The sequence below is a fragment of the Prevotella sp. P4-98 genome (assembly GCF_002251405.1).
Taxonomy (GTDB): Bacteria; Bacteroidota; Bacteroidia; order Bacteroidales; family Bacteroidaceae; genus Prevotella.
Map to the genome: position 1 here is coordinate 1 of NZ_NPJC01000064.1, position 57,671 is coordinate 57,671.

Annotated in this window: 52 protein-coding genes, 1 tRNA gene and 1 pseudogene (1 of these 54 running past the window's edge); 28 read left to right on the forward strand and 26 right to left on the reverse strand. The window is 47.4% G+C overall.

Annotated features, from left to right (window positions below; translation table 11 throughout):
• The first annotated feature begins 280 nt into the window (after positions 1–280).
• Complete coding sequence (locus CIK96_RS10720; protein WP_094440573.1) at positions 281–1,885, forward strand: carboxylesterase/lipase family protein; 1,605 nt, start codon at positions 281–283, stop codon at positions 1,883–1,885.
• A gap of 6 nt (positions 1,886–1,891) precedes the next feature.
• On the forward strand, positions 1,892–2,551 hold the full coding sequence (locus CIK96_RS10725) for a DUF4294 domain-containing protein (protein WP_094390984.1): 660 nt from the start codon (positions 1,892–1,894) through the stop codon (positions 2,549–2,551).
• 266 nt (positions 2,552–2,817) lie between these two features.
• On the opposite strand, the gene CIK96_RS10730 is transcribed toward CIK96_RS10725, so the two are convergent.
• The 7 genes from CIK96_RS10730 to CIK96_RS10760 all read right to left on the reverse strand — a co-directional run bounded on the left by CIK96_RS10730 (position 2,818) and on the right by CIK96_RS10760 (position 9,660).
• Positions 2,818–3,822: a M28 family peptidase gene (locus CIK96_RS10730; RefSeq protein WP_094390983.1), complete on the reverse strand. Its 1,005-nt coding sequence runs from the start codon at positions 3,820–3,822 to the stop codon at positions 2,818–2,820.
• 39 nt (positions 3,823–3,861) lie between these two features.
• On the reverse strand, positions 3,862–5,631 hold the full coding sequence (locus CIK96_RS10735; protein WP_094440574.1) for a membrane dipeptidase: 1,770 nt from the start codon (positions 5,629–5,631) through the stop codon (positions 3,862–3,864).
• 19 nt (positions 5,632–5,650) lie between these two features.
• A complete protein-coding gene (locus tag CIK96_RS10740; protein WP_094390981.1) occupies positions 5,651–6,124 on the reverse strand; it encodes an Lrp/AsnC family transcriptional regulator in 474 nt (157 codons plus the stop codon).
• 176 nt (positions 6,125–6,300) lie between these two features.
• Complete coding sequence (locus CIK96_RS10745; RefSeq protein WP_094390980.1) at positions 6,301–7,170, reverse strand: FKBP-type peptidyl-prolyl cis-trans isomerase; 870 nt, start codon at positions 7,168–7,170, stop codon at positions 6,301–6,303.
• 34 nt (positions 7,171–7,204) lie between these two features.
• The gene (locus CIK96_RS10750) at positions 7,205–7,810 is read right to left on the reverse strand and encodes an FKBP-type peptidyl-prolyl cis-trans isomerase (protein WP_094390979.1); all 606 of its coding nucleotides are present in this window, start codon (positions 7,808–7,810) and stop codon (positions 7,205–7,207) included.
• 186 nt (positions 7,811–7,996) lie between these two features.
• Positions 7,997–9,049 (reverse strand): glycosyltransferase family 9 protein, encoded by a 1,053-nt coding sequence (locus CIK96_RS10755; RefSeq protein WP_094440599.1) that lies wholly within the window; start codon positions 9,047–9,049, stop codon positions 7,997–7,999.
• A gap of 8 nt (positions 9,050–9,057) precedes the next feature.
• Positions 9,058–9,660, reverse strand: a complete 603-nt coding sequence (locus tag CIK96_RS10760; RefSeq protein ID WP_094390978.1) for a DUF4254 domain-containing protein — start codon at positions 9,658–9,660, stop codon at positions 9,058–9,060.
• Positions 9,661–9,859: 199 nt separating this feature from the next.
• Between CIK96_RS10760 and CIK96_RS10770 the strand changes: the two genes are divergently transcribed.
• The 4 genes from CIK96_RS10770 (at position 9,860) to rnc (ending at position 13,685) form a co-directional block, all read left to right on the forward strand.
• Positions 9,860–10,858 (forward strand): NAD(P)-dependent oxidoreductase, encoded by a 999-nt coding sequence (locus CIK96_RS10770; protein WP_094434953.1) that lies wholly within the window; start codon positions 9,860–9,862, stop codon positions 10,856–10,858.
• Positions 10,859–11,045: 187 nt separating this feature from the next.
• A complete protein-coding gene (locus CIK96_RS10775) occupies positions 11,046–11,282 on the forward strand; it encodes an acyl carrier protein (protein WP_094390976.1) in 237 nt (78 codons plus the stop codon).
• 110 nt (positions 11,283–11,392) lie between these two features.
• Positions 11,393–12,655 (forward strand): beta-ketoacyl-ACP synthase II, encoded by a 1,263-nt coding sequence (fabF, locus tag CIK96_RS10780; protein ID WP_094440576.1) that lies wholly within the window; start codon positions 11,393–11,395, stop codon positions 12,653–12,655.
• A complete protein-coding gene (gene rnc, locus CIK96_RS10785) occupies positions 12,645–13,685 on the forward strand; it encodes a ribonuclease III (RefSeq protein ID WP_094390974.1) in 1,041 nt (346 codons plus the stop codon). Before fabF ends, rnc begins: the two co-directional genes overlap by 11 nt.
• Positions 13,686–13,872: 187 nt before the next feature.
• Here rnc and ispG read toward each other — a convergent pair whose 3' ends face one another.
• From ispG to CIK96_RS10820, 7 genes are all read right to left on the reverse strand, one after another.
• Positions 13,873–15,255: a (E)-4-hydroxy-3-methylbut-2-enyl-diphosphate synthase gene (gene ispG, locus CIK96_RS10790; RefSeq protein ID WP_094434957.1), complete on the reverse strand. Its 1,383-nt coding sequence runs from the start codon at positions 15,253–15,255 to the stop codon at positions 13,873–13,875.
• A 27-nt stretch (positions 15,256–15,282) separates the two neighbouring features.
• Complete coding sequence (gene purE / locus CIK96_RS10795; protein WP_094390972.1) at positions 15,283–15,789, reverse strand: 5-(carboxyamino)imidazole ribonucleotide mutase; 507 nt, start codon at positions 15,787–15,789, stop codon at positions 15,283–15,285.
• A 70-nt stretch (positions 15,790–15,859) separates the two neighbouring features.
• Positions 15,860–16,480 carry a phosphatase PAP2 family protein gene (locus CIK96_RS10800; protein ID WP_094390971.1) on the reverse strand — a complete coding sequence of 207 codons (621 nt, stop codon included), beginning with the start codon at positions 16,478–16,480 and terminating at the stop codon, positions 15,860–15,862.
• Positions 16,477–17,994, reverse strand: coding sequence for an RNA polymerase factor sigma-54 (gene rpoN, locus CIK96_RS10805; protein ID WP_094440577.1), 1,518 nt, complete (start codon positions 17,992–17,994; stop codon positions 16,477–16,479). Before rpoN ends, CIK96_RS10800 begins: the two co-directional genes overlap by 4 nt.
• On the reverse strand, positions 17,991–18,638 hold the full coding sequence (locus CIK96_RS10810) for a hypothetical protein (RefSeq protein ID WP_094390969.1): 648 nt from the start codon (positions 18,636–18,638) through the stop codon (positions 17,991–17,993). Before CIK96_RS10810 ends, rpoN begins: the two co-directional genes overlap by 4 nt.
• 219 nt (positions 18,639–18,857) lie before the next feature.
• Entirely contained in the window at positions 18,858–19,172 is a 315-nt protein-coding gene (locus CIK96_RS10815) for a hypothetical protein (protein ID WP_094440578.1), read from the reverse strand.
• A gap of 185 nt (positions 19,173–19,357) precedes the next feature.
• Complete coding sequence (locus CIK96_RS10820; protein WP_094390968.1) at positions 19,358–21,079, reverse strand: Na/Pi cotransporter family protein; 1,722 nt, start codon at positions 21,077–21,079, stop codon at positions 19,358–19,360.
• A gap of 86 nt (positions 21,080–21,165) precedes the next feature.
• Between CIK96_RS10820 and CIK96_RS10825 the strand changes: the two genes are divergently transcribed.
• Both CIK96_RS10825 and CIK96_RS10835 read left to right on the forward strand, forming a co-directional pair.
• Positions 21,166–22,827, forward strand: coding sequence for a nucleoside kinase (locus tag CIK96_RS10825; protein ID WP_094440600.1), 1,662 nt, complete (start codon positions 21,166–21,168; stop codon positions 22,825–22,827).
• Positions 22,828–23,383: 556 nt separating this feature from the next.
• Positions 23,384–24,757, forward strand: a complete 1,374-nt coding sequence (locus tag CIK96_RS10835; protein ID WP_094390965.1) for an ATP-binding protein — start codon at positions 23,384–23,386, stop codon at positions 24,755–24,757.
• Between the two features lie 714 nt (positions 24,758–25,471).
• Here the strand turns inward: CIK96_RS10835 and CIK96_RS10845 are convergent.
• The 3 genes and pseudogenes from CIK96_RS10845 to CIK96_RS10855 all read right to left on the reverse strand — a co-directional run bounded on the left by CIK96_RS10845 (position 25,472) and on the right by CIK96_RS10855 (position 27,399).
• Complete coding sequence (locus CIK96_RS10845; RefSeq protein ID WP_094440601.1) at positions 25,472–26,794, reverse strand: alpha-L-fucosidase; 1,323 nt, start codon at positions 26,792–26,794, stop codon at positions 25,472–25,474.
• A 144-nt stretch (positions 26,795–26,938) separates the two neighbouring features.
• Positions 26,939–27,064: pseudogene (locus CIK96_RS10850) on the reverse strand (ATP-binding protein); the annotation flags it as partial.
• Between the two features lie 14 nt (positions 27,065–27,078).
• Positions 27,079–27,399: a hypothetical protein gene (locus CIK96_RS10855; protein WP_094440580.1), complete on the reverse strand. Its 321-nt coding sequence runs from the start codon at positions 27,397–27,399 to the stop codon at positions 27,079–27,081.
• Positions 27,400–27,577: 178 nt separating this feature from the next.
• Here CIK96_RS10855 and CIK96_RS10860 point away from each other — a divergent pair, with 178 nt between their 5' ends.
• The 4 genes from CIK96_RS10860 to CIK96_RS10875 all read left to right on the forward strand — a co-directional run bounded on the left by CIK96_RS10860 (position 27,578) and on the right by CIK96_RS10875 (position 30,127).
• On the forward strand, positions 27,578–27,832 hold the full coding sequence (locus CIK96_RS10860; protein WP_254046851.1) for a Fur family transcriptional regulator: 255 nt from the start codon (positions 27,578–27,580) through the stop codon (positions 27,830–27,832).
• Between the two features lie 290 nt (positions 27,833–28,122).
• A complete protein-coding gene (locus CIK96_RS10865) occupies positions 28,123–28,419 on the forward strand; it encodes a hypothetical protein (protein ID WP_144007519.1) in 297 nt (98 codons plus the stop codon).
• A gap of 120 nt (positions 28,420–28,539) precedes the next feature.
• Entirely contained in the window at positions 28,540–29,355 is an 816-nt protein-coding gene (locus tag CIK96_RS10870) for a carcinine hydrolase/isopenicillin-N N-acyltransferase family protein (protein WP_094440582.1), read from the forward strand.
• 7 nt (positions 29,356–29,362) lie between these two features.
• Positions 29,363–30,127 carry a hypothetical protein gene (locus CIK96_RS10875; RefSeq protein ID WP_144007520.1) on the forward strand — a complete coding sequence of 255 codons (765 nt, stop codon included), beginning with the start codon at positions 29,363–29,365 and terminating at the stop codon, positions 30,125–30,127.
• Between the two features lie 61 nt (positions 30,128–30,188).
• Here the strand turns inward: CIK96_RS10875 and CIK96_RS10880 are convergent, their stop codons facing one another.
• Positions 30,189–30,509, reverse strand: coding sequence for a hypothetical protein (locus CIK96_RS10880; protein WP_094440584.1), 321 nt, complete (start codon positions 30,507–30,509; stop codon positions 30,189–30,191).
• A gap of 184 nt (positions 30,510–30,693) precedes the next feature.
• On the opposite strand from CIK96_RS10880, the gene CIK96_RS10885 reads away from it, so the two are divergent.
• Together CIK96_RS10885 and CIK96_RS10890 are read left to right on the forward strand one after the other, a co-directional pair.
• Positions 30,694–31,110, forward strand: coding sequence for a Fur family transcriptional regulator (locus CIK96_RS10885; protein ID WP_094440585.1), 417 nt, complete (start codon positions 30,694–30,696; stop codon positions 31,108–31,110).
• Between the two features lie 5 nt (positions 31,111–31,115).
• Complete coding sequence (locus tag CIK96_RS10890) at positions 31,116–31,682, forward strand: 6-carboxytetrahydropterin synthase (RefSeq protein ID WP_094380541.1); 567 nt, start codon at positions 31,116–31,118, stop codon at positions 31,680–31,682.
• Positions 31,683–31,767: 85 nt separating this feature from the next.
• Here CIK96_RS10890 and CIK96_RS13620 read toward each other — a convergent pair whose 3' ends face one another.
• Positions 31,768–32,127 (reverse strand): tyrosine-type recombinase/integrase, encoded by a 360-nt coding sequence (locus tag CIK96_RS13620; protein WP_094440586.1) that lies wholly within the window; start codon positions 32,125–32,127, stop codon positions 31,768–31,770.
• Between the two features lie 352 nt (positions 32,128–32,479).
• Here CIK96_RS13620 and CIK96_RS10900 point away from each other — a divergent pair, with 352 nt between their 5' ends.
• Both CIK96_RS10900 and CIK96_RS10905 read left to right on the forward strand, forming a co-directional pair.
• On the forward strand, positions 32,480–34,888 hold the full coding sequence (locus tag CIK96_RS10900; protein WP_094440587.1) for a TonB-dependent receptor: 2,409 nt from the start codon (positions 32,480–32,482) through the stop codon (positions 34,886–34,888).
• A 39-nt stretch (positions 34,889–34,927) separates the two neighbouring features.
• Entirely contained in the window at positions 34,928–35,323 is a 396-nt protein-coding gene (locus CIK96_RS10905) for a hypothetical protein (RefSeq protein ID WP_216820899.1), read from the forward strand.
• Positions 35,324–35,439: 116 nt separating this feature from the next.
• Here CIK96_RS10905 and CIK96_RS13720 read toward each other — a convergent pair whose 3' ends face one another.
• Complete coding sequence (locus CIK96_RS13720; RefSeq protein ID WP_094440588.1) at positions 35,440–35,835, reverse strand: group II intron maturase-specific domain-containing protein; 396 nt, start codon at positions 35,833–35,835, stop codon at positions 35,440–35,442.
• Positions 35,836–35,841: 6 nt separating this feature from the next.
• Positions 35,842–37,389 (reverse strand): YifB family Mg chelatase-like AAA ATPase, encoded by a 1,548-nt coding sequence (locus tag CIK96_RS10915; RefSeq protein ID WP_094390959.1) that lies wholly within the window; start codon positions 37,387–37,389, stop codon positions 35,842–35,844.
• A gap of 331 nt (positions 37,390–37,720) precedes the next feature.
• Between CIK96_RS10915 and CIK96_RS10920 the strand changes: the two genes are divergently transcribed.
• From CIK96_RS10920 to mutS, 3 genes are read left to right on the forward strand one after another with little or no spacing between them, the layout of a single operon-like run.
• Positions 37,721–38,971, forward strand: coding sequence for a peptidase U32 family protein (locus CIK96_RS10920; RefSeq protein ID WP_094390958.1), 1,251 nt, complete (start codon positions 37,721–37,723; stop codon positions 38,969–38,971).
• 21 nt (positions 38,972–38,992) lie between these two features.
• Complete coding sequence (locus tag CIK96_RS10925; RefSeq protein WP_094434989.1) at positions 38,993–39,418, forward strand: SufE family protein; 426 nt, start codon at positions 38,993–38,995, stop codon at positions 39,416–39,418.
• Between the two features lie 22 nt (positions 39,419–39,440).
• Positions 39,441–42,062: a DNA mismatch repair protein MutS gene (mutS, locus tag CIK96_RS10930; RefSeq protein WP_094440589.1), complete on the forward strand. Its 2,622-nt coding sequence runs from the start codon at positions 39,441–39,443 to the stop codon at positions 42,060–42,062.
• Between the two features lie 63 nt (positions 42,063–42,125).
• Here mutS and CIK96_RS10935 read toward each other — a convergent pair whose 3' ends face one another.
• The 5 genes from CIK96_RS10935 to CIK96_RS10955 form a co-directional block, all read right to left on the reverse strand.
• Positions 42,126–43,931: a HAMP domain-containing sensor histidine kinase gene (locus tag CIK96_RS10935; RefSeq protein ID WP_094440590.1), complete on the reverse strand. Its 1,806-nt coding sequence runs from the start codon at positions 43,929–43,931 to the stop codon at positions 42,126–42,128.
• Between the two features lie 5 nt (positions 43,932–43,936).
• A complete protein-coding gene (gene lgt / locus CIK96_RS10940) occupies positions 43,937–44,755 on the reverse strand; it encodes a prolipoprotein diacylglyceryl transferase (protein ID WP_094440591.1) in 819 nt (272 codons plus the stop codon).
• 75 nt (positions 44,756–44,830) lie between these two features.
• On the reverse strand, positions 44,831–45,931 hold the full coding sequence (gene ychF / locus CIK96_RS10945; RefSeq protein ID WP_094390954.1) for a redox-regulated ATPase YchF: 1,101 nt from the start codon (positions 45,929–45,931) through the stop codon (positions 44,831–44,833).
• 690 nt (positions 45,932–46,621) lie between these two features.
• Positions 46,622–47,629, reverse strand: coding sequence for a 2-oxoacid:ferredoxin oxidoreductase subunit beta (locus CIK96_RS10950; RefSeq protein WP_094390953.1), 1,008 nt, complete (start codon positions 47,627–47,629; stop codon positions 46,622–46,624).
• 6 nt (positions 47,630–47,635) lie between these two features.
• Positions 47,636–49,486 (reverse strand): 2-oxoacid:acceptor oxidoreductase subunit alpha, encoded by a 1,851-nt coding sequence (locus CIK96_RS10955; RefSeq protein WP_094440592.1) that lies wholly within the window; start codon positions 49,484–49,486, stop codon positions 47,636–47,638.
• Between the two features lie 114 nt (positions 49,487–49,600).
• On the opposite strand from CIK96_RS10955, the gene CIK96_RS10960 reads away from it, so the two are divergent.
• The 9 genes from CIK96_RS10960 to CIK96_RS11000 form a co-directional block, all read left to right on the forward strand.
• Positions 49,601–50,521 carry a site-specific tyrosine recombinase gene (locus CIK96_RS10960; protein WP_094434997.1) on the forward strand — a complete coding sequence of 307 codons (921 nt, stop codon included), beginning with the start codon at positions 49,601–49,603 and terminating at the stop codon, positions 50,519–50,521.
• 94 nt (positions 50,522–50,615) lie between these two features.
• The gene (gene metK / locus CIK96_RS10965) at positions 50,616–51,875 is read left to right on the forward strand and encodes a methionine adenosyltransferase (RefSeq protein WP_094440593.1); all 1,260 of its coding nucleotides are present in this window, start codon (positions 50,616–50,618) and stop codon (positions 51,873–51,875) included.
• Positions 51,876–51,884: 9 nt separating this feature from the next.
• Positions 51,885–52,913 (forward strand): DUF4271 domain-containing protein, encoded by a 1,029-nt coding sequence (locus CIK96_RS10970; protein WP_094435001.1) that lies wholly within the window; start codon positions 51,885–51,887, stop codon positions 52,911–52,913.
• Positions 52,914–52,920: 7 nt separating this feature from the next.
• Positions 52,921–53,670 (forward strand): uroporphyrinogen-III synthase, encoded by a 750-nt coding sequence (locus tag CIK96_RS10975; RefSeq protein ID WP_094440594.1) that lies wholly within the window; start codon positions 52,921–52,923, stop codon positions 53,668–53,670.
• A 93-nt stretch (positions 53,671–53,763) separates the two neighbouring features.
• Positions 53,764–54,156, forward strand: coding sequence for a ribonuclease P protein component (locus tag CIK96_RS10980; protein ID WP_094390947.1), 393 nt, complete (start codon positions 53,764–53,766; stop codon positions 54,154–54,156).
• 2 nt (positions 54,157–54,158) lie between these two features.
• Positions 54,159–54,410 carry a membrane protein insertion efficiency factor YidD gene (gene yidD / locus CIK96_RS10985; RefSeq protein WP_094391030.1) on the forward strand — a complete coding sequence of 84 codons (252 nt, stop codon included), beginning with the start codon at positions 54,159–54,161 and terminating at the stop codon, positions 54,408–54,410.
• 53 nt (positions 54,411–54,463) lie between these two features.
• Positions 54,464–55,759 (forward strand): tyrosine--tRNA ligase, encoded by a 1,296-nt coding sequence (tyrS, locus tag CIK96_RS10990; RefSeq protein WP_094390946.1) that lies wholly within the window; start codon positions 54,464–54,466, stop codon positions 55,757–55,759.
• A gap of 70 nt (positions 55,760–55,829) precedes the next feature.
• A tRNA-Gln gene (locus CIK96_RS10995) sits at positions 55,830–55,900 on the forward strand.
• Between the two features lie 1,417 nt (positions 55,901–57,317).
• Positions 57,318–57,671 carry the 5' portion of a DUF3575 domain-containing protein gene (locus CIK96_RS11000; protein ID WP_094390240.1) on the forward strand. The gene runs 222 nt beyond the window's last position, so 354 of the gene's 576 nt are visible here — the first part of the coding sequence; its start codon is at positions 57,318–57,320; the stop codon falls past the right edge of the window.

Consider the following 57,671-nt stretch of genomic DNA (forward strand, 5'->3'; position numbering starts at 1 on the left):
GCATAACTGGACGATGGGTACGCCAGACTTTACCTTTAATACTGTTTCTAATCTTTCTTTTAATGAATGAAAACTACTCATAATGTACCTCTAAAAGCTTTATGTCTAACTTTAGGGGTGCATTTCACAAGGTACTCCCGTTCGGAAAAACATAATAAAAACGAGTTTTTCTTTTGCTTTTCGCTCACTTAATCGTACCTTTGCAACATCGCGAAGAAGGAACAGAATTACCTTTTCCGATAATCTATAGAATAGAAACAAATTTAAAACGAAACGACAGATGAACAAGATGCTGATGATGATGGCTGCTTGCTTCTGCACCATCGGAATGATGGCACAAGGCAACCCACAGGTGAAAACAACTGATGGAACGCTTGAAGGAATGGAGCGTTCTGGTGTGAAAGTGTTTCTCGGAGTACCATTTGCTGCACCGCCAGTGGGCGATCTGCGATGGAAAGCACCACAGCCCGTTGTAGTATGGGAGGGTGTGCGTAGTGCTAAAGACTTTGGGCCTAACCCCATGCAAGAGAATATATTTGGCGACATGAACTTCGGTACGAAGGAAAACAGCGAAGACTGTCTATATCTGAATATATGGACTCCTGCTCACACCATGAAGGAGAAACTACCTGTGCTCATCTATTTCAACGGTGGAGGACTCATGGCTGGAAGCGGTAGCGAACCCAGATATGCCGGAGAGAGCATGGCGCGAAAGGGCATAATCGCTATTACTGCCAATTATCGTGAAGGCATCTTCGGTTTCTTCTCTCATCCGCAACTGTCGAAAGAAACAGCCTATAAAGGTTCGGGAAACTATGGATTCATGGATCAAGTGGCTGCCATTCAATGGGTGAAAACACATATTGCAGACTTTGGTGGCGATCCCGAACGCATCACGATAGCAGGCGAATCGGCTGGATCAATGTCGGTAAGTGCCTTGATGGCATCGCCACTGTGTCAAGGACTGATAGCACAAGCCATCGGATCAAGCGGCTCTGTCATGGGATTCAACGCTGTTGCTACACTCAAAGAGGCTGAGACAGCTGGCGTAGAAATAGCAAAAACGCTGGGTTGTAAGACTATTAAACAGTTGCGTGCCATGCCGGCAGAAGAACTCATGAAGCGTGCCAACGTGAGAAACGTACCGAAATACTGCATCGATGGCTATTTCTTCACAGAACAACCCACACAGACTTATGCCGACGGAAAGCAGTTGCACATTCCTTTGCTCATTGGTGGAAACAATCAAGAGATGTCGCCTCAAGCGATTCTGGCTGGTCAGCCAGCCTCTGTAGAGGTTTTGAAAGAAGCTGCACGTCAGAAATTTGGCGATGCCACCGACCAACTGTTCCGTCTATATGGCATCTATACTGCTAACGATGTGACAGGACAGCCGGGCACTGACTTGGCTTCTGATTTATTCCTCGACTATTCCACATGGAAGTGGGGACACATGCACCAGTTGACCAGTGGACAACCAGTTTATCGCTATCGCTACTGCCATCCGCGCCCAGCAATGGCTGTCAAGGGGAAAGTGGCAGGACTGGCTGGTGGAATATTAGATGCAAAAGATGGAGAACCAGCAGTGTCACAAGACAAAGGAGCGGTACATTCTGCCGATATTGAGTATGCCATGGGTACGTTGCCCACAAACAGAGTCTATGACTGGCAGCCCGATGACTATATGATCTCTGATGTGTTCAGCAACTATTACGCTAATTTTGTGAAGACAGGAAACCCCAACGGACTCGGTTTGGTGAATTGGCCGGCAGTCAACGGCAAAACTGTTCCACCCGTATTGCAGATTGACGTACATACTTTTGTTAAGACCGATGAGGCGATGCAACAGCGTTATTTGCTGATGGACAAGTTGTTTTGGAAATAAACCATCATGCTGCAATACCTTAAAACTGATACGCTTCGATGTCTGACGGTGTCGCTAATGGCCGTTATGACATTGTCACTCTATGCGCAACAGACCGACCCTGCCAACGAGAGTAAGGCCGACGACGATCCGTTTGGCCCTACGTTCATGCCGATGGTCAAGGTTGGAAAGGTGCTGGAAGGCGGCGACAGCATCCAGTATATGGAGATGAACAATGTCTATGTTTATCCCCCCATCTCCTTCAGTAGCAAGAAACAGCAGATGGCGTTTAATAGATTGGTGCGCAATGTGAAGCGCGTACTGCCTATTGCCAAGGAGGCGCGTACCATTATGATGGAGACTGCGGAGTTTCTGGAAACTTTGCCTGACAAGAAATCGAAGGAGGAACACATGAAACGCGTAGAGAAAAGCATCTGGAAAGAGTATCAGCCGAAGATGAAAAAACTGACGTATTCACAGGGAAAACTCCTCATCAAACTCATCTATCGCGAGAGTCATTCATCTTCCTACAATATGATTCAAGCCTTTCTCGGACCTGTGCGTGCTGGATTCTATCAGGCTTTTGCATGGGCGTTCGGCGCCAGTTTGAAGAAAGAATACGATCCGGAAGGTGTGGATAGGCTCACCGAACGAGTCGTGCTGATGGTGGAAGCTGGTCAACTCTGATGTGTTCCGTAAGTGTTTGACAGGTGTTTGATAACCTAAACTTATCATCATCGAACACCACTATAAAGTTATATCCGATAATGAATTACGTTATAGTGGTGTTCGGTGTTCGATAAAAAATGAAAAACTAAAATATATGTGTTGCCGCGTGATGCCTTCTTGGGCGTCGGCATTACTTGTTCTCAAGCAATCGCAATGGGGTTTGTTGGATGGAGCAATGGTTCATAGTCTGGCAATACAGTAAAGCCCATTGACCTACCTTGTGATTATTTGTCGTTGAAAACCACTTGTAGCAGGGTCTGGCCTACGGCTTTCAGCGTGTTCTTGTCGATATGTTGCATATCGTCACTGACGGTGTGCCACGTCGGTCCAAAGGAACTTTGTTGGCAATCGGGATAGTGGTTGATGATATCTACACAGGGGACATGGGCCACTTCATTCACTGGTATGTGGTCGTCGGTCACGTAGCCGCCTGCCTCCATAGGGAAGAAACTGCTATAGCCTGCGGCACTTGCAGCACTCCAGATGCGGTCAACGAGGCGTCCGGCATGTTGCAGTGAGAAGCCTTCGTGGTAGAAACGGGCACCCTGACCACCCACCATATCGAGCAAAATGGCATAGCGATACTTATTAGAACCGCTTGCGGCATAGTTCTTGGCCCAGTGTTGTGCGCCCAATGCCCATGAGTCGCCATCGTCTGCGGCATCGCTCCACTGTGGTACGCCCCAGTCTTCGGCATCGAAGCAGACAAAGTCGATGCTTACAGGTAGTGAGTCGTTGTGTTGAAGCAGGCGTGCCAGTTCGAGCATGACAGCCACTCCCGATGCGCCATCGTTGGCTGCCATGACGGGTTTGTGCCAGTTGGCAGAGTCGGGATCATTATCTGCCCATGGGCGACTGTCCCAGTGTGCACATATCATGATGCGTGTTTCGTCGGTGCTGCGTTTGGGCATAGAGGCGATGATGTTGGTGCTTTTGAGTATTGTGCCGTCGAATCCCTTGAGGTCTGCACACTGAAGTTCAATGCTGCAACCGTATTTCTGAAACTGTGAAGCAATCCATTTGCCGCATTTCTCATGCGCCTCGCTATTCATTGTGCGAGGTCCATAGGTACATTGTGCTGCACAGAAAGCATAGGCAGAATCAGCATGAAATTCAATATTGACAGGTTTTTCTTCAGTTGCAGGTTGTTTGTTGGTAGTACCGCAAGCCATGATGGTGGCTATTGCAGCCCATAGCATGGCGATATTGAGTATGTGGTGTTTCGTCATTTTTCTGTTTGTAGTCTGTAGTCTATATGATAATGATTTCTACGATTTGGCGCTTTGCACCTGTTTCATGATACGCAGGAAATTGCGTCCCCAAATCTTTTGGATGTCGCGTTCGGAATAGCGTTTGGCCATGAGATGTCGGGTGAAATTGATCATTTCCGATGAGCAGGAGAGTCCGCGAATGCCTCCATCGCCATCGAAATCAGAACCTAAACCGACATGGTCGATACCCATAATATTGATAGCGTGGTCGAGATGTGCCAGTGCATCAAGTACTGTAGCCTCGCCATCTTTGCAGAGGAAACCATTATAGAGCGTCACTTGCATCACACCACCCTTAGCAGCCAGCTGTCGCATCTGGTCGTCGGTGAGATTGCGAGGATGGTCGCAAAGGGCTCTACAGCTGGAGTGGCTACACACAATGGGCTGTTGGCTGATGTCGAGTGCATCGTAGAAACTGTGCTCACCAGCATGACTCATATCTACCATGATGCCCAGTTTGTTCATCTTCCTAATGACCTGTTGGCCGAAGTCGCTCACACCGCCATGGGTATTGCAACCGCGTGCTGAGTCGCAGATGTCGTTGTCACCATTATGGCAGAGTGTCATATAGACGATGCCGCGCTCTGCAAAATGGCGCAGCTTGCGTAGGTCGCCATTGATGGCCAAACCATTTTCTATGCCCAGCATGATGCTCTTCAGCCCTTTCTTCTTATTGGCATAGAGGTCGGCAGGTGTCCGTGCAATGCTGAGGTAGGACTTATTGTGGGCCACCATGGTTTCTATCTTGTCGAAGATGAGGTCTGCATATTCCGTAGGATTCTTCACATCGAAATCAACAATTGATGGGAAGTCCTCGCCGGGTTTGGGTTGTGGCAGATAAGCCACCATGATAGTGGCATCTTGATGACCTTCGGTCATCTTGTGGAGATCTACCAATATCTTCTTGTCGCGACTGCCGAAATCTACGCCTTGAGGGAAGAACATCGGTGTGTCGCAATGCGTATCGAGGGTGATGATGCGCTCATGGAGCTTGCAGGCTTGGTAGAAATGTTCTGACTCCTTCACTAACCATTGGAAAAGTGGCGCTCCATCGACCAAACACTCTGGATGCCATTGCACGCCAATGATACTCTTGTACTCACGGCTTTCTATGGCTTCGATGATACCGTCGGCAGATTCTGCTGTGGTGCGGAAACGTGGTCCGCAGTGATCTACTGCTTGGTGATGAAATGAGTTGACGTAGAGTATGCCGTCGTTGTCCTTGAGCGTATCGGCATAGAGACTACCGAGAATAGAGTCGGGCTCTATCTTTACGGAGTGGGTGGGCTCTGAACGGTCTGCGTCCTGACTGTGTTTTACCTGTGCTCTGTGGCTGATATCCTGTTCCACATGGCCATCAAGAGCCATAGCCAATGCTTGAATGCCGCGACAAATGGCTAACATAGGAATCTGCCGATCGTAGGCTAACCGTATAGTGAGCAGTTCGGCAAGGTCGCGCTCGGCATTGATGCCTCCAAGCTTGACAACAGGTTGCTCGCCTGCAAACAGCGGATTGAAGTCGGAGCCACCGCTGATGAGGAGCCCATCAATATGTTCAAGCGTATTGATGATAGTATCGGTCTGTGCAGAGGGAGGCATGATGATAGGCACGCCACCAGCATCTTCCACCGATTTATAATAGGTTTGAGCGAGCTTGCAGTTTCCTTCGCCATAGTTTCCCGTGATGGCAATGACAGGTTTGTGCGTTGCTGCAGGAAACGACGCATGGCATTTGGCCAGCTGTGCTTGCCAGTCAAAACGGTTCATACGCAGTGTTGATAGATGATTATTCGTTGGGTCCGATAGGAATCTCACGCTTGATGCTTTGTTCGAGCGATATCAGAGTCTCTGTAGCCACTACACCGGGGATGTCTTGCAGTTGGCCGTTGAGCAACTGCATGAGTTGTTCGTTGTCGCGGGCGTAGAGCTTTACGAGCATGGTGTATGGACCTGTAGTGAAGTGACATTCCACGATTTCTGGAATATGCTGTATTCTTTCTACTACGTCCTTATACATCGAACCACGTTCCAAGGTGATTCCTACGTAGGTACAGGTGGTGTATCCCAGACTTTTGGGGTTAACGTCGAAACCGCTACCCATGATGACGTGACCCTCTATGAGGTGCTGGACGCGCTGGTGGATAGCTGCACGTGATACGTTACACTCTGCCGCAACATCCTTGAAGGGTATTCGGGCATTTTTAGATAGAATATTCAGAATCTTTTTGTCGAGATTATCAATCTTGTCGTTTGCTGCCATATTTATATGGTTTTAGATATTTTACTATTTGTAAGCAAAAGTAGTTATTATTGTTGAAACAGGCAACACTTTGCTTGATAATTTATGTTTTTTTAGACAAAATATCGGTATCATGGCCAGATTCATCGACCTTGATACCGATATACACTATTGTGTTGGGGTGTTTTCCCTGGTGATTATTTCACTTCGAGAAGCTCGATTTTGAAGACGAGAGCAGAGAAAGGCTTGATGTCTTCACCCTGCTGGCGCTCACCGTAAGCTTGATCCTGAGGAATGTAAACCTCCCATACAGAACCTGCAGGCATGTGGGTCAGAGCGGTTGTCCAACCTTTGATAACCTGGTTGCAACGGAAGTCTGCGGGCATGTTGCGCTTGTATGAGCTGTCGAATACCTTGCCGTCGATGGTGCGACCCTCGTAGTTAACCTTTACCATTGAGGTGTCAGCAGGAATCTTACCGGTTCCTACCTTGATAACCTTATACTGTACACCACCGGGAAGAGTTTTCACACCTTCCTTCTTGGCATTGGCTGCAAGGAATTTCTCACCAGCTGCCTTGTTAGGACCGTAGGCTTTTTCCATGGTCTTGGCCTTGATGCTCTGCATCATCTTCTGAGCAACCATCTGTGCTGAGTCGATGCTCATGAGGCCACCCTTACCAGTTGTTCCGCTGATGAAACCTGCCATGAAGTTCTTCAGAGAGATGGTCTTGGTAGAATCCTCACCGAAAAGCTCGTGGTTGATGCCCTTCATCATCTGGTTTGAAATCTGCTGGCCAATCTGAATACCTGCGTAGTAAGCGGCTTTCTTCTTGTCGTCGCCGGCATTGGCTCCTTCGTTCAAACCTTTGATAAACTCGTCCAGATAGGCGGTATCCACGTCAAGACGTGTTACGAGATAATCTTTCAGACCCTGAGTCTGTGCCATACCGATGGCGTAGCTCAGTGTGTCTACGTCGCTCTTCAGGTTAGCCTTGGGAGCGGCATTGCCGCAAGAAAGCATGGCTACTGCGGCTACAGCGAATGCTGCAATGGTAAATTTCTTCATTGTATTACTAATGTTTGTATCTTTTCTGTTTGGTTTAGAGCACCTTGATGAGCTCTACATCGAAAATAAGTGCTGCAAATGGGGGAATAGCGCCTGCTGCTCCGCTCTCACCATATCCCAGCATATAAGGTATGAAGAAGCGGTATTTAGCTCCTTCCTGCATCAGCTGCAGACCTTCGGTCCATCCGGCAATCACCTGCTGCAAACCGAATTCTGCGGGTTCACCACGCTGTACTGATGAGTCGAAAACTGTGCCATCGATGAGAAATCCCTCATAGTGGCAGCGTACTGTGTCTTTGGCAGATGGCTTTTTACCGTTACCTTCCTTGATAACTTGATATTGCAGACCGCTGGGCAGTGTAACCACACCGTCTTTCTTTGCGTTTTCTGCCAGATATTTCTCACCTGCTTCTTTGGCAATCTTGCCTTGTGCGGCGCGCTGTTCGTTGAGTTTCTTCTCTTGTGCCATGAAGTAATCTTGCACAATTTGCTGCGCTTCGTGGTTTGGTACCTTCAGTTCGTTGCCTGCAAGCACGTCTTTGATGGCTGCTGCAAAGTCGTCAACGTTCATGTCTGTGGCACCCATCTGCTTCAGCTGCATGCCGATACCGATGCCCATAGCGTAACTTACTTTATCCATTTTTTGTCTTTATAATATTATTAATGTATCTGTTTTAAAATCGGCGCAAAGGTACACATATTTTCTGATACCGCATTATTTTTTTATGAAAAATTATAGTGTTTCATGGTTTTTCTCATATCAAGAAAAGCCATTGACGGATAGTGCTACATGGAAATAGCTGGCAGAACTATCCGTAAACGGGATTTAATGCTTGTTCAGAATCAGTTCTACGCGATTGACAATCTGCTCTGGTGCGATGTTGCGCATGCAGGCATAGTCACCTCGTAAGCATGGTTTCTGGCCGTAGATGCTACATGGACGGCACTCCAACGGTATCTGGATGGCATTCTCTGGGCTCTGATTCCAACCCATAAAACCAGTAAAAGGATGAGTGGCGCCCCATACGCTTACTACGGGTGTGGCTACCAGCGATGCCAAGTGCATATTGGCAGAATCCATGGATACCATTACTTGGAGGTGGCTCATTAAGATGAGTTCGTCGCGCAGATTATTCAAATGTTGGCTTACATACACACACTGGGGGTGGGCAGCACACCATTTCGGGAATGTTTCGTCTTCGCGCTGGCCTTTGCCAAATAAATAGATGCGAGTATCTGGATGTTTGGCAAGCAATTGCTCTACTACCTGTTCCATTAATCGAACTGGATAGATTTTGCCTTCGTGTGCGGCAAAAGGTGCAATGCCGATACACGGTTGACCGACAGTGGGACGGGGAAGACTCTCTGGCAAAAGATTCATGTCACCACCATCTTCTGAAAAAATGGAGCGGAACTGTACGTTGACGGGATAGCCCAAGCGGGCAAATACGTCAGCATAGTTTTGGAATGAAGTAGGCAACTGAATCAGTTGCTTATTGCTCGAAGAGGTGATGCGACGGCGGTCTTTGCGATGTTTGTCAATGTGTGCCACTTTATAGTGGTCCAGATTGAAGCGCATGCGCAGATAACTTGACCTCAGTACGCTGTGAAGGTCGGCAATGGCTGTAAACTGTTTGGCCAACAAACGGCGGTAGAGACTGTTCAAACCAGTGATACCGTGGTATTCGCGTTTGAGGTCAGCCTCCATAAAATTGATGTTGGGTAGCAGATCATCGAATAAAGGACGTGCAAAGTTACGGCTCAATACCGTAATGCGCACATCAGGATACTGCTGTGCCAATGCATAGACGACGGGCACTGTCATGGCCACATCGCCTAATGCAGAGAATCGGATGACGAGAAGATGTTCCTTTTTCACCAATTGAATTATTTCTTGTAGAGAATAGGGTTGGTAGAAGGATCGTTGTACATCTTCATCTGGCGATATACCTTCATGTACTTGCGACCCTGCTCAATGTCTTCGAGCAACTGGTCGATGGCTGTGCTGAGATCCACCTGCTGTTCAAGAAGAACCTGCAGCTTGGCTTGACACTTCTCTACATGGGCAACGTCAGCATCCTTGCGTTCGGTCTGTTCTTGCATGTGCCAGATCTTCAAAGCCAGAATGGAAAGACGGTCAATGGCCCATGCTGGACTCTCTGTGTTCAGTCGTGCGTCGGTCAAAGGCTTGATGTCACTATACAACTTACGGAAGTAAGAGTCGATTTCCTCTACCAAATCGGTGCGGTCTTGATTGCTGTGGTCGATGCGACGCTTCAGAGCCAGTGCCTCTGTTGGGTCGATGTGTGGATCGCGGATGATATCTTCCAGATGCCACTGTACGGTATCAATCCAGCATTTCAGATACAGGCTATACTCAATAGAGTCGCGCTCGTAAGGATTAGAAATGGGCGTGTCCACATGATCTTTCAAGTGATAGTCACGAATAGCTTGCTTGAAGATTTGGTTAGCTTTTTCAGTAAATGTCATAGTCTATATTTTTTTGTTTGGTGCAAAGGTACGAATAAGTGAGTGAAATACAAAAGAAAACCTCGTTTTCTTTTGCATTTCCGAACGTGAGTACCTTGGGCGCATAGCGCCAAAGGTGTAGAATAAGTGGGTGAAATACAAAAGAAAACAGTGATTTTTTTCTCTTTTCCATCCCGATTCATTATCTTTGCATCCAATTATGAAAATAGTTGTTGACGATAAAATACCCTATATCCGCGAGAAACTCCAGATGTTGGCCGACCAAGTGGTGGCTATTCCCGGAGCAAAAATAGCGTCTGCCGATGTGAAAGATGCTGATGCACTTATAGTGAGAACTCGTACGCGATGTGATGAAAAACTGTTGGCTGGTTCGAAAGTGACTTTTGTTGCCACTGCAACCATAGGATTTGATCATATTGATGCCGATTATATGGAGCGTGCAGGCATAACATGGACCAGTTGTCCAGGATGCAATGCTGCCTCGGTCGCACAGTATCTCGAATCGTCACTTCTTTTGCTTCAACAACAGAAAGGACTTCAACTCAATAGTGCCACTATCGGTATCGTGGGATGTGGACATGTGGGACAGAAAGTGAAGAACGTAGCTGAACGCATGGGTATGCGTGTCTTGGTATGCGATCCGCCAGTGGGCTCCTCAGACTATGTGTCGTTAGACGTGATAGAGCGGGAGGCAGATGTCATCACTTTCCATGTGCCACTCACCCGCGAAGGATGTTATGCTACATGGCATATGGCAGATGAAGCGTTCTTCCAAAGGCTCTCGCGCGTACCTTATATAATTAATACAAGTCGTGGGCCTGTGGTTGATAATAACGCTCTGTTGACAGCATTGTGTGAAAAGCGAGTGCGCGATGCGGTTATCGATGTATGGGAGGGTGAACCTGATATCAATCTCCAACTCCTGAAACAGGCTTTTATTGCCACTCCACATATTGCAGGCTACTCTGCAGATGGCAAGACTAATGCTGATAATATGGTAATTCAAGCTCTTTGTCATCATTTCCATTTGCCCAATCCCGGTCGTATAGACCCTCCGTCTCTACCTGACGGTTTTCATTTCACAGGTGATCCTTTACAGCTTTACAACCCCATCAAGGATAGTGAAAAACTTAAAAACGATCCTTCGCTGTTTGAATCTTTGCGCAATAATTACCCACTTAGACGTGAAAAAATCTGAAAAAATATGCAGAAAAGGGGCTGAAAAGTGCACAGATTATAGGTGTTTGTGCAAAGAAAAGCGCTTTTTTACCGAAATTATTTGCGTAACTCAATAAAAATTAGTTACTTTGCAACCGCTAAGTGCCCTATGGGGTAGTAAGCACACAAAAAAAGAATACATTATAAACTATTTTAAAAAGAACATTATGTCAGAAATTGAAAGCAAAGTAAAGGAAATCATCGTTGACAAGCTCGGTGTTGACGAGGCAGAAGTAAAGCCCGAAGCAAGTTTCACCAACGACCTCGGCGCTGATTCTTTGGATACCGTTGAGCTCATCATGGAATTTGAGAAAGAGTTCGGTATCTCTATCCCCGACGACAAGGCTGAGAAGATTGGCACTGTAGGTGATGCTATCGCATACATCGAGGAGAACAAAAAATAAATCACATCTGTGATGGACTTTTGGGTGTTGGGTGTTGGCGTACCTTTTGGTGGCCAATGTTCAACACCCATTCAGTAATAGGACATCACTAAGACAACCAAATCTAAAATATGGAATTGAAAAGAGTAGTAGTGACTGGACTCGGTGCCGTCACGCCACTGGGCAACACTTCTGAGGAGACCTGGCAGAACATGCTGGCGGGAAAGAGTGGCGCAGCCCCCATTACCAGCTTCGATACCACAAACTTCAAAACTAAGTTTGCGTGCGAAGTGAAGAACCTTAACATCAATGATTATCTTGATCGTAAAGAGGCTCGTAAGATGGATCGTTACACACAGCTGGCTCTTATTGCTGCTAAACAAGCTGTGGAAGACAGTGCAATGGACCTTGATGCCGAAGACAAAAACCGCATTGGCGTTGTTTATGGAGTAGGTATCGGTGGTATTAAGACCTTCGAGGATGAAGTGAAATACTATGGTGTTCACGAGGCTGATGGTCCTAAATTCAATCCATTCTTCATTCCGAAGATGATTGCCGATATTGCTGCCGGACAGATTTCTATTATGTACGGTTTCCACGGACCAAACTATATCACTGCTTCGGCTTGTGCTTCTTCAAGCAATGCATTGGCTGATGCTTTCAACCTTATCCGTTTGGGCAAGGCCAACATTATCGTAAGTGGTGGTGCTGAGGCTGCTATCTGTGCAACAGGTGTTGGTGGTTTCAATGCGATGCACGCTCTGTCAACTCGCAACGATGAACCTGAAAAGGCAAGCCGTCCGTTCAGCGCAAGTCGCGATGGATTCATCATGGCTGAAGGTGCTGGTTGCTTGATTCTTGAAGAGCTCGAGCATGCTAAGGCACGTGGTGCTAAGATTTATGCAGAAATGGTTGGTGCAGGAATGAGCGCCGATGCTCACCACATCACCGCCTCTCATCCAGAGGGTCTCGGTGCATGCCTCGTGATGCGCAACGCATTGGAGGATGCTGGCTTGAATCCTGAAGATATCGATTATATCAACGTACACGGAACATCTACCCACGTAGGTGATATCTCTGAAGCCAAGGCTATCAAGGAAGTGTTTGGCGATGCTGCTTATAAGCTCAACATCAGCAGTACCAAGTCGATGACTGGTCACCTCCTTGGTGCAGCAGGTGCTGTAGAGGCTATGGCTACCGTATTGGCTGTCAAGAACGACATCGTTCCTCCCACTATCAACCATGAGGAAGGCGATAACGATGAAGAGATTGACTACAACCTCAACTTCACCTTCAACAAAGCACAGAAGCGCGAAGTGCGTGCCGGACTGAGCAATACCTTCGGTTTTGGTGGTCACAACGCTTGTGTAGTGTTCAAGAAGTATGCTGAATAATTATAATTTCATAGATAGAATAAGGCTCCCTTTCCGCAAGGAGAAGGAGCTTTATTCTTCTTTATACAAAATTCTCGGATTTTATCCTCGCAACATACAGCTCTATAAGCAGGCTCTTCTACACAAGAGTCTGCGTCGCCGAAATGAGAAAGGACGTCCTTTGAATAATGAGCGCCTCGAATTTTTGGGTGATGCCATACTTGATGCTGTGGTGGGCGATATCGTATTTCGTCATTTTGAAGGCAAGCGCGAGGGATTTCTTACTAATACTCGCTCTAAACTCGTACAGCGCGAAACACTCGGACGATTGGCCAAAGAGATGGGTATCACTCGGCTGATCACTACGTCTGACCGCTCTACAGTTCATAACAGTTACATGGGGGGAAACGCTTTCGAGGCCCTTGTCGGTGCGATTTATCTCGACCGCGGCTATGAAGCCTGCATGCGTTTCATGCAGAAGCGTATCCTCAACCAGATTATCAACATCGATAAAGTGGCCTATAAGGAGGTCAATTTCAAGTCGAAACTGTTGGAATGGAGTCAGAAAAACCGTGTGCGGCTGGAGTTTAAACAAGTGGAACAGACGAAAGATGAGAATAGCAGTCCTGTCTTTGTCTATCAGGTGATACTTGAAGGTGTAGAAGGTTGTGCGGGTAAAGGATACAGTAAAAAAGAGAGTCAGCAGAATGCCTGCAAGGATACGCTACAGCGTTTGCGTCGCGAGCCACAATTCATAGACAGCGTGTTTGCTGCAAAGACGGAACGTACAAAGATGGAGGAGGAACCGATACTCTCTGTACCTGATCCAGAAGCAGATCAGCGTGATTTTATTGTGGAGCAGCCTCAAACTACAGAAAGAGATTTTCCTCGTCCACAGAAATCGCAGCAGAAGAATGTATCGGCTAATGATAATCAGTCGGCAGACCGTCATGATATGGATTTTTCACTTGATGATATTACGGCAACACCACGGGCAAAGAGCCGTGAGGAGATTATTGCCGAAGCAGAGGAAGCTGCCTTTGCCGAATAAGTGATACTGATATCTGACAAAGCCCTGCTTCAAATAATTTGAAGCAGGGCTTTGTCAATTTGTATAGAAATGGTGTGTATGTCATCTGCTAGATGTTATTGGGCCCTTTAGCCCTTATCGTCAAACGACAAAATGGAATAGTCTGTAGGCTTTACCGATTGTTGCCACACCATGCGAATAATCTATATTATTGTTTTTTTCGATCATCGTCAATCAGTTGTAATAGGCGTTCTACGGCTTCAGCCTCAGGGATATTCTTTGCTACACACTCTTTTTGTCGGTAGAGTGATATCTTTCCACGTCCTGCACCCACATAGCCATAGTCTGCATCTGCCATTTCACCAGGACCATTGACGATACATCCCATGATGCCAATCTTTAGTCCTACCAGATGACTGGTTGCTGCTTTAATGCGGGCAATGGTGTCTTGTAGATTGTAGAGTGTGCGTCCGCAACCCGGACAAGAGATGTATTCTGTCTTGGTAAACTTAATGCGTGCAGCCTGCAGAATAGCATCTGCCAGACCTACGAGACGTTCTGCTGAGAAGTGGGGATTGTTGATGACAAGTTGATGAGCTTTACGGTCGATGAGTAAGGCTCCTGTTGCCATGGCGACTTTGAGTTGCATGGTCTGCCAATCTTCATCATCCAAGGTGATAGTGATGGTATCATCGGCGATGGAAGCCTCGGCTTTCTCACGCAGAATAGCACATGCTTCGATGTTATCTACAAGTTGGCGTGCTACAGGAATTTCACATTCTGGTTCTTCGCTGAGTGATACACGGATGGTGTCGCCAATGCCCTCTGTCAGCAAGGCACCAATACCTACGGCACTCTTGATGCGTCCGTCTTCGCCTTCTCCAGCTTCGGTAACACCGAGATGCAGTGGATAGTGCATGTCTTCATGGTCCATGGTTTCCACCAAGAGGCGTACCGTAGTAACCATGACCACAGTATTGCTGGCTTTGATGGATATGACCACATCGTTGAAGTTCTCACGTTTGCAGATGCGCAGAAACTCCATGCAACTTTCTACGATACCTGCGGGAGTGTCGCCATAGCGCGACATGATGCGATCGCTGAGCGAACCATGGTTTACTCCTATGCGTACGGCAGTATGGTGCTCTTTACAGATATTGAGGAACGGCACTAGTTTGGCTTCTATTTTTTTTAGTTCATCGGCATATTCTGCATCGGTATATTCGAGATGTTTGAAGACTCTGCCAGGGTCAACATAGTTGCCGGGATTGATGCGAACTTTCTCGCAGTAGCATGCTGCCACATCGGCTACACGGGCTGTGAAATGTACATCAGCTACCAATGGAGCTGTATAGCCATCGGCTTTCAGCCGTTGAGATATGTTTTTCATATTCTCGGCTTCACGTGTTCCCTGTGTAGTGAAGCGCACCAACTCACCTCCTGCATCGATGATGCGTTTGGCTTGTGCCACGCAACCTTCGGTATCGTTGGTGTCTTTGGTGGCCATCGACTGGATGCGGATAGGGTTATCGCCTCCGATGCCGAGCTGTCCTACGTGGGCAATGGATGATACTCTTCGTTTGTAACTCATCTTCTTATGGATTGGTGAAGCAGTGCTTCAGTTGGTTTTATATTCGTATTTCACTTCGGCCAAATCGCGGTTGGCTTTCTCAATCTTGGCTTTCAGTCCAGCCTTATAGTCTGCCAGGCGCTTGGCAATGGCTTCATCGGAGAGTGCAAGCATTTCTACAGCTAAGATAGCTGCGTTCTGTGCACCGTTGACACCTACTGTTGCTACAGGGATTCCTGGGGGCATCTGTATGATGGAGAGCATGGCATCGAGTCCGTCGAGCATACCTTTGATGGGCACTCCGATAACGGGGAGTGTGGTTGATGCTGCGATGACGCCCGGTAGTGCAGCCGCCATTCCGGCAGCTGCGATAATCACTTTCAGACCGCGCTCCTTAGCCCCTGCAGCAAATGCCTCTACTGCGTCAGGGGTACGGTGTGCCGACAGCGCATTGACCTCAAAGGGAATTTGCATCTCGTCGAGTAGTTTACATGCTTTTTCCATAACGGGCAAATCGCTTGTGCTGCCCATGATGATGCTGACAATTGGTTTCATAATCGTATTTGTATGTCTTGTTGTTGTTAAACGATGTTGTTGTCTGTATGTTATAATCTATTGTAATTCGTTAGATGAAGAGAATGATGATGGCTGCTACGAAGAAGCCAATCCAGAATCCTCCTACTATCTGTCCGAGAGAGTGCTGTCGTAATATCATGCGACAGGTGCCCACGATTCCTCCGACAAGGAATACCAGGCAGAGCCACCATATGGGATTGAATGCCAGATATTCGGCAAAGGCAAATAGTGCACCGCCTACGGCTCCGATTGCTGCCGAGTGGGTAGATATCTTCCATACTACATTGATAAGCGCACATATCATCTGTACGCAGAGTGCTGCCAAAAGGATGGAACCGATGAAATGTGGCATGTGAAGCCGAAGGAAGAGATAGTAACAAGCGAAATAGCTGGCTATCGATAGAGCATAGGGCACCATGCGCCGTTCACGTTGGCCTAGTTCGATGAGTGTCCATCCTTGGTATTTGCGGTAGAGTCGAATGGATATGGTTGGCATCAGAATCGTGAAGAAATAGACCATTGCCAGTACCTGCAATTTATAGGCAGTAGGGAAGATGCTCATGAAACTGAAGGTGAAAAGTACAAGCATGCCTACGATGGGCAAATAGAATGGTGTGAAGAATAGGCTTACCGCACGTGCAGCGATGATGAGGCGCTTTTCGTTTTTCATTTTTTCTCCTCCTTTCTCAGTCGTGCTATAGGCAGTCCAAGTTGTTCGCGGTATTTTGCCACGGTACGTCGTGCTATGGGGTAGCCCTTCTTTGCGAGCAGTTTGCAGAGTGCATCATCGCTCAGTGGTTGCTGTTTATCCTCGCTGTTTATGAGGTCGTGCAGAATCATCTTAAGTTGCCGAGTGGAGAGTTGGTCACCTTCAGCAGTGGTATAGCTTTCGGTGAAGAAGTGGCGAAGGGGGAAAGTACCCCATCGTGTTTGTGCATATTTACCGTTGCAGGCTCTGGAGATGGTGGTGAGGTTGAGACCTGTCTTTTCCGCAATATCCTTGAGAATCATAGGTCGTAGCAGTGCCTCGTCGCCTTCTTCGAAATAGCGATGCTGCCATTGTATAATGGCATTCATAGTCATGGTGAGTGTGCGGCGTCTGCTCTTGATAGCTTCTATGAAACTATGAGCGGCATTCACTTTCTTTTTAGTATAGAGCAGCGCTTCCTTCATTTGGCGGCTCATATTTTCTTTGTTGGTCTGATATTGATTGAGTGTTTCGGAAAACGATGGTGATACATGCAGTTCTGGCAATTCTCCAGTATTGAGTTGGAAGGTCACGGTACCGTCGTCCTGTGTATCGATGATGAAATCGGGTGTGATTTGTTGGAGTGAACGCCCTACGGCTTCGCCCATTGATGCACCAGGTTTGGGGTTGAGTTTGCGCATCTCTGCCATGAGTGTATCGACTTGCATCTCTGTCAATTGCAAGCTTTGTCTGATTTGTTGCCAGTGCTTCTTGGTAAAATCTTCGAAGTGGTTGGTGACCACTTGTTCCATTAGAGTGGTCAGCCGCGATGGTTCACGTCTTTTGATTTGTAAGAGCAGACATTCTTGCAATGAGCGTGCACCAATACCAGCGGGGTCAAAGTCTTGGAGCATCTCCAAGAGCTTTTGCAATTCGTGTTCATTGGTATCAATGTTGTGGTAGATAGCCAGTTCGTCAGCTATACTATCGAGCGTTTTTCTCAGTAGTCCGTCTTCGTCGAGTGAGCCAATGATGTATTCCATGATATATCGTTGGCGCTCATCAAGTGGCAAGAGCCCCACTTGTTCCTTGAGCTGATCATAGAAAGAGAGAGTTTCGCCATAGACCATCTCTTCGCGTTCCTCGTCATAAGATGGTCCGCTGTGATATACGGGAAGGTCTTCATCATCGCGGCCAATGCGTTCTAAAGCGGCATCGAGCGCATCGTTCCGCTCTTCGCGCTCGTTGCGTTGTTCGTAGTCTTCGTTGGTATCAGTATCGGTGTCTGATGGTTCATCGTCGTGCCAATCGTTCTCTTCATCGGTGCCCGATGATTCCAGCGCAGGATTATCGTCCATTTCAGTGCGTATGCGTTCCATGAGTTGCGCCATAGGCATCTCTGTGAGTTGCGCTTGGAGCAACTGTTGCTGTGTGATGCTCTGGGTTTGCCGGAGCGATTGTGACAGTTGTTGTTCTTGTGTCTGTTCTTGTTTCATCGGTAATACGCCTTGAGTTGTTCGGCCAGCGTAGCCAGTTGTTCGGTATCGCTATTGCCGTATCTCTGCCATATATCCTGACAAGCAGGGAAGATGGGACTAAAGAGCATCTCATTTCTATTGAGATAGGGGTCGCAGTGTTGATATACTTCCATGATGTCAGCAATCTTTGCTGCAGACATGTGCATTAGTCGGGCCAGGTCTTGTATTTCTGGAGTTTCTGGAACCATGGTGATGGGTGTCAGTCTGAAATATAGGTCGAGAATGATGATGAGTGTGACAGGCATCAGTTGACTATCACCTTCAATGGGTCTGAAATCGTGTTCAAACGACTCTTGCAGTTCCACCCCTTCGTAGAATTCGCCACTATTGCCGAATCCTGCCATTCGTCTCAGCAACTTTACTGCTCGGTTCAGACGTTGTGGGTTGTTGGCATAGTGTTGCCATAGTTGTTGGATACGGGGCGTGTCGAGGCTTTCCAGTTGCTTCATCTTCTGATGGAGTGTTTGTGGCGGAACGTGTAGTTCGAGGCTGAGATCCACCATAGCCTTGCAGTACAGGGGTTTGAGCCCTGCCGGCTTCTTTTGGTATAGTTGTATGAGCAACACCCAGCAGTCGTCTTTCCAGTTCTGATTCTTTGCCATGGCCTTATAGCTTTTGCTTTTTGTGCAAAGTTAGCGAATAATGGTGAAAGTGCAAAATAATCGGTTCGCAATTTGGTTATTTCCGTGATATTATTCACCTTCGCGATATTAGTTAATTACAAATCGGTCATTTCTTTATCAAAGAACCGATTGGCGGATAAATAAAAAAGGGGAACCCCGATAGGAGTTCCCCCTTGATATATGACTTGTATAGTCTGATTATTTCTTAGGTTCGAAATAGAATGCACCACCCTTGTTGGCATTAGCCTTGAACACAACGGTAGAAGTTCCGTTCTTGGTGTTGATAGACTTGATAGAGAGCCAGCTTTCAGCCTCCTCAGGAATCTTCACGTCAACGCCTTCACCCTTGTTGGTCAGATATGCGATTACTTCGCCACCAGCCTTAGGCAGAGTGTCTATTGAGAGTGAATCAACCTTAACGATAGACTTCTTAATATTGACAACCGATACATCGATGAGTTCAACGATAGAACCATAAGTAGTCTTTGGACCCTGTACCGTAGCACCAATCACCTCCTCCTTCGTGTCTTGCGTCGTTACCTTACCGCTAAGGGCGGAGGTAGTGATCTGAAGTCAACACCATAACCATCAGAAGAAGTAGTTTTTTGTTATACTTGTTGTTTGTTATATAAATCCGTGGCAAATTTACTTAAAAAAAAATACAAATAGATGTTACATCAATGTTAAAATTGCATTTTTTATGCAATTTTTTGACGTGTACCCATGCGTGCTTCAACTACGTTGACCACATAGTCGCCTAATTTCTCACATTCGTTGATGATATCCATATAGATGGTGCCCACGGCATAGGTGTATGCATGGTTGTTCACGTCGTTGATGTTTTGCGATTTCAACTGATTGCGGTAATTATTGATTTCGTTCTCGATGTTGAACGAACGGTTGACATCGTACGATACTTTTCTGCCAGCCATTAGCGCATTCATCTGCGTCAGGGCTTGGTCTGTGAGTTCCATCATTTGGAAAATGTGCTCATACTGCTTTTGATTGAAGTGGTCTTGCTTGCCCTGATATTTGCGAGAGATGGTGCGTGCAATGTTGTAGCAAGCGTCGCCGATACTTTCAATCTCTGATATTTCGCGCAGCATCGCACGGATTTTAGCTTTGGTATCGTCAGAGAGATGAGCGTCCGACACTTCATCGAGGTATTGTGCAATTTCCAATTCCATGTTGTCGGATATTCCTTCATACTTCTCTATACGCGAGTACATCTTATTAAATGTCTTCTCGTCTTTCTCCACCAACAGTTCTTTGACCAAACCGAACATGCGCTGTATGCGGATGGCAAACTGCTGTATCTCCTTTTGAGCCTCCAATACCGAGAGCTCCGGAGTCTTCATGAAGCCAGCAGTAATGAAGTGCAGACGGAAGTCCTCCTCTTCATCCACTTTCTTAGGCTTGATCACCCAGCATACGAAGCGTTCGATTTGTGGGATAAACCAGATGAGGATAGCGGTATTGACAACATTGAAGCAGGTGTGGAAGGCAGCCAGCACAAAACTGAGTTTGGCGGAATTGGCAAGAAAAGCCTTGGCTGTGGTAGTGGCGCGGTCCATATCCACATCGTAGCCAACGAGTCCGCAGACCATATCGACGAAAGGACGGAATACGAAGAGTATCCATATCACACCGAAGACGTTGAAGAACATGTGTGCAAGTGCTGCACGCCGCGCCTGTGTGTTGGCAGACATGGCAGCCAAGTTTGAGGTGACTGTGGTACCGATGTTCTCACCCATGACGAGTGCGATACCCTGGTAGATGGGCAATACTCCGCTCGAACAGAGAATCATGGTGATAGCCATGACAGCAGCCGACGACTGTACACAGAAGGTAAGCACACCTCCAAGGAGCAGGAAGATGAGTGTGGTGCTGAAAGCGTTGGGATCGAACGATGCGAAGAAGTCGAGCACGGCTTGGTTTTCTCCGAGGTGCATGTCTATACCGGTCTGTCGGAGTGTGCCGAGACCGAGGAACATGAAGGCAATACCAAACACGAAGTCGCCTATGAAGCGCTTTTTCTTCGAATAGATGAGGATAATGGCGAAAAAGAAAGCCGGATAGACGAAGTCGGTGATATTAAAAGAAAACCCTGCCGACATAATCCACGCCGTCAGGGTTGTTCCAATATTAGCACCCATAATAACTGAGATAGCCTGTGCCAAAGTCAGCAGACCAGCGTTTACAAACGAAACGGTCATCACAGTTGTAGCGGTGCTCGACTGTACACTTGCCGTGACAAGCATACCAGTGGTCATACCCATAAAACGATTGGTGGTCATGGCACCGAGGACATGTCGCAATTGCGGTCCTGCCATTTTTTGGAGCGCCTCACTCATTGATTTCATACCGAACATCAGCAGGGCAAGTGATCCCAAAAGCTTGAAAAGAATCCAAATTGACATACTTGGAAGTTTAAAAAGTTTAAATTCTTATTGTATTCTAAATATATTCACTAACTTTGTCCACGACTAATGCAAACAATATGCCTATGGAACAAATGGTTCAAATCCGTTGCAAAAATAATAAAAAAATATTAAATGTAAGCATCGGAAGTACACTTTCTGATATTTTTTCTTTTTCGGGCCTTACCATGGAGTACGGTCCGATAAGTGCACGTGTTAACAATAAGATAGAGGGAATGCACTATCGCGTGTATAATTGTAAGGATGTGGAGTTTCTCAGTCTCCGCCATCCTTCTGCGCTAAGAGCATATACTCGCAGTTTGTTTTTTGTGCTTTGTAAGGCTGTCCACGACCTTTACGGCACGGGACATGTGGTTATCAATGTGCCTGTGAGCAATGGCTACCATTGCGATTTGCATATCGGGCATCAGGTGACCGACGCTGATGTGGCTGCCATTAGAAAGCGCATGCAGGAGATTGTGGCTGCTGCCATCCCCATTCATCGCCATCAAGCAACAACCGAAGATGCCATCCGCATGTTTCGTGAGATGGGAACCGTATCGAAGGTGAAGCTCCTTGAAGGGTTGGGATCGCTCTATACCACCTATTATGAGATAGATGGCTATGTGGATTATTACTATGGCTCGATGCTCACCAATACCGGGCAACTGACACTTTTCGGCGTCGAACCGTATTTCGGCGGAATCCTTCTGCGCGTGCCGTCACCACAAGATCCGTCACGCTTGGGCGAACTGGTGCGTCAGGACAAGATGTTCGACATCTTTATGGAGCACCACCATTGGCAGGACATCCTCGGCATCAGTACCATTGGCGACCTGAACAAAGCGGTGGAAGAGGGGAAGTCGAACGGACTCATCCAACTGAGCGAGGCGCTGCAAGAGAAGAAGATAGCGCAGATAGCCGATGAGATTGCCAAACGGAAAAATGTGAAGATGGTGCTCATAGCCGGTCCCTCATCGAGCGGTAAGACCACCACCTGCAAGCGCCTTTCGGTACAACTGGCGGTCAACGGCATCCATCCCATTGGCATTTCGCTCGACGATTACTTCGTGAACCGCGAACAGACACCGCGCGATGAGACTGGCGACTACGACTACGAACATCTGCATGCACTCAACATTCCTTTGCTCAACGAGCAGATGAATGCCCTGTTCAGAGGCGAAGAGGTGGAACTGCCACGCTATAATTTCCAGATGGGCAGAAGTGAAAAAAGCGGTCGTCGCCTACGACTTCAGGGCAACGAGGTACTTGTCTTGGAAGGAATCCATGCGCTCAATCCCGAACTGACAGCATCTATCCCCAACGATCAGATATTCCGTGTCTATGCTTCGGCATTGACCACCATCCTGCTCGACACGCACAATTACATACCGACTACCGACAACCGCCTGTTGCGCCGTATCGTTCGCGACTATAAATACCGTGGGGTATCGGCATGCGACACCATCCGTCGTTGGCCTTCGGTACGCCGGGGTGAGAACCGCTGGATATTCCCTTATCAGGAAAATGCCGATGCCATGTTCAATTCTGCCATGCTTTTCGAACTGGCAGTACTGAAGAATCAGGCGTTGCCCTTGTTGGAACAGGTGCCTGAAAACTGCGAAGAGTATGCCGAGGCATATAGATTGATGAAGTTTCTGCGCTACATCCACACCATCAAGGAAGACCAGATACCGCCCACATCGCTACTTCGCGAGTTTCTTGGCGGCAGTTCGTTTGAATACTGATGCATCATTCCCAGCGGGTAGGATAGCGTACCAGCTGACATACAGAAAATTTAGTTTTCAGAAATATTTCGACCACACGACCACCACTATGATGTAATCCTTTGAGAGATATGGCATTATGGTGGTGGTCGATGGCTTAATTGCTGCGTTTTCGACCACCCATCGACCACCAATATGAGTAAGACACATCCCGAACGCATCCCGAACGCATCCCGAAGCCATATACTCTCTTTTCTATACAATATTGGGCAAAAGGTCTTGTTGATGTTTGAAAGAAATGCCATTCAACAGTCGGTCATCCACAGCGAATCGTCCTACTTATATAATAATGTACGCGTGCGTAAGATAATAAGGAAAGGAATTATGGCCTTCCTCTTAGGGCCTTGTTGCCCTGTCAAGTATGACACAAAGGAAATGAGCATGGTCTTTCAATCCAAAGAAACTATTGAAAACAACGAAAAAAGGTGAAAAATAGACGAAAAAAACAGCAGATGTGTTTCGTTTTTGAATATCATTTACTACCTTTGCATAAGATAACCTAAACACCTGTCAGATTATGAAAAAGTTAATCCTTGCCCTACTAGTTGCTTGCAGCACACTCACAACGGTCGCACAAAACCTGCGACAAACCGTAGAAAACGGTGTACAGACCAGCATCCGACAGTCAGAAAACCATCTCTGGCGAGAGGCTTTTGCCACATGCAGAGCTCTCGATGCCATGCTTGGAGCCGGCAATCCCGATTTGCATTATCTTGTCAGCAACGAACGCTTCCGCCTCTACACCCGTCTGAACAAGTCGGCAGAACGTAAAGCTCAAATGGCGCTGATGGAAAACTATGCGCGTGCCAGCAAGAAAAAAGATGTCATTGAAGACATGCTCATGAAGAAGGCTGCCTTTGCACGTACTACTGGCAACGCACCTTTGGCTACTGTATGCTATAAGGAGATCTTCACCATGAATGCAAAAGGCAAGGATGATAACGGCAAGGAAAAGTGCTTCAAAGACCTTATTGCCAAAGCCAAACAAGACAATAACGACTTGATGGCGGGCATCATCAACAAGATGTATGACGAATGGACCGACTCTATTGCAGGCATCAGAGCTGTCAACGAACTGAAAACTGTCAAAGCACAATACGCTGAAGCACAGGACGAAATAAGCACCAAGGCTACTACCATTACTGCGCAATGGGCGTTTATCGTCATCCTTATAGTTATTGGTGTAGGACTGGCTGCCGGCCTTCTCTTCTTCCTCTTTGTCATGTTCAAAAACGTCAGAGAAATCAAGCGCTTGAAGACCAGCCTCGATTTGGCAAATAGCAATAACGAGCAGAAAAACAAGTTCCTCAATAATATCAGTGCACAAATCCGCCCGTCACTCGATGCCATGGAGCAAGGCGATACCAAGCGACAGGTCAAGGCTTTGCAAAACTATATCGCACATATAGAAAACTATATGATGCTTGAGCAGACTCGCGAGGAACACTACGAACTCACCAGTCACAATATGGGACAGTTCTGCGAGAAAGTCACCCAAGAGGTAAAGGCTATGGTCAAGTCCACTACCGAAGTGACTTGTACTGCCCAACCCATCTCTTTCGCTACTAACGAGGACGCTTTGCGCACCATATTGCTCAATATCGTAGAAGAGGTGGTAAAGGCCGATGGCGTGGAGCGCATCAACCTTGAGTTTAAGAAGCGCAACCCCCATACCGGTAATTTCTTGGTAACCGCTGTGGGTATGACCTTGCCCGAAGAGAAGCGCGAAACACTTTTCCAGGCATTCTCCGAGATTGCCGATCTGACTGAAGACGACGGACTTACCTTCCCCACTTGCAGTCTGATGGCATATAAACTCAACGGTCATCTCCGTCTCGACGACGAGTTCCGTCATGGCATCCGCTTTGTAGTGGAACTGAAAGACAAATAAGCATATGCATCGTAAGATATCAGTAAAGGTGGAGTCTCCGTACGAGACTCCACCTTTAATTTACGCTAAGGCGCAATTCTACTATGTGCGGGATATTGCCCGATATTTTGCCAAGGCGTTTCCAAACCTTTGGCAAAAGTATTACCCAACGTTTGGTAAAGGTGTTTTTCCAATGTTTGGCATAAGTATTACCTAACGTTTGACAAAAGTAATGTCTAACGTTTGAAAAAGGTCTTTTCAACGTTTGATAAAGATGTTATCCAACATTTGATAAAAGTGTTATCCAATATTTGATAAAGGTATTATCCAATATTTGATAAAGGTATTATCCAATATTTGATAAAAGTATTATCCAACGTTGGATAAAAAGATTATCAAGGTTTGGAAAAACGATGATAAACGATCGTATTTTATAAGGGAAATAGGATCACGCTTTACTTTGTCCTTTCAGGACGTTAGTTAATTGTTTATATTTTGTATCTTCAGGGCGTTTGCACGGGTGGTCGAAGTGTGGTCGAAAACACCGTTGTAAGATTTTCGACCACCCATTTAACCGTATATCTTACAACGTGTTATGACATATCGGTGGTCGAGTGGTCGATTTTTACGACATCGCGTGTGCGTGCGTACACGTGTATGTACGCACGCAAACCTTATATATTAGATTCATTCATCTCAGATGAACTGTCGTTTCTGCTGATAGCAGCAATCCGTTTACTGGATGAATCCTATTTCGATGACCTGATCAACAGCTGTAGGCACAGCATCGAGCGTGAGTATCACACCGCCTTGACACTTCTGCATCTTCACCGCCTTACGACTGACAAAATCTACAGCCTTCTTCATCTGTTTATTGCCAGTGGGCAGATAGAGCACCTTGTCTTGCAGGTTGAGGATATGCACAAACAGTCGGTTGTCCTTCTGTGTGGTCACTCCCCAGTCGTGAGGTGCAACAAATCCACCGCGTGTGCCATAGATAGTTTCGCCATATACCTTCATCCAGTCGCCCATCTCCTTCAGACGTTCCACCGCAACAGCGGGCAGACAACCATCAGGTTGCGGACCGATATTCATGAGCAGATTGGCATTTTTGCCTGCTGCCTTCACCAGATATTGAATGAGTGTATGGGTCGATTTGTAGTTCTGGTCGGTAATCTTGTAGCCCCACATGCCGTTCATTGTCTCGCATGTTTCAAGTGGCAACTGCGAAATAGACTGTCCGGAGAGTCCGGCAGAGTTTTCGCCAGGCAGGTCGCGCTCAAACATTTGGAAGTCTTCGCCGGGGAATGGAGTCACGTGATGGTTGTTGCCGATGAGGCATGCAGGCTGCAAACTGTGGATGAGTGCATACTGTTCGGGCAGTTGCCAGTCAAATGAAGGATTGATGTCTTGATCCCACCAACCGTCAAACCAGATGGCTCCTACCTTGCCATAGTTGGTGAGCAGTTCGGTGAGTTGGTTGTTCATAAACTTATAGTACGACTTCCAATTTTGTTTGTCCTTGGGTCGTCCTGTGCCGTGTCCGGTACGTCCCAGCGGAGCATCCTCACGTTGCCAGTCGATGTGTGAATAGTAGAAGTGGATGTCAATACCCTGTCGGTGACATTCGTCAGCAAGTTCTTTCACGATGTCACGCTTAAATGGTGTAGCCTTCACGACATTATAGTCAGAGTATTTGGTGTCGAACATGGAGAAGCCTTCGTGATGGCGGGTGGTGAAGCAAATATATTTGGCACCTGATGCCTTGATCTGCTCTACCCACTCTTTGGCATTGAAGCGAGAGGGATAGAAGCCGCCTGCGAGTTTGGCATATTCCTTGTAGTTTAAGTCTGCGTTGTGCATGGTCCATTCTCCTGTGGCAAGCATGGCATAGAGTCCCCAGTGGAGGAAGATGCCGAATTTCTCGTCTTGAAAATGTTTGCGTGCCTCAAGGTTCTCCTTGGTAGGTACGTAGTCTGCCGACTGTTGCACTGTCTGTTGTGCCATTGTCGATGTTAATGCCAGCGTCAGCATGACGGTTGTGAATAGTTTTTTCATCATCAAGTTTTTTAGTTGTTATGCTCCACCGTTCTGCTTGGTGAACGGCATATTTCTATTGTGTGATAATTGCTTGGGTTTTCAAATCCCTATAGGCGTGATTTATATCCCTCGCTCAGCCCAGTCACCTCTGTCGAGGTTGCGCTAACCGATGGCTTCAGCGATGTGTTGTTGCTGCACTTGCGCCGATCCTTCAAGGTCGGCAATGGTGCGTGCCACCTTGAGAATTCTGCTATATGCTCGTGCAGAGAGTTTCAATCGCTCCATGCCATTTAGCACTACGCCTACGATGATTTATCAAGGACATAGGTGAATGGCCATTGTTTATGTTCACGATGCAAAGATAACACTTTTTGTTTAATTAGTCGAGCCTTTTTGATTAGAATTGCTCCATTCTGCATAGACTCTATACATTCCCACATGGGCCAGGTGAATTTCTGATAGACAGAATCTAAGGAATGTATTTCGACGAGGTTGAGTCCGATAACATGTTTTTTGAGGTCTGTATTGCGGTATTGCTTCTTTACGACAGCATAGGCGCGTCCCATATCCTCAAAAATGTAGGGCGCAACGTCGGCGAAAGGTTCCGATTCAAGACCATCCATAGTGATAATATAACACTCGGGAACCACATCATTATATGTGAACCCCCACCAGTATGCCACTATCTTCGAACAGATAAATAGGTAATGCGGCTTTATTCTTAAAAAAACATTTTTGTTGGTAAAAATTTGCAAATGCGAAATATTTTCATTAAATTTGTGGCATCAAAATACGAGAAGAATGGAAAGTACGGAGATTATAAAGAACGCAGGCCTAAAAATCACTCCGCAACGTAAAGTGGTTTATGAGGTTATGATGGAATTGCGTCATGCTGCGATTGATGAAATAATCAAGTGTGTGCAATCCAAAGATAATGAGATAACCATCTCAACCATCTATCGCATTCTTGATTCGTTTTGCAAGGCTAATCTGTTGTCACTTGTGTTCCATCCCGAAGAGGGGAAAATCTATTATGATTTAAGTTTCGGGAGTTAGTTGGCACTATAAATTAAGGCACAAAAAAAGCACAGGATTTCTTGCGTATATCGCATAAAATGATAATGCCGAAGGTGCAATGTTTACCATAATGAACGTGATAAAGGGAGTTAAAATGAACGAGCATACACTGTTCGGACGCAAGAGCAGGTGCAACAGCGTGTATCCGCTGCTGTATGTATTCCAGTTTTTGTTTTCTGGGCAAAAGCCAATGATTTACTACTATGTAAATTATCAGTGAATATCGTTTTTTATAACTTTGTCATGTCTATTACCTAAAATTTATAAATATGAGAAAGAACAACGAATTTTTCAGAACAAAGTTCCTTAGACTGTCCACATGTTTTTTAGTGTCAGTAGCCTCTGTGTCAAGCCTCCTTTTGTCCGCTTCGTGCAGCGATGATGACAATGTTCCACCCGATGTGACCAAAAAGAATCCCACTACTTTTATAAAAGATGCAGAAAAAGTGGCCATGTTGCGCTCCATGAAAGATGTGGATGGCAGCGGAAGGTTGTATGAAATCAATTATACGGCCGACTATAAACTTGATGACGTGTTAAAGTCTGGTTTCACAGAAACCAACTAACTCTTCAACTATGTAGCCTATCTACTTTACGACAGCCTCCCCGGCAAAAAGGCACAGGTTTCGTTCGATGCCGGATGCAGTGCCTTTGCAGTACCCGACAGGCAAAGCGGTAATTTCTTGATGGGGCGCAACTACGACTTCTGTCATGCCACAGAAGACGGCAAAGGCTACAAGTCGATAGCGGCTATCATAGTTCACACGGCTCCTGAGGGTGGAAAGAAATCAATCTCCATGGTGGATGGCATGCAATTAGGTTTTGGCCAGGGATTTTATACCGATGGCAAGAGCGACCTCTCCCCGCTGATGGGATTGCCCTACGCTGCCCTTGACGGCATTAACGAAGACGGATTCGCCATTGGTGTCCTGGCGCTGAGAGAGAATCAGACGAAACAGAATGACAAAAACAAGCCGCGCATAGGTACAACGACAGCCATACGTATGCTGCTCGACCGTGCATCCACCGTCAAGGAAGCCCTGGCAATGCTTGCAGGCTATAATATGGACATGCAGGGCAGTGGACGCAGCAACTACCACTATTTCATGGCCGATGCCACAGGAGACTATGCCATCGTGGAATACACTCTTGAAAAGGGCGAAACTATACCTACTGTAATGGAAAAGTTCACCGGCAATGACACCCTGCGCTGCGTCACCAACTTCTATGTCTCACCCACGATGGTGGGTACAAACGATGGATGGGGATCCCTGCATGGCAAGGAACGCTATTGGACGTTAAGAAACTGTCTCGCGCGCAACAACTACTGTCTTGATTCCAAACAAGCCATGTCCCTGCTACAAGACGTCTCACAGCCAGCGGACTTGAAAAATATCACATCACAGACTCAATGGTCGTGCCTCTACAACCTCAGCGAAAAGACACTTCGTCTGGCCATCCTGCGAGAATATGGGAAAATCTACAACTTTAAGGTAGAATAGTCCTGGTATGAAAACAATGTTTGGTAAAATGCTACGACTGAGAAAAGTCAAAACCATACTATGGGCAGCACCGATGTTGATTTGCTCGTTGCTCCTCAACATGGGATGCTCAGATGATGATGATTCATCCATGGGAGGACAAGGGGGACAGGAGATGACAGATACGACGGCCATTTCCCTGACTTATCACCACTTTATTGCTTCTGACGATGTCATTATCCTGGATGCCGACACTACACGGATTTCTGTCAGCAAGGCTTTAGCCGACAAGTTGGGCATCACTCATTTTGCCGGTCGGCCGCTGGCCGTATGGCAGAAGGTGAACTGTCTGCCATATATCAGGCGCGCCACTTCTGAGCGCCTGGAGGACAACCGCTATATCCTGACCGTTGACGAGAGTGCATCACTGGCCGACGTGTTGCCAGAGGATGCGGAATTCAATTTTGATACGAAGTTGCATGTCAACCACCAGGCCACGAAATCACGGACTAGCGCCGGAGGTTCTAATCTCGTAGAGGATATATCCTCACGGTATATGGAAGGCGACACCATTCATCCTGCGGTGATTCTCTATACCGACCAGGGAGGAGCAGGGGAAGACGTGCAGGTGGAGGACGATATCCTTCTGGACGGCAATGCTTTTAATAAAACCGACGGCAATGAGGGCTATGACTCTGGCGCGAATCGTTTTGCACGATTCACCGGGAGCCATCTGCGAGAGTTGTGCGAAAGGCACGGCTTGTATCTCGCAATGGATGTCTATTCGGTCTAAGAAAAGAGGGGCCGCTGATTGTCCCACTTTTTGGCTCGCTCCATGCCATTTAGCACTACGCCTACGATGATTTATCAAGGACATAGGTGAATGGCCATTGTTTATGTTCACAATGCAAAGATAACACTTTTTGTTTAATTAGTCGAGCCTTTTTGATTAGAATTGCTCCATTGTGCATAGACTCTATACATTCCCACATGGGCCAGGTGAATTTCTGATAGACAGAATCTAAGGAATGTATTTCGACGAGGTTGAGTCCGATAACATGTTTTTTGAGGTCTGTATTGCGGTATTGCTTCTTTACGACAGCATAGGCGCGTCCCATATCCTCAAAAATGTAGGGCGCAACGTCGGCGAAAGGTTCCGATTCAAGACCATCCATAGTGATAATATAACACTCGGGAACCACATCATTATATGTGACCCCCCCACCAGTATGCCACTATCTTCGAACAGATAAATAGGTGATGCGGCTTTATTCTTAAAAAAAACAGCATTTTTTTTGGTAAAAAACTTGCAAATGCGAAATATTATCATTAACTTTGTAGCATCAAAATACGAGAAGAATGGAAAGTACGGAGATTATAAAGAACGCAGGCCTAAAAATCACTCCGCAACGTAAAGTGGTTTATGAGGTTATGATGGAATTGCGTCATGCTGCGATTGATGAAATAATCAAGTGTGTGCAATCCAAAGATAATGAGATAACCATCTCAACCATCTATCGCATTCTTGATTCGTTTTGCAAGGCTAATCTGTTGTCACTTGTGTTCCATCCCGAAGTGGGGAAAAGCTATTATGACATTACCGTGACAGAGCATCACCACATATTCGAGGGAGAGAGCATCTTGGATTATATGGATGAAGAGCTTACGGAATTGATACGACAGTATTTGAAAGAAAAGAATTTTGCATCGGTTGACATTAGCCGAATACAGGTGCAGATAACGATAAATAATCCAAAGTTAAACACTAAAAAGTAAAAACTATGAGAAGTATCACGACTTTCGATTTGCAGTATGCACATCGGTTCTATGGCTTCCAAGGCGAAGCCCAGTATCTTCACGGTCACACTGGCACACTGACCATTGAGGTGGAAGATACGGTTGAAGAAGGTGTAAACATGGTGTACCCTTGTAACGAAATCCAAAAGGTGGCATGGAGCCTGTTGAAGAATTTTGACCATGCCTTGGTTCTCCGCGAAGATGACCCTTTGCTTCCTGCCATTCTTGATGTGTATGAAAAGCAAGGCATCAAAAACGGCCATCCGCAAAACAAAATGAAAGGAGAGGCCTTCAAGACAGAATTGGCAACGGCTTACCCCGATGCCCGTCTGGTTGTTACCAAAGAAACCATGACAGTGGAAGGTATGATTAAGATTGTATATGACTTGTTGAAAGACAAACTGAACATCGCTAAGATCACTTTCACAAGCGGTGTGAATGCCGCGTCTGCCGAGTTTACCACAAAGAATAACATCGACCGTTGTCCTCTTTGCGGTGTCGCCCTCAATGCGGATGGAGTATGCCCAAAATGTGGTTATCGGAAAAAATAATCCACGGAAAGCTGCATATAAAATAAAGTAATGATGAAAATATGGGGCTGTGTCGTAATTAAGGTTTACGGCGCAGCCTCTTATTTTACAAGTTAGAAAAATAATTTGAAATTCGGCTAATGGCTTCAACCTTTGTTTCCATAACCACATCGGCATACACCTGTGTTGAATTTATGCTAGTATGTCCGAGCAACTTGCCTACTGTGTACAAGTCACCTCCGGCAGCCAGTGTCAGCACGGCAGATGTGTGACGGCTCGTATGGAAACTGACATTTTTCGTAATCCCTGCATCCGCAGCCATTTTTTTAAGATACCTGTTACATACTCCCAATATAGTCAGTTCAAACACCTTTTGGCTCGGCTTGCATCCGTTTCGCTCAGGTAACCAATGCAAAGCCGATTGGTTTAGAGGGATTATTTTCAAATGGGTCATTAGGAGGCTCATGACAGAGGGACAATGGTCGGTTATCACATATAATGCATTCTACGGCAACAAAGAGAAGAAAGTAGGATAAACTCTTGCACAATTCAACTAATAGTATTAACTTTGTGACGCCAAGACAAGAGAACGCTCGGGATTGTCCGCATGCTCTGGATGGCGCAGCAACCAATGTTCAACCACTTTTCGAATATTAGGGAGTACTATAAAAAATAACAATATCGTACAGCAGAAATGGACTATTGTTTCATTCCATCTTCATATATTTATGTTACTTTGTACAAAAACATCGTTTTTAGATAAAAACAATAAGTAAATACAATATTTTATAATTTCACATACAAAAGAAATAAACGATATGAGAAATTCACAGACACAACGAATTAAGGTGGTAATCAATATAACCCACCTTAAAAAATCAATGCTTGCGGCCTTTGTTGCACTCTTCGTCGCAACTGCGAACGCACAAACCATCAAAGGCGTTGTGACAGACGCTGACAACGGGGAGCCCATCATCGGTGCAACGATCAAGGTGAAGGAGACATCGAAAGCTGTCGTGACAGATATGAACGGCAAATATTCGATAACAGGTCTCACAACAGGCCGTTACACCATTGAAGCTTCGTACATAGGTTACCAGCCAGCCGTCATCCCCGAGATTCTCGTTACGGAGGGCAAGGAGGTGGTCATCAACGTCCCCATAAGCGAGAGCTTGAACGAGCTGGGAGAAGTAGTGGTGAAGCCTCGCATCAGCAAGGAAAGCGCTGTGAACAAGATGGCTCTTGTCGGGGCGAGGATGCTCAGCATGGAAGAGGCAAGCCGATATGCAGGAGGATACAGCGACCCGGCGCGCCTCGTCACAGCCTTTGCCGGTGTGGCTGGCAACAGCAACGACAACGGCGTGTCGGTGCACGGCAATGCGCCGCAGGCCATGCAGTGGCGACTTGAGGGCGTGGAGATCTTCAGCCCGAACCACTTCACCGACGCCTTCAACATGGGCACAGGACTCGTCAGCGCACTCAACTCCAATGTTCTCGACAACTCCGACTTCCACCTCGGAGCCTTCACAGCCGAGTACAGCAATGCCCTCTCAGGCGTGTTTGACATGAGAATGCGCGCAGGCGACAACGACAGCTACCACCATGCGCTCCAGATAGGCACGCTGGGCCTCGAAGGCACATCGGAAGGCCCCATAAGTAAGAAGACAGGATCATCCTACCTCGTCAACTACCGCTACTCCGTCACCACCATCGCCCGTGAGATAGGACTCCTCTCCCTCGACGGCGACCAGGCCGACTTCCAGGACTTCAACTTCAAGCTCAACTTCCCGACAAAGAAGGCTGGCACATTCTCCGTCTTCGGAGTAGGACTGAAGGACAAGTACTGGCTCGAGCTCGAAGACCCCTCAAAGTGGGAGAGCATGTATGACCAGGAGTACACGGTCAGCAATCAGACAATGCTCGCTGGCGGCGTCAACCACAAGGCGTACCTCGGCAAGAACTGGAACATCAACAGCACCATAGCAGCCTCCTACTTCAAGAACGATGGAGACCAGAGCTACTATGACGGACAGCCCAACCAGGCCAACAAGCTCGGCAACTGCCTGCCCTACATAAGGATGCGCCAGAACAACTCGCAGTTTACAGCCACAACGAATGTGCAGAAGCGTTTCAGCCCTAAGTTCCAGTCCAAGATTGGTGCCACATACACAGAGTACTTCTTCGACATCGACCTCAAGATGGCTCCAAAGGTAGGAGCCGCCATGCCTGCACAATCAATCTATACAGCCGACAGCCACACTGGCCTGTTCAACGCCTATATAGCCAACTCGTGGAACATGAGCCGCTGGCTTACCTTCACCTTTGGTCTGAATACCCAGTATTTCCGCCTCAACGACGACGTGTCAGTTGAGCCACGCGCAGCCTTCCAGTGGAATCCGGACGAGAAGAACCAGTTCTCTGTGGGTTACGGCATGCACAGCAAGACAGAGAAGATGGACACATACTTTGTCTATGACCAAAATGAGGGCTTTGTAAACAAGGACCTCAAACTGAGCAAGGCTCACCACATCATCGGTTCGTACATCCACCGATTCAACGACCAGCTCAACCTACGCGTGGAGGCATACTACCAGAGCCTCTTCGACCTTCCCGTGACTGAAGACGGCAGCTACTGCACCATCAACCGCCGCTATTATTACGAGGAGCGCGAGCTCGTGAGCAAAGGCAAGGGACGCAACTATGGCATAGACGTCGCACTGGAGCAATACATGCACAAGGGTTACTACTGGATGGTGGACGGTTCGCTCTACAAGTCAGAGTACAAGGGTGGCGACAATATATGGCGCGACTCACGCTACAACCGTACCTTCATGGTCAAGGTGCTCGGCGGTAAGGAATGGATGCTCGGCAAGAGAAGGCAGAACGTGCTGAGTGTCAACGGCAAAGTCACCCTGCAAGGCGGTCAGAGATACACTCCTGCCGATGTGGCGGCAAGCAAACTGAACTACGAGGCTGGCAGACCAGATGTCGTGTACGACGAGACAAAGGCTTTCTCTGAGCAGTACGACCCTGCATGCATCGTAGACTTCACCATCAGCTACAAGATAACAGGCAAGAAGTGCAACCACACCATAGCCTTCGAAGGTCTCAACCTCTTGCAGAAAAAAGTGCCTTACGAGAACACTTACAACTACAAGAAGAACACTGTGGAGACTTACGACTCAGGCATCTCACTGCCAAACGTGTACTACCGCATCAGCTTCTAATGGTGGGTTCTATTAATTCCCACCGTCAAAAGGCTTTAGGTGGGTTCTATTAATTCGCTTTGTCAGATTTTTGATTTATCTCTGAGTGCAGAGTGTCTCCACTCCACCGGCAATGCTTTCGCAAAAACGTTAACAGACTCCGATGAAGCAAGTGCTACAGACTGCAATCTGTCGAAAAACGGCAATAAGGCTGACGGATTCTATGCATTGGGCATAGCACCGATCGTTGCAAACAAGATTAACGTAAAGGCAAGGTATGATCTGTATAGGAGCAATGGGGAATGGAACGCAGCAAAAACATTCTATGAAGTGGGTGCCGACTACTTGTTCACGAAGAATTTGAAGCTGTCTGTAGAGTATGCGCTCGTCAACGACCGTACGCTCGACAAGCATAATTACAGCTTGGCAAATGCAGAACTTTCCATAAAGTTCTAATGTATGACATGCCCGTCATGCAAATCGAGTAGGAGGAAAACGAAGCAGTTTTCTTCCTACTTTCGTTTTCCGACCTCTCACACCACCGTACGTGCCGTTCGGCATACGGCGGTTCTCTAATTGCTATGCAATTTGGTATAGATGCCAAGAAGTGAGGGATAACATTGCCTAACAAGTCCATCGTTCGTTATGGCACACTTTAGAATAGGGCTCGTCGCTATGCGCCAATACCCCTTGAGGGTATTTGCCCATTGCCATGCCCTCCATCTGCCAATACCACATTTCATGAGGTTCGTGAAACGAGTACGGACTCGTTTCCAACATTTCCAGATATAACACCGTATGCGTCTATGATACCATTCCTCCGTTCTTTGGAGAAATGTTTTCATATCTGCCAGATAGTAATATCCTATCCAACCACGGATGTATTCCGTCAAGCGGTTCTTCAACCACGATAAACCTTTGCCGTTACTGCGCTTGGTAATGGATTTCAGTAAAATTAAAAATTCCATCAATTGTTAAATTCCCCTCTCTGACCAGTCGCTTCTGTCAAGATTGCGGTAGCCCACGGCTTCTGCAATATGGGGAAGTTGTACCTGCTCACTGCCATCAAGGTCGGCAATGGTGCGTGCCACCTTGAGAATCCTGCTATAGGCACGGGCAGAGAGTTTCAATCGCTCCATAGCCATGCGCAACATGTCCATGGATGAGGCATCGGGTTCGGCAAACTGATGCAGCATGCGCTCCGTCATTTGGGCATTGCAGTGGATGCCCTTGTAATCCATAAACCGTTCCTCCTGCATTTTGCGAGCGGCAATGACTCTGGCGCGAATCGTTTCGCTCGATTCACCGGGAGCCATCTGCGAGAGTTGTGCGAAAGGCACGGCTTGTATCTCGCAATGGATGTCGATACGGTCGAGCAACGGACCACTGATCTTGTTCATATACCGTTGTATCTGTCCGGGCGTGCAGGCACAACTGTGAGTGGGGTCGCCATAATAGCCGCAAGGACATGGATTCATGGAGGCTACAAACATAAACGAACAGGGATACTGCACGCTGTATTTCGCACGGCTGATGGTGATACAGCGGTCCTCCAAAGGCTGGCGCATCACCTCCAGCACCGACCGGTTGAACTCAGGCAACTCGTCGCAGAACAGCACACCATTGTGTGCCAAACTGATTTCACCGGGTTGCGGATTCTGTCCGCCACCAACCAATGCCACCTGCGAGATGGTGTGGTGTGGCGCTCTGAATGGTCGTTGCGAGATGAGACTGGTGTCGCGCGATAGTTTACCTGCCACACTATGAATCTGTGTGGTCTCCAAACTTTCGCTGAGCGATAATGGAGGCAGAATACTTGGCAGGCGTTTCGCCATCATCGATTTACCACTTCCCGGAGGACCTATCATGATGAGATTATGTCCACCGGCAGCCGCCACTTCCAGTGCGCGCTTCACACTTTCCTGTCCGCGCACATCAGCGAAGTCGAGTTCAAACTGTGATTGCTGTTCATAAAACTCTTTGCGCGTATCGATAACCGTAGGGGCTATCTCCGATGAACCATTGAAGAAATTGGCGACATCGATGAGGGTTTCCATGCCATACACCTCTATTTGGTTGACCACAGCCGCTTCGCGGATGTTCTGTTTCGGCACGATAAGACCTTTGAAATGTTCGGCGCGTGCCCGAATGGCTATGGGCAGTGCACCGCGTATGGGTTGCAACCTGCCGTCAAGTCCCAACTCACCCACCATCATGTAATCATTCAGCCGACTCCCGTCAACCTTTCCGCTTGCCGCCAGAATACCGATAGCCAATGGCAAGTCATAGCCGCTACCCTCCTTTTTGATATCGGCAGGCGATAGATTGGCGGTGATGTCCATCATCGGCATCTTCAATCCGTTGTTCTGTAGTGCCGCCCTGATTCTGTCATAGCTCTCACGCACAGCAGTATCGGCAAGTCCCGTCAGGTGGAATTGCACTCCGCGAGTCATGCTCACTTCTACTTTTACCGTGGTCACTTCAAGTCCGTTGACGGCGGCACAAAAGGTATTGACTAACATATTTATAGTTCTTTGTAGCGTTATTGATGTACTGAAAAGTACGTTGCCATGCCGGTCATCATCCGGCACAGTCTGATTGTGGTCACAAAGTTAAGCAAAATTATGCAAATCCACAATATTCTTCCCACATAATATTGTTACACAGCAAGAAGTGGTAGGTAAGTACCTTGTCAGTCCTATCCAACTACCCTTCTGCTGAAATAGCAGGATGATATGATATTTCCGTTTCTTTCGTAAGTGTGTTCCGTCAGAATTGAAATCTGATGACCGATTGAGGATAAAAATGACTTTTCATTTTGTTATCCACCTATTTTATTGTAATTTTGCACCCATGAACCAGATAGCTGACTATGAAATCATGGCTCCTGTGGGTAGCCATGACTCGCTGGCTGCGGCACTAAAAGCCGGAGCAGACTCGGTGTATTTCGGCATCGAGAAACTCAATATGCGTGCTCACAGCGCATCGGCATTTACTATCGACGACCTGCGGGAAATCGCTGCAACATGCAATGCACAAGGGGTAAAGACCTATCTCACGGTCAATACCATCATCTATGGTGAGGATATTCCGCTCATGCACGAGATTGTGGATGCTGCCAAAGAGGCTGGCATTTCTGCAGTGATCGCATCGGATGTGGCGGTGATGACCTATTGCAACCGTATCGGGCAAGAGGTACATCTCTCTACCCAACTGAATATTTCGAATATCGAGGCATTGAAATTCTATGCCCAGTTTGCCGATGTAGTGGTATTGGCACGCGAGTTGAACCTCGACCAGGTGGCTGAAATCTATCAGCAGATAGAAGAACAGCACATCTGCGGACCGAGCGGACAACAGATCCGTATCGAGATGTTCTGTCATGGCGCCTTGTGTATGGCTATCAGCGGCAAGTGCTATATGAGTCTTGACAATACCGGACGCTCTGCCAATCGCGGTGAGTGTATGCAGATCTGCCGCCGCTCTTACCTGGTGACCGATCGGGAGACAGGCATCGAACTGGAGATAGACAATAAGTATATCATGAGTCCGAAAGACCTGAAGACCGTGCGCTTCATCGACAGAATGATGAAGAGTGGCGTCCGTGTGTTTAAGATTGAAGGTCGTGCCCGCGGTCCCGAATATGTCAAAACTGTAGTGGAATGTTATAAGGAAGCCATTCAGAGTGTCCTCGACGGAACATTTACCGAGGAGAAGAAGGATGACTGGGACGAACGCCTTGCTACCGTTTTCAACCGCGGTTTCTGGGACGGATACTATCAAGGACAGCGCCTTGGAGAGTGGAACAGCCATTACGGATCGTGTGCCACAGAGCGCAAAGTATATGTGGGCAAGGGCATGAAATACTTCTCGAAACTTGGTGTTGCCGAGTTCTCATGCGAGGCTTGTGAGTTCTCAGTAGGCGACAAGATGCTCATCACCGGTCCTACCACTGGCGCACTCTATGTGACGGTAGAGGAAATCCATGACGATACCCATGCCGTGACAACCGCACAGAAAGGCACTCGCGTATCGTTCAAAGTTCCAGAGAAGGTGCGCCCCAGCGATAAACTCTTTAAGATTATCAAAAACAACGAAGATTAAACACACCTATAATATATATTTATGACCATCAACGAAATTCAAGACGAGATTATCGATGAGTTTTCCGGTTTCGACGACTGGATGGACAAATATCAACTGCTGATCGACTTGGGCAACGAACAAGCACCCCTCGATGAGCGCTATAAGGTGGAAAGCAACCTGATAGACGGTTGTCAAAGCCGTGTGTGGCTACAGGCTGACTATGCTGACGGCATCATTACCTTTACGGCAGAGAGCGATGCACTTATCGTGAAAGGTATTGTGGCATTGCTCATCCGTGTGCTCAGCGGACATACACCGCAGGAAATACTCGATGCAGACCTGTATTTCATAGAGCAGATAGGACTGAAAGAGCATCTGTCACCCACTCGCAGCAACGGTTTGCTGGCTATGGTGAAACAGATGCGTATGTATGCATTGGCATTCCGCACTAAAGAACAAGGATAAACACAATAAAAGACTGACGACGATGGCAAAGAAAGAAAAGGAACTCACACCGATGATGAAACAGTTTTTCGACCTCAAGGCAAAGCACCCTGAGGCACTCTTGCTGTTTCGTTGCGGTGACTTTTATGAGACCTATTGCGACGATGCCATCACTGCCTCGCAGGTGTTGGGCATCACTTTGACTCACCGAAACAACGGTGCAGGCGCCAAAGGCGATGCCATGGCGGGCTTCCCGCATCATGCACTCGATACTTATCTGCCGAAACTCATTCGTGCAGGTATGCGTGTGGCTATCTGCGACCAGTTGGAAGACCCGAAGTTGACCAAAAAACTGGTGAAGCGTGGCATTACCGAACTGGTGACACCGGGTGTTGCCATGCAGGATAATGTGCTGAACTATAAGGAAAACAACTTCCTGGCTGCTGTACATTTCGGTAAAGGACTATGCGGTGTGGCTTTCCTCGATATCTCAACGGGCGAATTCCTTACCGGTGAAGGCACTGCCGACTATGTGGAGAAACTCATGTCCAACTTCCAACCGAAGGAGGTGCTCTATAACCACAACCGCAAAGCTGAATTTGAACGCAACTTCGGTGTGCGGCTTTGTACCTTTGAAATGGAAGACTGGGTGTTTACCGAACAGGCTACACAACAGAAACTGCTGCGCCATTTCCATGTGAAGTCGATGAAAGGCTTCGGTGTTGACCATTTGAAAAGCGGCATGGTGGCTGCCGGTGCCATCCTTCAGTATCTGGAACAGACCCTCCATAACCATATCTCACATATCACATCGCTCAACCGTATTGAGGAAGACCGCTATGTGCGCTTGGATAAGTTTACCGTACGGTCGCTCGAACTGTTGGGCACGATGCAGGAAGACGGTAAGTCATTGCTGTCGGTGATAGACCGCACCGTATCGCCGATGGGCGGTCGCCAGTTGCGTAGATGGGTCGTCTTTCCGTTGAAAGATCCTAAGCGCATCAACGAACGCCTTGATGTGGTGGATTATTTCTTCCGTCAACCGGAGTTCAGACTGTGTGTGGATGATCAGTTGCAGCGCATCGGCGACTTGGAGCGCATTGCCTCCAAAGTGGCTACAGGAAAGGTTTCACCTCGCGAAGTGGTGCAGTTGAAAACTGCTTTGCAAGCCATATCTCCCATCAAAGAGACCTGTCTGTCTGCCGACAATGACGCTATTGTGCGGGTAGGGCGCCAACTGCAGTTGTGTGAAGAACTGCGCGATAGAATAGAACGCGAAGTGAACAACGATCCGCCACAACTGGTGCAACGCGGTGGGGTGATACGTTCTGGCGTCAATACTGAACTCGATGACTTGCGCAATATTGCTTATTCGGGTAAGGACTACCTGATGAAGATACAGGAGCGCGAAACAGAATTGACGGGAATTGCTTCGTTGAAAATCGGCTATAACAATGTGTTTGGCTATTATCTGGAGGTGCGCAACACCTATAAAGACAAGGTGCCTGCCGCCTGGATTCGCAAGCAAACGCTGGCGCAAGCCGAACGTTACATCACCCAGGAACTGAAGGAATACGAAGAGAAAATACTCGGTGCGGAGGATAAAATCCTTTCACTCGAACAACGGCTCTTTGCCGAACTGGTCACAGCCTTGCAGGATATCATCCCACAACTGCAGACCAATGCACAGGTAGTGGCCTATCTCGACTGCCTGTTGTCGGCAGCCAAGGTGGCTGAGGAAAACCATTATGTGCGACCGGTCATCGATGAAACCGATGTGATCGACATCCGTCAGGGTCGTCACCCCGTGATAGAACAGCAACTCCCGATAGGCGAACATTTCGTGCCCAACGATATTCACTTGGACCGCGAACGTCAACAGATTATGATTATCACCGGTCCAAATATGGCAGGTAAGTCGGCTTTGCTCCGCCAGACCGCCCTTATCGTGCTCATGGCACAGATGGGAAGCTTTGTACCGGCAGACAGTGCACATATAGGATTGGTGGATAAGATATTCACCCGTGTCGGTGCCAGCGATAATCTGTCGCTCGGCGAATCTACCTTTATGGTGGAAATGACCGAGGCGTCTAATATATTGAATAATGTTACACCACGGTCACTGGTGCTCTTTGACGAGCTGGGACGTGGAACGAGTACTTACGACGGTATCTCAATAGCATGGGCTATTGTGGAATATCTGCATGAAAACCAGCGCGCACAGGCTCGCACGCTCTTTGCCACCCATTATCATGAGTTGAACGAGATGGAGAAAAACTTCAAACGCATCTGCAACTATAATGTGAGTGTGAAGGAGAAGGATGGCAAAGTGATATTCCTGCGCAAACTGATGAAGGGCGGTTCGGAACATTCATTCGGTATCCATGTGGCAGAAATAGCCGGTATGCCGAAGTCCATTGTGAAGCGTGCCAACGTGATTCTTCAACAACTGGAGGCAGACAATGCGCAAGTGGGCACGGCAGGTAAGCCTACTGCGGCTATTGCCGATAGCAGGGAAGGCATGCAGTTGTCGTTTTTCCAACTCGACGACCCTGTGCTTTGTCAGATTCGCGATGAGATATTAGGGTTGGACATCAACAACCTTACCCCCGTTGAGGCACTCAACAAACTGAACGAAATCCGTAGAATCGTTTCTGGGAAATAAACGATTCCGTATCTGAAAATCAGAAAAGTCTTTGTTTGAAAACATAGCCGTGGCGTTTCATCCTTACAGCATGGGCAGTGTAAGGATGAAGCGTGCACCGCCAACGTAGTCTTTGTCAACCACAATAGTACCACCAAGCAGTTCGCTGACTTTGCGGCAAATGGGGAGTCCGAGACCGAATCCCTGTTTGAACAGATCTACTTTGTAGAATCTGTCGAACACCTTTTCTTGATGAGCCAACGGTATGCCGATACCTGTATCGGTAACGGTAAACTGTAAGGTCTTCGACGCTTTGTCGGCATGGAAACCGAGTGTTACCGATCCACTCTTCGTAAATTTGATGGCATTGTCCATCAGTTGTGAGAGCACACGACACAGTGCAATCTTATTGGTCTTGATGGTGAAGTCGTCTGGCTCGGTGTTCTCGGCAATCAGTTGCAGTCGTCCCTTGTTCTTTTCTTCAGCATCTCCGATGATGGTTTTTAAGAAACTTCCAACGTTTACCATATCCTCACAAACAAACTTTTTATTGCTGCTGTATTGTGCAATATCGAGCAATTCGTTGAATATGGTGGTGATCATGTTGCTATTCTCATTGATGCTGTTCACCATCTCCGTATGTTCTTCGGGCGATATTTCGTATTCTGGATTGCCGATGAGTTGCGCATATCCTGTAATGATATTGAGTGGTGTGCGTATCTCATGGCTGACATGTTCGATAAATGCTGTCTTCATACGGTCCGACTCCGTGGCTTGCTCCAGTGCCACACTGAGTTCACTGTTCTTTTGCTCGATGGTTTTCTGATAGCGGCGGCGCATCAGATGGTGGTAGATGATGGATATGAGTGCCAGAGTGAGCATGACGCAGATGGTAAAGAGCGATGCTGTCAACATCTTGCGGTTCTTGTCTGCCATGTGTTTGGTACGGTTATAGATCGACATCTGCGTATCTATTTCGCTCATACTGTCGAAGAGCATGTCGGTATCCAGCGAGTCGCGACGCATTTTAATCTTGCGAAATTCATCAAGGGCAAGGTCATAGCGATCCATCATCTTGTAGATTTGGATGCGCAATCCCGGTTTGTCGATTGCTTCAATCTCGTTGTTGTCGGCATTGATCAACTGCAGTGCTGATTGATAGTCGCCTGAGAAAGCCAGATCCATGGCTTTCATGAGTGCCACACCGTTGTTGTCAAATTCGGGATGTTTTCTTTGAATACTGAAGAAATCCCGATAGATTTTATCAAAGCTCCATCTGTCTTTATGATAGAAGTATAGTTTTCCTTTTAGCATGAGATAGGCTTTGTGGTATTCTGGTTTATGGCTGGCACGGGTGAGATCGCCCAGTTTCTCTATCCACTGGTCTGCTTCTTTAGGCGAACCAACGAGTTTTAGTTCTGCCATCTGCGAATAGATGTCCATGCGCGACGGTGAATCCGTTGGTGCGCATTTCTCATTGGCTTTCTTATAGTAGTATTCTGCCAGTCGGTAGTTGCCTCTCAGGTGATAAATGCTGCCGAGCGTGTAGTCGATGAGTTGTACATAGGAGTCTTTGTTTTTCTCCTGTTCGATGTCTTTCAGAATGGTGTTCACCTTCTGCAAGGCTCTGTAGGTCTTGCCCAGATTGGCATCGAAAATCACTTCCTGACTGCGAATGGTATAATATAGCTCCTTATCATTGTGGTCCAGCAGATAGTCTTTCATCTGCTTTGCCGCTTTGTAATACTCCTGCTCGTCTTTGCCTTTTTGGTAGAGGTCAAAGTAGTGGAGTGTCATTTTTACATAGGCAGTATCTTGCGAATGGTGTGACGCTTGTGTAGTGATACTTCCACACAGTGACAGGATGATGAGAAGGAGCAGGTTTCGCATAGTGGCTATTCCTTTTTAGGTTTTCTGAACATGCAGCAGATGCCGATGATAATGAAGGGGATGGACAGGATTTGTCCCATGTCGAGCGGTAGCGAAGTCTCGAAAGCCTCTTGCACTTCTTTCGTGTATTCTATGAAGAAACGGAAAGTGAAAATGTATGTCAGACAGAATCCAAAGAACCAACCGGTTCCGATGCGGTTTGTCATGCGCTTATGGAGTGGCCACATGATGGCAAAGAGAATGGCGTAGGCAATCGCTTCATAGAGTTGTCCAGGGTGGCGTGGTGCTGAATCGACGCGCTCAAAGATGAATGCCCAGGGCACATCGGTAACCTTTCCGATGATTTCGGAGTTCATCAAGTTGCCGAGTCGGATAAAGCAGGCGGTCACACCCGTAGCTATTGCGATATTGTCGAGTACGGTCCAGATGCTGAGTTTGGTGCGCTTCACATAGAGCCAGAGGGCTATCATCAGTCCGAGGGTACCTCCGTGGGAGGCGAGACCTTCGTAGCCCGTGAACTTCCATCCGCCATCTGCCATGAAATGGATGGGCAGCAACATCTCTACGAATCCCTTTCCGCTGGTGAGGAAATAGTCGGGTTGATAGAAGATGCAGTGGCCGAGACGTGCTCCGACAAGTATTCCCACGAAGCAGTAAAAGAATAGCGGATCAAAATACTCGTCTTTGATGTGCTGTTCGCGATAGAGGCGGCGCACGGTGAAATAGGCCAGCGCCAGTCCGAGAAGCCAGCATAGGGAATACCAGCGGAATGGTCCGAATGAGATGCTGGGGTTCCAGACAATGAAGTTGATAAGGTTAAGCATGTCTCGTAGATGAATTTAAGTAATCAATGAGTGAGTGTCCGTTGCGCCACCTTTCATGGAAAGGGGCGCCATGGCTTATACGTTGAAGCGGAAGTGCATGATGTCACCATCCTGCACGATGTACTCCTTGCCTTCAATGCCCATTTTTCCGGCTTCGCGTACAGCGGCTTCCGATCCATACTGGATATAGTCGTCGTATTTGATGACCTCTGCACGGATGAATCCTTTCTCAAAGTCAGTATGGATAACTCCGGCACATTGTGGTGCTTTCCATCCTTTGTGGTAGGTCCATGCCTTGACTTCCATTTCTCCGGCGGTGATGAATGTTTCGAGGTTCAACAGGGAGTAGGCTTTCTTGATGAGTCGGTTCACACCGCTCTCTTCCAGTCCGAGTTCTTCCAAGAACATCTGTTTGTCCTCGTATGATTCCAGTTCGGCAATGTCTTCCTCGGTCTTGGCGGCTATCACCATGGCTTCGGCACCTTCCTCCTGTGCCAGTGCTTCAACACGTCGGGTGTAGTCGTTGCCCTCTTTGGCATCCGATTCGCTGACGTTGCACACATAGAGCACGGGCTTTGCAGTCAGCAGGAAGAGGTTGCGCGCGCAGTCTTGTTCGTCTTTGCTCTCAAACTCTACGATGCGTGCGTTCTTTCCTTGGTCGAGCACTTCCTTATAGGCTTTTAGCACAGCCACCTCTATTTTTGCATCTTTATTGCCTGCAGCGGCAGCCTTTTCGGTTTTTGCCAAACGGCTCTCGATGGTCTCCAGGTCTTTCAACTGCAGTTCGGTGTCGATGATTTCTTTGTCGCGGATGGGGTCGATGGTGCCATCTACGTGGGTGATGTTATCATCTTCAAAGCAGCGGAGCACGTGGATGATGGCATCAGTCTCGCGGATGTTGCCCAGAAATTTATTACCAAGTCCTTCTCCCTTGGATGCTCCTTTTACCAGTCCTGCAATATCCACTATTTCACAAGTAGCGGGTACAATGCGTCCTGGGTGTACTATCTCAGCAAGTTTGGTGAGTCGCTCGTCGGGTACTGTGATTACTCCGACGTTGGGTTCTATCGTGCAGAATGGAAAATTGGCAGCCTGAGCTTTTGCACTTGACAGGCAGTTGAAAAGAGTGGACTTACCCACATTTGGAAGTCCCACTATACCACATTTTAAAGACATAGTTCTTCGTTTATTTCTATTTTAGTGCAAATTTATCAATAAATCGGCTAATTGCCAAACAAAAAACGGAATAATTATCAATTTTGCACAAATAGTATAACAGATGGCGCAATTATGGTGCTCATATGTCGGTGTGAATTCAAGTTAACAGGGGAATTATTGGAAAATGCTGGTTAAAAAATGTCAAGATAAAGCGTTTTGGTAATACTTTTTCTGCATGAAGAGGTTGTGCTGTCAAGCAAGGAATAGGGCATGACGTGTTTTTGTCCTATACATTGCTGCTGTGTGGTGGCATCATTACCTGCCCATGTCACTTATGTTTGATGGCAATTCAAATTGATTTGCTGAGCAATTCAAATTGATTTGCTGAGCAATTCAAATTGATTTGCTGAGCAATTCAAATTGATTTGCTGAGGAATGTGCCTTTTGTAGTGTTGCAAAGTGGTGGTGGTTAGCAGATTATGTGGCTTTTGGAAGATGACTTGGAAACGGTTGTTTTATGCCTTGTTGTGTTATGTGGGGGCAGAAAATTGTGGAGAGACGATGAAAACCGATGCACCATAGGAGGACACGGGAAATGCCGTGCTTACGGTAGTTAGTGGGAGGATGCAGTCCAACAACAAGGGCTGCAACAGGCACGAATGCTGTTGCAGCCCCATATCGTTGATGGTTATAGGGTGTCAGTGCGTTTTATTTCACTTCCCAGATGTCGTTGGTTTCGAGCAGTTCGGCAAAGTTGTGATACTTCTTCTGCTTCGATACCTCGTCGAGCTGTACGTGTACCGACTCGTCGTAAGTAGGTGCGTCAACGTCGCGGATAACACCGAGGGCGATGGGGAAGCCGTTTTCGTTGGACATCATAGCCAACTTCAACTGCAGGGTGTTGTCCTCACAATGGGCATCGTGTACCAATACATCATCGAGAGTATAGCCGTTTTCGCCGATTTTCACGACCTTGAGGCCGAAACCTTCCTGCACCAGACCAAATTCGTTGTTCTCACCGAACACGAGTTTCTCGCCGTGGCGCACATAGATAGCGTTCTTCTTGCGGCCTTCCTTGGTATATACCGACTCGTGGCAACCGTCGTTGAAGATAACGCAGTTTTGCAGAATCTCGCAAACGGCAGCACCCTTGTGCTGGTAAGCAGCCTTCAGGATGTCCTGAGTCTCGGCAGCATCAGTGGCAACGCTACGGGCAAAGAAGTGACCGCGAGCACCGAAACAGAGTTCAGCGGGGCGGAATGGATCCTCTACCGTGCCATAGGGGCTCGACTTAGAAACGAAGCCACGGGGTGAGGTGGGCGAGTACTGACCTTTTGTCAAACCGTAGATGCGGTTGTTGAGCAGAATCATGTTGAGGTCGATGTTACGACGCATGGCATGAATGAAGTGGTTACCGCCGATGGCAAGACCGTCACCGTCGCCACTGACCTGCCAGATGCAGAGGTCTGGGTTAGCCACTTTCGCACCAGTAGCAATAGCTGCAGCACGACCGTGGATGGTCTGCATGGCATAGGTGTTTACGTAATAGGGCAGACGGCTGGAGCAACCGATACCCGATATGACTGCCATGTTGTGGGGTGCAACACCCACTTCTGCCATGGCTTTATGGAGCGACGCCAGGAAGAAATGGTCGCCGCAACCCGGACACCAACGTGGCTGTCCCTTCTTATAGTCTTGGAATGTATATTCACTCATAACGCTTTACTTCTTTAAAATGTCCTCAAATGCCTTTACCAACTCTGCCACTACAAATGGCTGTCCCTTTACCTGATTGAACTGGTAGGGCACTAAGCCATCTACATTGGCACGCAGCCAAGTAGCCAACTGGCCGAGGTTCTGCTCGGCAATGACCACTTTCTTATATTTCGAGAGTACCTCTGCCGTGTTCTTAGGCAGTGGGTTGACATATTTGAACTGGGCTTGTGCCACTTTGTAGCCTTTGGCTTGCAGTTCCTGCATCGCACTTACAAGGTGACCGTAAGTAGATCCGAAACCTACGATGAGCAGGTCGGCATCGTCTTTGTCGCCCAGTACCTGCAAGTCGGGAACGGGGATTTTAGCCACCTTCTCGGCACGCAGACGACACATGTGGTCATGGTTTTCAGGATCTGTAGAGATGGCACCGGTATTACCGTCCTTCTCCAGTCCGCCAAGGATATGGGTGTAGCCCTCCTGTCCGGGGATTGCCCAGTAGCGAACCTTTGTTTCTTCGTCGCGGAAGTATGGGGTATAGTGGCCCTTCATCTCAGGAGTTACGTAGTGAGGCTTAATGGCTTGGAGCCCCTCCATGGTTGGCAACTTCCAAGCAGCAGATCCGTTGGCGATGAAAGCATCGGTGAGCAGGATGACGGGAGTCAGATGTTCGAGCGCTATCTTTGCTGCCTCGTAGGCGGCGTCAAAGCAGTCTGTGGGGCTCAGTGCGGCAATAACGGGCATTGGACTCTCACCGTTTCTGCCGAAGAGAGCTTGCAGCAAGTCGGTTTGCTCGCTCTTGGTGGGCAGACCTGTTGAAGGACCGCCACGCTGTACATCGACGATAACCAGTGGCAACTCGTCGATCACTGCCAAGTTCATCGCTTCGCTCTTCAGACATACACCAGGTCCGGAGGTGCTGGTAGCAGCCAATGCTCCGGCAAACGAAGCACCGATGGCTGAAGCGCATCCGCTGATTTCGTCTTCACACTGTACGGTGATGACACCGCATGACTTGTGTTTCGACAGTTCGTGAAGAATATCTGTGGCTGGAGTGATAGGGTAGCTGCCTAAGAAGAGATGCAGACCTGCCTTTTCGGCAGCAGCAATAAGACCGTAGGCAGTAGCCTTGTTACCCGTGATATCCATATAGCGTCCGGGCACCTTGGTCTTCGATTCGATGCGATAGGTAGCCGGTACGGATGAATGGGTATTGTGACCGTAGTCGTAACCAGCCTGCACCACCTTGATATTGTTCTCGGCAATGGCAGGTTTCTTGGCGAATTTCTCACGCAAGAAATTGGCAACGAGGTTCAAGTCGCGGTTGAAGAGCCAGCAAACCAAACCCAGCGCAAACATGTTGCGACACTTCAGAATGGCTTTGTTGTCCATGCCACTTTCTGCCAGACACGCTTTCACCATAGTGGTGAGCGGGCACTGGATGACACGATCGGGATCTACATGGAGTTCGCCGAGATAGTCGGGAGTGGCAAACTGTGCTTTCTCCAAGTCCTTCGGACCGAATGAATCGGTGTCGATGATGATGGTGGCTTGGGGCTTGGCATACTTCAGCTGTGTCTTCAGCGCTGCAGCGTTCATGGCTACAAGCACGTCACACTGATCACCAGGGGTATAGACCTTGCCAGCACCGATGTGAACCTGGAATCCGCTGACACCGGTCAGCGAGCCTTGTGGGGCACGGATATCTGCCGGATAATCTGGGAAAGTGGAAATACCATTACCTACGGTGGCGCTCACCGTAGAAAAGATGTTTCCGGCCAACTGCATACCGTCACCGGAATCACCCGAGAAGCGTACGACTACCTGGTCGAGCTCCTTGATTTCTAATTCTTCAGCCATAAAAATAAAAATCTAAATTGCTAAATGTGTTTGCAAAGGTACGATTAAAAGCGGAATAACAAAAAGAAAAGCATATATATTTTGTTTTTTGCGCGTTTTGCAGTAATTTTGTGAATGAATATGAAGAAAAATAGCAAAGACTACGTACGTCCATACTTGCGTTTCCTGAGGTTGCAACGCGGACTTTCCGACAATACGCTCGATGCCTATGAGCGCGATTTGCAGAAGTTGTTGGGCTATCTGCGCGATGAAAACAAAGATGTGTTTGACGTGCAGTTGCCCGACCTGCAACATTTCGCTGCGACACTCCACGATATCGGCATCGGGCCACGCTCCCAGTGTCGCATACTTTGTGGGGTGCGATCCTTCTTTCGGTTCATGCAGACCGACGGTTGGCGTGACGACGATCCGTCGGAACTGTTGGAGAGTCCGGTGCTCGGCACTCATCTGCCAGAGGTACTCTCCACCCGTGAGGTGGATATGCTCAAGGCAAGCATAGACCTCACCAAATGGGAAGGGCAGCGCAATAGGGCGATTATCGAAACGCTCTTTTCCTGCGGACTGCGTGTCAGCGAACTCGTCACACTCAAGCTCAGCAACCTCTTCATACAAGAGCGCTACATCAGAGTGGTGGGCAAAGGATCTAAAGAGCGTCTCGTACCCATCTCGCAGAAAGCCCTCGACGAAATTGAATTTTGGTTTGCCGACCGTCGGCAGATGAATATCAAGCCCGGCGAGGAAGATTATGTGTTCCTCAACCGACGTGGGGCGCATCTCACCCGAACCATGATACTCATCATGATCAAGCGCCAGGCTGTGGCTGCCGGTATTCAGAAAACCATCTCTCCCCATACCCTTCGACATTCGTTTGCTACGGCATTGCTGGAAGGAGGTGCCGATTTGCGTGCCATACAAATGATGATGGGCCACGAATCCATAGCCACCACCGAGATTTATACCCATGTGGATATGAGTACGCTACGCCAGCAGATATTGGAACATCATCCGCGTAACGTCAAAAACGAGGTTAAATAGGTATAAATGCTTGCAGAACACCGCCGTTTTATTTTGTCATATCCCGAAATCTGCGTAACTTTGCAGCCGAAAACAAAAATATAAGAAGATAAACATGTCATACCTTTTCTCATCAGAATCAGTATCTGAAGGCCATCCCGATAAGGTGGCTGACCAAATCAGTGACGCCATACTCGACCAGTTTCTGGCTTACGACGAGCATGCTCGTGTGGCTTGCGAAACCTTTGTAACTACCGGACAGGTGGTTATCATGGGTGAGGTTAGAAGCCGTGAATATATTGACTTGCAGACCATTGCCCGCAATACCATCAAGAAAATCGGCTATACCAAGGCCGAATATCAGTTTGACGGAGACTCCTGCGGCGTGCTTACCGCCATCCACGAACAGAGCGACGACATCAACCGTGGTGTTGACCGTGAGGATGACGAAGACCAAGGCGCCGGCGACCAAGGCATGATGTTTGGCTATGCAACCAACGAAACAGAGAACTACATGCCTGTTTCGCTCGACCTCTCACATCTTATCGTAAGCACTTTGGCTGATATTCGTCGCGAAGGAAAGGAGATGACTTATCTCCGCCCCGACTCTAAGAGTCAGGTGACCGTACAGTATAGCGACGACGGAACACCCGAACGCATCGATACCATCGTCGTTTCAACCCAGCACGATGAGTTTGACGATGACGACGAGCGCATGCTTGCCACAATCAAGGCTGATGTGCTCAACATCCTCATACCACGCGTTAAAGCACAGATCAAGAGCGAGAAGGTGCTCAAGCTCTTCGACGATCAGATCAAGTACTACGTCAACCCAACGGGTAAGTTTGTTATCGGTGGTCCTCATGGAGATACCGGACTTACCGGTCGTAAGATCATTGTAGATACTTACGGAGGTAAGGGTGCACACGGTGGCGGTGCTTTCTCTGGTAAAGACTCTTCTAAGGTCGATCGTTCTGCTGCCTATGCCGCACGCCATATCGCTAAGAACATGGTGGCTGCCGGAGTAGCCGACGAGATGTTGGTACAGGTGAGCTATGCCATCGGTGTGGCACGTCCGATGAATATCTACGTCAATACTTACGGTCGTTCACGTGTGAATATGACCGACAGCGAGATAGCACAGCGTATCGAGAAACTGTTTGACCTGCGTCCAAAAGCCATCGAGCGCCAGTTGAAGTTGCGCCAGCCCATGTATCTGGAGACCGCAGCCTATGGTCACATGGGACGTCATCCCGAAGTGGTGAAGAAAACCTTTACCAGTCGTTATCATGAGACAAAAACCATCGATGTAGAGCTCTTCACTTGGGAAAAGCTCGATCGGGTAGAGGATATCAAACGCGAATTCGCACTTTAATTCTATTCCGTGCAACAGGCAGACAGCATTGCGCATAGTCAACATACGGCACATGCCGACACTGCGTCGGCAACTGGTGCTGCACCCGTGCGCCAACTGACACCGGCTCAGGTGCTCAGATGGTTGCCTCGCAATGCTACGCCTGCTCAGCAGGACTCTGCCATTCAAGCCCATTTCAAGCCGGCACCCATCCGATGGAGTACGCGCCCCGACACCCTGCATCTGCCGGGACATGATGCGGGTCACGATCTGTTGAAGGCAGAACTCCCGCAGTATTATCGCGAAGGATTCTTCTCCCACAATGCCATGTTCCACCCCGAACTCTCCGGTGGACGTATCGGCATTGCCGGTTCACCCGTGCCCTACAGCATCCATAACGATGACCTCATCACCTCTATGCTGGTGGTATGTTTCCTGGCTGCCGTTGTGGCATTCTCCCATGCCCGTCGTTTCGTGGCTCGCCAATTCAAAGCGTTCTTCTATCGACCTGCCGAAGGAATCACCGAGGTGAAGGAGACAAGTAGTGAGATGCGCTTCCAGTTTTTCTTAGGATTAGTCACCAGCCTGTTAGTGGCACTGGTGTGCTATTTCTATACGCTAAACTTTATCGGCACCACCTTCACACTTCAGTCCAACTACCAACTCATAGCCATCTTCTTTGGATTGACAGTGGCATATTTCACAGGTAAGCTCCTCCTTAGTACGTGGGTCAATCTGGTGTTCTTTGGAAAGAAAAAAAATGAACAATGGATAAAGTCCTCCTTGTTTCTTTTATCGGTAGAAGGAGTGCTTTTGTTCCCTGTCGTGTTGCTGCATGCCTATTTCGGCCTAAGTCCGGAAACCAGCATTACGTGCGTTGCTGTCGTGGCCATTTTGGTTAAAATCATGTCGCTCAGTAAGTGTCTGACCATCTTTTTCAATAGAAAACTCGTTAATTTGCAATTTTTTTTGTACTTTTGCACCCTTGAAATAGTACCGTTGCTTGTTTTTTGGAGTATAGCGGTATTCATAGGAAATTATCTGCAAATAAATTTTTAGGACACCGATGATCAAGAAGATTCTCATTTCGCAACCGAAACCAATAAGTGAAAAATCGCCATATTTTGATATTGCGGAAAAATATAACGTAGAGTTTGTATTCCGTCCTTTCATCAAGGTTGAAGGACTGGAACCTAAAGAGTTTCGTGCGCAGAAAATAAACATTCTCGATTTTACGGCAATTGTTTTCACTTCACGTCACGCCATCGACAATTTCTTCACGCTGGCAAAGCAGATGCGTATCACCATTCCTGAAGATATGAAATATTTCTGTGTGACAGAGACAATATCGCTGTATATACAGAAATACGTGCAGTATCGCAAGCGCAAAGTGTTCTTCGGAAATACTGGAAAGATTGACGATTTGCTGCCTACAATGGTTAAGCACAAGACAGAGAAATATCTTGTACCAATGAGTGATGTAAACAGTGGATCGGTAGCTAAGTTGCTGGAGTCGAAAAAACTGCAGCATCGCGAGTGCGTGATGTATCGCACCGTGAGCAACGACTTTACCGAACAGGAAGCAAAAGACTTCGATTACGATATGTTGGTGTTCTTCAGTCCTTCGGGAATTGAGTCACTCACCAAGAATTTTCCCAGCTTCGATCAGGGAAAAGTGGCTATCGCAACCTTCGGCCCTGCTACAGCCAAGGCTGCTCAGGATGCTGGATTGCGCGTCGACTTGGAAGCTCCTTCAAAGCAATATCCCTCAATGACTGGTGCACTTCAACACTATCTGGAAGAGCACAAAGGCTAACTGCGCAACATTGCGCTATCCCAATGGCGAGGTCTTATCCGTTAGTGGATGACCGAGCCTCTATATATAAATAAGGTATAGACAGATATCACCATGGCTACCCATACGCTCAACAAGCAAGAGCGGTTGTGTGGATTGCGACTCACAGAACAACTCTTCGACAGGGCAGGCAGCCGCTCTGTGGCTTCATTCCCTATCAGGGCAGTCTGGAGAGAGACTGAACGCCACGAGGGCGAACCGCCTGTCAAGGTACTGATGAGCGTATCTAAACGCCATTTCAAACGGGCCGTCAAGCGTAATCGCGTCAAACGACAGTTGCGCGAAGCATACCGACTCAATAAGCAAATTATTGTTGAGGCTGTAGAACAGCAGTCGGGGCGTGCACTGATGGTGGGATTTGTATGGCTTGCCGACGAACTCTTCCCTTCTGAGGTGGTGGCAGAGAAGATAAACAAACTGTTGAACCGCATAGCAGAGAAATTATGAAGATGCAGTGGGTACGTCGTCTGATAAAGATTATATCGCGCATCTTGGTGTGGTTGTTGCTGCTACCCATCCGTTTCTATCAGGTGGCTATCACACCATATACACCGCCGTCATGCCGATTCACACCCACTTGCAGCGAATATGCACGTCAGGCACTCATCAAGCATGGCCCTGTCAAAGGACTTGCACTTGCCATTTGGCGCATCCTCAGATGCAATCCATGGGGCGGTTCGGGTTATGACCCCGTGCCGTGAACCATGCCCACAACTTGAAACAACATACAGGAAATCTAAAAACAATATAGTATATGAAGAACTTTGTAGAAGAACTTCGCTGGCGCGGAATGCTGGCACAGATGATGCCTGGCACAGAAGAACTGCTCCAGAAAGAAATGGTTTCGGCATACTTGGGTACTGACCCTACTGCCGATTCGTTACACATCGGTCACCTCTGTGGTATCATGATGTTGCGCCATTTGCAGCGTTGCGGCCACAAACCATTCATCTTGGTGGGTGGAGCTACCGGTATGATTGGCGACCCTTCAGGTAAGAGTCAGGAGCGCAATCTGCTGAACAATGAGACACTCTATCACAATCAGGAGTGCATCAAAGCACAGGTGGCTAAGTTTCTCGACTTCGATTCTAAAGAAGCAAATGCCGCCGAGATGGTCAACAACTACGATTGGATGAAGGACTTCACCTTCCTCGATTTCGCAAGAGAGGTGGGAAAGCACATTACCGTTAACTATATGATGGCTAAGGAAAGTGTGCAGCAACGTCTCAATGGAACTGCACGCGACGGACTGTCATTCACCGAATTCACCTATCAGTTGCTTCAGGGCTACGACTTCCTCTACCTCTATCAGCACAAAGGTGTGAAACTTCAGTTGGGTGGTAACGACCAATGGGGCAACATGACCACAGGTACAGAACTCATCCGCCGTACCCTTGGCAACGATGTGGAGACCTTTGCACTCACTTGCCCACTCATCACCAAGAGCGACGGTAAGAAGTTTGGTAAGACCGAGAGTGGTAACATCTGGCTCGATCCTAAGCGCACCACACCTTATAAGTTCTATCAGTTCTGGCTCAATGTGAGCGATGATGATGCGGAACGCTATATCAAAATCTTCACTTCACTGGAGAAGGAGGTGATCGATGCACTGGTCGAAGAACACAAACAGGACCCCGGTCGCCGTATTCTTCAGAAGCGTTTGGCAGAGGAAGTTACTGTCATGGTTCACTCGCAGGAGGCGCTTGACACCGCTATCGAGGCTTCGTCTATCCTTTTCGGTAAATCTACCAAGGAGAGCCTGGAGCGTCTCGACGAACAAACCTTCCTCGATGTATTCGACGGAGTTCCTCAGTTTGAGATTGGCAAAGACCAGTTGGGGCAGTCTGCCATCGAACTCTTTACCGTTGCAGCACCTGTATTCCCTTCAAAGGGCGAGATGCGCAAAATGGTTCAGGGAGGCGGTGTAAGTCTCAACAAGGAGAAGCTGACCGACCAGAATCGTCCTATTACAGCCGAAGATCTCATCGATGGAAAGTATCTTCTGGCACAGAAAGGTAAGAAGAACTACTATCTGTTGGTAGTAAAATAATATTTTTTGAAGGAAAAATTTGGTGGAACGCCAAATTTTGCGTACCTTTGCAGCCGCTAACGGGTATGTATGTCCTATGGTGTAATGGTAGCACAACAGGTTTTGGTTCTGTTTGTGGTGGTTCGAATCCGCCTAGGACAACATTCCAAGCCATAGCAAAAGGGCTGGACTCTCACAAATGAGTCCAGCCCTTTGCTATTGATTATTTCTGTTTCTAACTCGCAGAAAAAAGGTTATGTGCTTTTATGATAGGATAATCGAATGAGTTGTAAATGTTTGTGTTATATTATTTTGTTTTATCTGTAAATCAATTTTAATACAGTGGTCTTGTGCCGCCTTTTTGTTGGTTAAATATGGTTAGTTATTGTATGTGCTTGAACTGTAATTGGTTATAATGTGCGTCAGATGGCTTTCAGTGGATGTTGTGGCATGGGAAAATGGTCCGGTTGTGTTTCAGTTCAGGGGGTGACAACATGTGATGGGGTTTGAAAGGTTTTGTCGGATATTAATAGGTTCGCGCGCGAGCAGTTTCAGACTTTGTGTTGGTAAAAAGAGGTCATTACAGCCATTTGCTTTGTCTTGTGCTTAGGGTGTACCATCCAGTGGGTTGATTTGCAGCACGCGCCTTGTAAATGGCTGAAAACAGGCATAATGGTTGGAGGTTGTAGTTGGCAGATTGCTTTGTTTGCCTCTCGTCGCCGTTTCGATTGGCTCTCGTCGTCTTCTCGTCGTCATTTCGTTGTTTTTTCGCTGTTTTCTCGTTCGTTATTCGTTATGTCCTCGATCGGCTAACGAATAACGAACGAAAGCACAACGAGAGACGAACGAGGGACGAACGAGAAGTGATCGAGAAGCGAACGAAAAATGGCTGGGTGATGGATGAAATTTGCGATCAAATGTATGTATATCTTACCTTATATACCGTTTGTGGTGTTGAGATATATGAATGTCGTGATTTTTATGTCGCACACGAAATTTTTTTATCCACGGAACTATAAGCAAGGGAACTCCAAGCAAATATCTACAAGTAAAATTATACGTCCATTATACGAACCATATATTATACGTTCATTACACGAACATTAGCATGCCAACCTCCCCGACAAACTGCAATTTACACTTCTGTCACTCCATATTCTGGATGAACCTTTTCTAATTCGTCGCCGAGGCGGCGACGCTCCTCGTAGCTCATTACACGACAACAAAGTTTTTCGTTTTATCTGCCACCCTATCTTCCACCCTATAACCCACAGACATTCATCGTGTTACAGCGATATTTGCCCAAAGGCGGCAGATGGCAAATGAAAAATAACATAAAATTACAGACCTAACTCTTTTCTGTTTGCACAATTATTTGTAACTTTGCCCCAAGTTATAATAATAACTTATTTAACAACAAAATATAAAATAAATAACACACTTCAGACATAAAATAACAAAATACAAATAACCACCCCAAACACAACAACAGATAAAACAAAACAACTAAGGATTGAAGTATACCCCAACAAACACAAAAATAGAGGCATAGACACTCATATCCTGAATATGTATATTTATGAAAAAGTTGGCATTATTCATTGTTGTCATATTGTCAATGACAAGCTCGCAACTGTCCGCTCAGAATTTAGCCGTAAAGACAAACTTCCTTTACTGGGCTACTACCACACCTAATATCGGAGCCGAGGTTTCGATAGACAAGAATCATACAGCACAAATGTTTTTCGGACTAAACCCTTGGAAACAGTCGGGAGGCGACCATTCTACATTGCGTCATTGGTCGTTTACGCCCGAGTATAGATACTGGTTCTGCCAGAGTTTCAACGGTTGGTTTGTTGGAGCTCATCTCATGGGAGGTGAGTTTAACGTTAGTGGGGTAGACTTTCCCTTTGGATTGCTGTCCACACAGAAG

What these genes read in the sequence shown, in the direction of transcription:
- CIK96_RS10745 (WP_094390980.1), bottom strand. Translation starts at nt 7,170, where the DNA reads ATGAAGAAATTTACCATTGCAGCATTCGCTGTAGCCGCAGTAGCCATG.
- CIK96_RS10915 (WP_094390959.1), bottom strand. Translation starts at nt 37,389, where the DNA reads ATGTTAGTCAATACCTTTTGTGCCGCCGTCAACGGACTTGAAGTGACC.
- lgt (WP_094440591.1), bottom strand. Translation starts at nt 44,755, where the DNA reads ATGCTTAACCTTATCAACTTCATTGTCTGGAACCCCAGCATCTCATTC.
- CIK96_RS13720 (WP_094440588.1), bottom strand. Translation starts at nt 35,835, where the DNA reads ATGGAATTTTTAATTTTACTGAAATCCATTACCAAGCGCAGTAACGGC.
- CIK96_RS10955 (WP_094440592.1), bottom strand. Translation starts at nt 49,486, where the DNA reads ATGGCTGAAGAATTAGAAATCAAGGAGCTCGACCAGGTAGTCGTACGC.
- CIK96_RS10740 (WP_094390981.1), bottom strand. Translation starts at nt 6,124, where the DNA reads ATGGCAGCAAACGACAAGATTGATAATCTCGACAAAAAGATTCTGAAT.
- rpoN (WP_094440577.1), bottom strand. Translation starts at nt 17,994, where the DNA reads ATGAAACAAGAACAGACACAAGAACAACAACTGTCACAATCGCTCCGG.
- CIK96_RS10775 (WP_094390976.1), top strand. Translation starts at nt 11,046, where the DNA reads ATGTCAGAAATTGAAAGCAAAGTAAAGGAAATCATCGTTGACAAGCTC.
- ychF (WP_094390954.1), bottom strand. Translation starts at nt 45,931, where the DNA reads ATGTCTTTAAAATGTGGTATAGTGGGACTTCCAAATGTGGGTAAGTCC.
- CIK96_RS10720 (WP_094440573.1), top strand. Translation starts at nt 281, where the DNA reads ATGAACAAGATGCTGATGATGATGGCTGCTTGCTTCTGCACCATCGGA.
- CIK96_RS10760 (WP_094390978.1), bottom strand. Translation starts at nt 9,660, where the DNA reads ATGACATTTACTGAAAAAGCTAACCAAATCTTCAAGCAAGCTATTCGT.
- CIK96_RS10885 (WP_094440585.1), top strand. Translation starts at nt 30,694, where the DNA reads ATGGAAAGTACGGAGATTATAAAGAACGCAGGCCTAAAAATCACTCCG.
- CIK96_RS10730 (WP_094390983.1), bottom strand. Translation starts at nt 3,822, where the DNA reads ATGACGAAACACCACATACTCAATATCGCCATGCTATGGGCTGCAATA.
- CIK96_RS10960 (WP_094434997.1), top strand. Translation starts at nt 49,601, where the DNA reads ATGAATATGAAGAAAAATAGCAAAGACTACGTACGTCCATACTTGCGT.
- CIK96_RS10920 (WP_094390958.1), top strand. Translation starts at nt 37,721, where the DNA reads ATGAACCAGATAGCTGACTATGAAATCATGGCTCCTGTGGGTAGCCAT.
- CIK96_RS10825 (WP_094440600.1), top strand. Translation starts at nt 21,166, where the DNA reads ATGGAACAAATGGTTCAAATCCGTTGCAAAAATAATAAAAAAATATTA.
- CIK96_RS10980 (WP_094390947.1), top strand. Translation starts at nt 53,764, where the DNA reads ATGGCTACCCATACGCTCAACAAGCAAGAGCGGTTGTGTGGATTGCGA.
- CIK96_RS10770 (WP_094434953.1), top strand. Translation starts at nt 9,860, where the DNA reads ATGAAAATAGTTGTTGACGATAAAATACCCTATATCCGCGAGAAACTC.
- fabF (WP_094440576.1), top strand. Translation starts at nt 11,393, where the DNA reads ATGGAATTGAAAAGAGTAGTAGTGACTGGACTCGGTGCCGTCACGCCA.
- CIK96_RS10860 (WP_254046851.1), top strand. Translation starts at nt 27,578, where the DNA reads ATGGAAAGTACGGAGATTATAAAGAACGCAGGCCTAAAAATCACTCCG.
- CIK96_RS10835 (WP_094390965.1), top strand. Translation starts at nt 23,384, where the DNA reads ATGAAAAAGTTAATCCTTGCCCTACTAGTTGCTTGCAGCACACTCACA.
- CIK96_RS10900 (WP_094440587.1), top strand. Translation starts at nt 32,480, where the DNA reads ATGAGAAATTCACAGACACAACGAATTAAGGTGGTAATCAATATAACC.
- CIK96_RS10855 (WP_094440580.1), bottom strand. Translation starts at nt 27,399, where the DNA reads ATGGATGGTCTTGAATCGGAACCTTTCGCCGACGTTGCGCCCTACATT.
- CIK96_RS10925 (WP_094434989.1), top strand. Translation starts at nt 38,993, where the DNA reads ATGACCATCAACGAAATTCAAGACGAGATTATCGATGAGTTTTCCGGT.
- purE (WP_094390972.1), bottom strand. Translation starts at nt 15,789, where the DNA reads ATGAAACCAATTGTCAGCATCATCATGGGCAGCACAAGCGATTTGCCC.
- rnc (WP_094390974.1), top strand. Translation starts at nt 12,645, where the DNA reads ATGCTGAATAATTATAATTTCATAGATAGAATAAGGCTCCCTTTCCGC.
- CIK96_RS10725 (WP_094390984.1), top strand. Translation starts at nt 1,892, where the DNA reads ATGCTGCAATACCTTAAAACTGATACGCTTCGATGTCTGACGGTGTCG.
- CIK96_RS10865 (WP_144007519.1), top strand. Translation starts at nt 28,123, where the DNA reads ATGAGAAAGAACAACGAATTTTTCAGAACAAAGTTCCTTAGACTGTCC.
- tyrS (WP_094390946.1), top strand. Translation starts at nt 54,464, where the DNA reads ATGAAGAACTTTGTAGAAGAACTTCGCTGGCGCGGAATGCTGGCACAG.
- CIK96_RS10810 (WP_094390969.1), bottom strand. Translation starts at nt 18,638, where the DNA reads ATGGCAAAGAATCAGAACTGGAAAGACGACTGCTGGGTGTTGCTCATA.
- CIK96_RS10735 (WP_094440574.1), bottom strand. Translation starts at nt 5,631, where the DNA reads ATGAACCGTTTTGACTGGCAAGCACAGCTGGCCAAATGCCATGCGTCG.
- CIK96_RS13620 (WP_094440586.1), bottom strand. Translation starts at nt 32,127, where the DNA reads ATGAGCCTCCTAATGACCCATTTGAAAATAATCCCTCTAAACCAATCG.
- CIK96_RS10845 (WP_094440601.1), bottom strand. Translation starts at nt 26,794, where the DNA reads ATGAAAAAACTATTCACAACCGTCATGCTGACGCTGGCATTAACATCG.
- CIK96_RS10950 (WP_094390953.1), bottom strand. Translation starts at nt 47,629, where the DNA reads ATGAGTGAATATACATTCCAAGACTATAAGAAGGGACAGCCACGTTGG.
- yidD (WP_094391030.1), top strand. Translation starts at nt 54,159, where the DNA reads ATGCAGTGGGTACGTCGTCTGATAAAGATTATATCGCGCATCTTGGTG.
- mutS (WP_094440589.1), top strand. Translation starts at nt 39,441, where the DNA reads ATGGCAAAGAAAGAAAAGGAACTCACACCGATGATGAAACAGTTTTTC.
- CIK96_RS10875 (WP_144007520.1), top strand. Translation starts at nt 29,363, where the DNA reads ATGAAAACAATGTTTGGTAAAATGCTACGACTGAGAAAAGTCAAAACC.
- CIK96_RS10800 (WP_094390971.1), bottom strand. Translation starts at nt 16,480, where the DNA reads ATGAAAAACGAAAAGCGCCTCATCATCGCTGCACGTGCGGTAAGCCTA.
- metK (WP_094440593.1), top strand. Translation starts at nt 50,616, where the DNA reads ATGTCATACCTTTTCTCATCAGAATCAGTATCTGAAGGCCATCCCGAT.
- CIK96_RS10975 (WP_094440594.1), top strand. Translation starts at nt 52,921, where the DNA reads ATGATCAAGAAGATTCTCATTTCGCAACCGAAACCAATAAGTGAAAAA.
- CIK96_RS10870 (WP_094440582.1), top strand. Translation starts at nt 28,540, where the DNA reads ATGGGGCGCAACTACGACTTCTGTCATGCCACAGAAGACGGCAAAGGC.
- CIK96_RS10820 (WP_094390968.1), bottom strand. Translation starts at nt 21,079, where the DNA reads ATGTCAATTTGGATTCTTTTCAAGCTTTTGGGATCACTTGCCCTGCTG.
- CIK96_RS10935 (WP_094440590.1), bottom strand. Translation starts at nt 43,931, where the DNA reads ATGCGAAACCTGCTCCTTCTCATCATCCTGTCACTGTGTGGAAGTATC.
- ispG (WP_094434957.1), bottom strand. Translation starts at nt 15,255, where the DNA reads ATGAGTTACAAACGAAGAGTATCATCCATTGCCCACGTAGGACAGCTC.
- CIK96_RS10890 (WP_094380541.1), top strand. Translation starts at nt 31,116, where the DNA reads ATGAGAAGTATCACGACTTTCGATTTGCAGTATGCACATCGGTTCTAT.
- CIK96_RS10750 (WP_094390979.1), bottom strand. Translation starts at nt 7,810, where the DNA reads ATGGATAAAGTAAGTTACGCTATGGGCATCGGTATCGGCATGCAGCTG.
- CIK96_RS10880 (WP_094440584.1), bottom strand. Translation starts at nt 30,509, where the DNA reads ATGGATGGTCTTGAATCGGAACCTTTCGCCGACGTTGCGCCCTACATT.